58 protein-coding genes, 1 pseudogene and 1 riboswitch (1 of these 60 only partly in view) are annotated in these 55,020 nt (G+C 61.4%); of the genes and pseudogenes, 35 read left to right on the forward strand and 24 right to left on the reverse strand.

The features are described from left to right. The 5 genes from ACTCHC_RS05735 to mdh all read right to left on the reverse strand — a co-directional run. Nucleotides 1-2,181, reverse strand: a 2,181-nt coding sequence (locus tag ACTCHC_RS05735) for a 2-oxoglutarate dehydrogenase E1 component (protein WP_463021518.1), incomplete at its 3' end; no start/stop codon positions are given. Nucleotides 2,182-2,238: 57 nt separating this feature from the next. Beyond that, entirely contained in the window at nt 2,239-3,120 is an 882-nt protein-coding gene (gene sucD, locus ACTCHC_RS05740) for a succinate--CoA ligase subunit alpha (protein ID WP_463021519.1), read from the reverse strand. A gap of 13 nt (nt 3,121-3,133) precedes the next feature. Then, complete coding sequence (locus tag ACTCHC_RS05745) at nt 3,134-4,195, reverse strand: hypothetical protein (RefSeq protein ID WP_463021520.1); 1,062 nt, start codon at nt 4,193-4,195, stop codon at nt 3,134-3,136. A gap of 34 nt (nt 4,196-4,229) precedes the next feature. Next, nucleotides 4,230-5,423: an ADP-forming succinate--CoA ligase subunit beta gene (gene sucC / locus ACTCHC_RS05750; protein WP_463021521.1), complete on the reverse strand. Its 1,194-nt coding sequence runs from the start codon at nt 5,421-5,423 to the stop codon at nt 4,230-4,232. Nucleotides 5,424-5,684: 261 nt separating this feature from the next. Further along, complete coding sequence (gene mdh / locus ACTCHC_RS05755; RefSeq protein ID WP_463021522.1) at nt 5,685-6,647, reverse strand: malate dehydrogenase; 963 nt, start codon at nt 6,645-6,647, stop codon at nt 5,685-5,687. Between the two features lie 154 nt (nt 6,648-6,801). On the opposite strand from mdh, the gene ACTCHC_RS05760 reads away from it, so the two are divergent. From ACTCHC_RS05760 to ACTCHC_RS05805, 10 genes are all read left to right on the forward strand, one after another. After that, on the forward strand, nt 6,802-7,557 hold the full coding sequence (locus ACTCHC_RS05760) for a sulfite exporter TauE/SafE family protein (protein WP_463021523.1): 756 nt from the start codon (nt 6,802-6,804) through the stop codon (nt 7,555-7,557). A gap of 277 nt (nt 7,558-7,834) precedes the next feature. Beyond that, entirely contained in the window at nt 7,835-8,692 is an 858-nt protein-coding gene (locus tag ACTCHC_RS05765; protein WP_463021524.1) for an HpcH/HpaI aldolase/citrate lyase family protein, read from the forward strand. Further along, entirely contained in the window at nt 8,692-9,249 is a 558-nt protein-coding gene (locus tag ACTCHC_RS05770; RefSeq protein WP_463021525.1) for an NnrU family protein, read from the forward strand. The genes ACTCHC_RS05765 and ACTCHC_RS05770 overlap by 1 nt, the downstream gene beginning before the upstream one ends. Further along, nucleotides 9,246-9,449, forward strand: a complete 204-nt coding sequence (locus ACTCHC_RS05775; protein ID WP_463021526.1) for a DUF1737 domain-containing protein — start codon at nt 9,246-9,248, stop codon at nt 9,447-9,449. The genes ACTCHC_RS05770 and ACTCHC_RS05775 overlap by 4 nt, the downstream gene beginning before the upstream one ends. Next, the gene (locus tag ACTCHC_RS05780; RefSeq protein WP_463021527.1) at nt 9,446-10,477 is read left to right on the forward strand and encodes a MaoC family dehydratase; all 1,032 of its coding nucleotides are present in this window, start codon (nt 9,446-9,448) and stop codon (nt 10,475-10,477) included. The genes ACTCHC_RS05775 and ACTCHC_RS05780 overlap by 4 nt, the downstream gene beginning before the upstream one ends. A gap of 222 nt (nt 10,478-10,699) precedes the next feature. After that, nucleotides 10,700-11,083, forward strand: a complete 384-nt coding sequence (gene sdhC, locus ACTCHC_RS05785; protein WP_463021528.1) for a succinate dehydrogenase, cytochrome b556 subunit — start codon at nt 10,700-10,702, stop codon at nt 11,081-11,083. Between the two features lie 10 nt (nt 11,084-11,093). Next, a complete protein-coding gene (gene sdhD / locus ACTCHC_RS05790; protein ID WP_463021529.1) occupies nt 11,094-11,465 on the forward strand; it encodes a succinate dehydrogenase, hydrophobic membrane anchor protein in 372 nt (123 codons plus the stop codon). Nucleotides 11,466-11,477: 12 nt separating this feature from the next. Further along, complete coding sequence (gene sdhA / locus ACTCHC_RS05795) at nt 11,478-13,283, forward strand: succinate dehydrogenase flavoprotein subunit (protein WP_463021530.1); 1,806 nt, start codon at nt 11,478-11,480, stop codon at nt 13,281-13,283. A 12-nt stretch (nt 13,284-13,295) separates the two neighbouring features. Further along, on the forward strand, nt 13,296-14,075 hold the full coding sequence (locus ACTCHC_RS05800; RefSeq protein WP_463021531.1) for a succinate dehydrogenase iron-sulfur subunit: 780 nt from the start codon (nt 13,296-13,298) through the stop codon (nt 14,073-14,075). 6 nt (nt 14,076-14,081) lie between these two features. Continuing rightward, nucleotides 14,082-14,798 carry a ZIP family metal transporter gene (locus ACTCHC_RS05805; protein WP_463021532.1) on the forward strand — a complete coding sequence of 239 codons (717 nt, stop codon included), beginning with the start codon at nt 14,082-14,084 and terminating at the stop codon, nt 14,796-14,798. A gap of 4 nt (nt 14,799-14,802) precedes the next feature. On the opposite strand, the gene ACTCHC_RS05810 is transcribed toward ACTCHC_RS05805, so the two are convergent. From ACTCHC_RS05810 to ACTCHC_RS05820, 3 genes are all read right to left on the reverse strand, one after another. Then, nucleotides 14,803-15,402: a TetR/AcrR family transcriptional regulator gene (locus tag ACTCHC_RS05810; protein WP_463021533.1), complete on the reverse strand. Its 600-nt coding sequence runs from the start codon at nt 15,400-15,402 to the stop codon at nt 14,803-14,805. A gap of 147 nt (nt 15,403-15,549) precedes the next feature. Continuing rightward, a complete protein-coding gene (pcaD, locus tag ACTCHC_RS05815; RefSeq protein ID WP_463021534.1) occupies nt 15,550-16,350 on the reverse strand; it encodes a 3-oxoadipate enol-lactonase in 801 nt (266 codons plus the stop codon). Between the two features lie 6 nt (nt 16,351-16,356). Beyond that, nucleotides 16,357-17,193 (reverse strand): alpha/beta fold hydrolase, encoded by an 837-nt coding sequence (locus tag ACTCHC_RS05820; protein ID WP_463021535.1) that lies wholly within the window; start codon nt 17,191-17,193, stop codon nt 16,357-16,359. A 222-nt stretch (nt 17,194-17,415) separates the two neighbouring features. On the opposite strand from ACTCHC_RS05820, the gene ACTCHC_RS05825 reads away from it, so the two are divergent. Together ACTCHC_RS05825 and ACTCHC_RS05830 are read left to right on the forward strand one after the other, a co-directional pair. Further along, nucleotides 17,416-17,844 carry an FKBP-type peptidyl-prolyl cis-trans isomerase gene (locus ACTCHC_RS05825; RefSeq protein ID WP_463021536.1) on the forward strand — a complete coding sequence of 143 codons (429 nt, stop codon included), beginning with the start codon at nt 17,416-17,418 and terminating at the stop codon, nt 17,842-17,844. Nucleotides 17,845-17,912: 68 nt separating this feature from the next. Continuing rightward, a complete protein-coding gene (locus ACTCHC_RS05830; RefSeq protein WP_463021537.1) occupies nt 17,913-18,485 on the forward strand; it encodes a hypothetical protein in 573 nt (190 codons plus the stop codon). Nucleotides 18,486-18,581: 96 nt separating this feature from the next. Here ACTCHC_RS05830 and ACTCHC_RS05835 read toward each other — a convergent pair whose 3' ends face one another. Genes ACTCHC_RS05835 through fabA form a run of 3 tightly spaced genes read right to left on the reverse strand, consistent with a single transcriptional unit; the run spans nt 18,582 to nt 21,133 of the window. Further along, nucleotides 18,582-19,370, reverse strand: a complete 789-nt coding sequence (locus ACTCHC_RS05835) for an enoyl-ACP reductase FabI (protein ID WP_463021538.1) — start codon at nt 19,368-19,370, stop codon at nt 18,582-18,584. Between the two features lie 4 nt (nt 19,371-19,374). After that, nucleotides 19,375-20,604 (reverse strand): beta-ketoacyl-ACP synthase I, encoded by a 1,230-nt coding sequence (fabB, locus tag ACTCHC_RS05840; protein ID WP_463021539.1) that lies wholly within the window; start codon nt 20,602-20,604, stop codon nt 19,375-19,377. A gap of 19 nt (nt 20,605-20,623) precedes the next feature. Next, nucleotides 20,624-21,133, reverse strand: coding sequence for a bifunctional 3-hydroxydecanoyl-ACP dehydratase/trans-2-decenoyl-ACP isomerase (gene fabA, locus ACTCHC_RS05845; RefSeq protein ID WP_463021540.1), 510 nt, complete (start codon nt 21,131-21,133; stop codon nt 20,624-20,626). A gap of 161 nt (nt 21,134-21,294) precedes the next feature. Here fabA and irrA point away from each other — a divergent pair, with 161 nt between their 5' ends. Further along, entirely contained in the window at nt 21,295-21,711 is a 417-nt protein-coding gene (gene irrA / locus ACTCHC_RS05850) for an iron response transcriptional regulator IrrA (RefSeq protein ID WP_463021541.1), read from the forward strand. 7 nt (nt 21,712-21,718) lie between these two features. On the opposite strand, the gene ACTCHC_RS05855 is transcribed toward irrA, so the two are convergent. Then, nucleotides 21,719-22,588 carry a glycosyltransferase family 2 protein gene (locus ACTCHC_RS05855; RefSeq protein ID WP_463021542.1) on the reverse strand — a complete coding sequence of 290 codons (870 nt, stop codon included), beginning with the start codon at nt 22,586-22,588 and terminating at the stop codon, nt 21,719-21,721. Between the two features lie 127 nt (nt 22,589-22,715). Here ACTCHC_RS05855 and miaB point away from each other — a divergent pair, with 127 nt between their 5' ends. The 18 genes from miaB to trpB all read left to right on the forward strand — a co-directional run bounded on the left by miaB (nt 22,716) and on the right by trpB (nt 38,894). Next, complete coding sequence (gene miaB / locus ACTCHC_RS05860) at nt 22,716-24,053, forward strand: tRNA (N6-isopentenyl adenosine(37)-C2)-methylthiotransferase MiaB (RefSeq protein WP_463021543.1); 1,338 nt, start codon at nt 22,716-22,718, stop codon at nt 24,051-24,053. Between the two features lie 176 nt (nt 24,054-24,229). Continuing rightward, entirely contained in the window at nt 24,230-24,799 is a 570-nt protein-coding gene (locus ACTCHC_RS05865) for an OmpA family protein (RefSeq protein WP_463021544.1), read from the forward strand. A 9-nt stretch (nt 24,800-24,808) separates the two neighbouring features. Then, nucleotides 24,809-25,105 carry a hypothetical protein gene (locus ACTCHC_RS05870; RefSeq protein WP_463021545.1) on the forward strand — a complete coding sequence of 99 codons (297 nt, stop codon included), beginning with the start codon at nt 24,809-24,811 and terminating at the stop codon, nt 25,103-25,105. Between the two features lie 148 nt (nt 25,106-25,253). Beyond that, a complete protein-coding gene (locus ACTCHC_RS05875) occupies nt 25,254-26,264 on the forward strand; it encodes a PhoH family protein (RefSeq protein ID WP_463021546.1) in 1,011 nt (336 codons plus the stop codon). Next, nucleotides 26,257-26,763 (forward strand): rRNA maturation RNase YbeY, encoded by a 507-nt coding sequence (gene ybeY, locus ACTCHC_RS05880; RefSeq protein ID WP_463021547.1) that lies wholly within the window; start codon nt 26,257-26,259, stop codon nt 26,761-26,763. The genes ACTCHC_RS05875 and ybeY overlap by 8 nt, the downstream gene beginning before the upstream one ends. Before the next feature lie 45 nt (nt 26,764-26,808). Continuing rightward, on the forward strand, nt 26,809-27,699 hold the full coding sequence (locus tag ACTCHC_RS05885; RefSeq protein ID WP_463021548.1) for a hemolysin family protein: 891 nt from the start codon (nt 26,809-26,811) through the stop codon (nt 27,697-27,699). Nucleotides 27,700-27,703: 4 nt separating this feature from the next. Beyond that, entirely contained in the window at nt 27,704-29,236 is a 1,533-nt protein-coding gene (lnt, locus tag ACTCHC_RS05890) for an apolipoprotein N-acyltransferase (RefSeq protein ID WP_463021549.1), read from the forward strand. 12 nt (nt 29,237-29,248) lie between these two features. Next, nucleotides 29,249-29,297, forward strand: a riboswitch (SAM-SAH riboswitch). A 5-nt stretch (nt 29,298-29,302) separates the two neighbouring features. Beyond that, a complete protein-coding gene (gene metK, locus ACTCHC_RS05895) occupies nt 29,303-30,469 on the forward strand; it encodes a methionine adenosyltransferase (RefSeq protein ID WP_463021550.1) in 1,167 nt (388 codons plus the stop codon). 73 nt (nt 30,470-30,542) lie between these two features. Next, nucleotides 30,543-31,259: a tRNA (guanine(46)-N(7))-methyltransferase TrmB gene (trmB, locus tag ACTCHC_RS05900; protein ID WP_463021551.1), complete on the forward strand. Its 717-nt coding sequence runs from the start codon at nt 30,543-30,545 to the stop codon at nt 31,257-31,259. Nucleotides 31,260-31,275: 16 nt separating this feature from the next. Further along, nucleotides 31,276-31,404 carry a hypothetical protein gene (locus ACTCHC_RS05905; RefSeq protein WP_463021552.1) on the forward strand — a complete coding sequence of 43 codons (129 nt, stop codon included), beginning with the start codon at nt 31,276-31,278 and terminating at the stop codon, nt 31,402-31,404. Nucleotides 31,405-31,417: 13 nt separating this feature from the next. After that, entirely contained in the window at nt 31,418-32,770 is a 1,353-nt protein-coding gene (gene aroA / locus ACTCHC_RS05910; protein ID WP_463021553.1) for a 3-phosphoshikimate 1-carboxyvinyltransferase, read from the forward strand. Further along, nucleotides 32,767-33,387 (forward strand): (d)CMP kinase, encoded by a 621-nt coding sequence (locus ACTCHC_RS05915; RefSeq protein ID WP_463021554.1) that lies wholly within the window; start codon nt 32,767-32,769, stop codon nt 33,385-33,387. The genes aroA and ACTCHC_RS05915 overlap by 4 nt, the downstream gene beginning before the upstream one ends. A gap of 116 nt (nt 33,388-33,503) precedes the next feature. Further along, nucleotides 33,504-34,055, forward strand: coding sequence for an NUDIX domain-containing protein (locus tag ACTCHC_RS05920; RefSeq protein WP_463021555.1), 552 nt, complete (start codon nt 33,504-33,506; stop codon nt 34,053-34,055). A gap of 254 nt (nt 34,056-34,309) precedes the next feature. Continuing rightward, nucleotides 34,310-35,992: a 30S ribosomal protein S1 gene (rpsA, locus tag ACTCHC_RS05925; protein ID WP_463021556.1), complete on the forward strand. Its 1,683-nt coding sequence runs from the start codon at nt 34,310-34,312 to the stop codon at nt 35,990-35,992. Nucleotides 35,993-36,285: 293 nt separating this feature from the next. After that, nucleotides 36,286-36,567, forward strand: a complete 282-nt coding sequence (gene ihfB / locus ACTCHC_RS05930; RefSeq protein WP_463021557.1) for an integration host factor subunit beta — start codon at nt 36,286-36,288, stop codon at nt 36,565-36,567. Between the two features lie 13 nt (nt 36,568-36,580). Next, entirely contained in the window at nt 36,581-36,940 is a 360-nt protein-coding gene (locus tag ACTCHC_RS05935; protein ID WP_463021558.1) for a lipopolysaccharide assembly protein LapA domain-containing protein, read from the forward strand. 9 nt (nt 36,941-36,949) lie between these two features. Beyond that, nucleotides 36,950-37,597, forward strand: coding sequence for a phosphoribosylanthranilate isomerase (locus ACTCHC_RS05940; protein ID WP_463021559.1), 648 nt, complete (start codon nt 36,950-36,952; stop codon nt 37,595-37,597). 64 nt (nt 37,598-37,661) lie between these two features. Beyond that, nucleotides 37,662-38,894 carry a tryptophan synthase subunit beta gene (gene trpB, locus ACTCHC_RS05945; protein ID WP_463021560.1) on the forward strand — a complete coding sequence of 411 codons (1,233 nt, stop codon included), beginning with the start codon at nt 37,662-37,664 and terminating at the stop codon, nt 38,892-38,894. 18 nt (nt 38,895-38,912) lie between these two features. Here trpB and ACTCHC_RS05950 read toward each other — a convergent pair whose 3' ends face one another. The 5 genes from ACTCHC_RS05950 to ACTCHC_RS05970 all read right to left on the reverse strand — a co-directional run bounded on the left by ACTCHC_RS05950 (nt 38,913) and on the right by ACTCHC_RS05970 (nt 44,522). Further along, the gene (locus ACTCHC_RS05950; RefSeq protein ID WP_463021561.1) at nt 38,913-40,451 is read right to left on the reverse strand and encodes an acyl-CoA synthetase; all 1,539 of its coding nucleotides are present in this window, start codon (nt 40,449-40,451) and stop codon (nt 38,913-38,915) included. Between the two features lie 83 nt (nt 40,452-40,534). Beyond that, nucleotides 40,535-41,272 carry an SDR family NAD(P)-dependent oxidoreductase gene (locus ACTCHC_RS05955; protein WP_463021562.1) on the reverse strand — a complete coding sequence of 246 codons (738 nt, stop codon included), beginning with the start codon at nt 41,270-41,272 and terminating at the stop codon, nt 40,535-40,537. A 22-nt stretch (nt 41,273-41,294) separates the two neighbouring features. Continuing rightward, nucleotides 41,295-42,593 carry an acyl-CoA dehydrogenase family protein gene (locus ACTCHC_RS05960; RefSeq protein ID WP_463021563.1) on the reverse strand — a complete coding sequence of 433 codons (1,299 nt, stop codon included), beginning with the start codon at nt 42,591-42,593 and terminating at the stop codon, nt 41,295-41,297. A gap of 113 nt (nt 42,594-42,706) precedes the next feature. After that, nucleotides 42,707-43,450 carry a tyrosine-protein phosphatase gene (locus ACTCHC_RS05965; RefSeq protein ID WP_463021564.1) on the reverse strand — a complete coding sequence of 248 codons (744 nt, stop codon included), beginning with the start codon at nt 43,448-43,450 and terminating at the stop codon, nt 42,707-42,709. Between the two features lie 4 nt (nt 43,451-43,454). Then, on the reverse strand, nt 43,455-44,522 hold the full coding sequence (locus ACTCHC_RS05970) for a phosphotransferase family protein (protein WP_463021565.1): 1,068 nt from the start codon (nt 44,520-44,522) through the stop codon (nt 43,455-43,457). Nucleotides 44,523-44,642: 120 nt separating this feature from the next. Here ACTCHC_RS05970 and ACTCHC_RS05975 point away from each other — a divergent pair, with 120 nt between their 5' ends. The 3 genes from ACTCHC_RS05975 (at nt 44,643) to ACTCHC_RS05985 (ending at nt 48,851) form a co-directional block, all read left to right on the forward strand. Next, nucleotides 44,643-45,347, forward strand: a complete 705-nt coding sequence (locus ACTCHC_RS05975) for a TetR/AcrR family transcriptional regulator (protein ID WP_463021566.1) — start codon at nt 44,643-44,645, stop codon at nt 45,345-45,347. 207 nt (nt 45,348-45,554) lie between these two features. Then, nucleotides 45,555-47,696, forward strand: coding sequence for a 3-hydroxyacyl-CoA dehydrogenase NAD-binding domain-containing protein (locus ACTCHC_RS05980; RefSeq protein ID WP_463021567.1), 2,142 nt, complete (start codon nt 45,555-45,557; stop codon nt 47,694-47,696). Nucleotides 47,697-47,717: 21 nt separating this feature from the next. Further along, complete coding sequence (locus tag ACTCHC_RS05985; protein ID WP_463021568.1) at nt 47,718-48,851, forward strand: CaiB/BaiF CoA transferase family protein; 1,134 nt, start codon at nt 47,718-47,720, stop codon at nt 48,849-48,851. A 47-nt stretch (nt 48,852-48,898) separates the two neighbouring features. On the opposite strand, the gene ACTCHC_RS05990 is transcribed toward ACTCHC_RS05985, so the two are convergent. The 5 genes and pseudogenes from ACTCHC_RS05990 to ACTCHC_RS06010 all read right to left on the reverse strand — a co-directional run bounded on the left by ACTCHC_RS05990 (nt 48,899) and on the right by ACTCHC_RS06010 (nt 52,596). After that, nucleotides 48,899-49,897, reverse strand: a complete 999-nt coding sequence (locus ACTCHC_RS05990; RefSeq protein ID WP_463021569.1) for a ketopantoate reductase family protein — start codon at nt 49,895-49,897, stop codon at nt 48,899-48,901. After that, nucleotides 49,890-50,693, reverse strand: a complete 804-nt coding sequence (locus ACTCHC_RS05995) for a class II aldolase/adducin family protein (RefSeq protein ID WP_463021570.1) — start codon at nt 50,691-50,693, stop codon at nt 49,890-49,892. The genes ACTCHC_RS05990 and ACTCHC_RS05995 overlap by 8 nt, the downstream gene beginning before the upstream one ends. A gap of 112 nt (nt 50,694-50,805) precedes the next feature. Continuing rightward, a pseudogene (locus ACTCHC_RS06000) lies at nt 50,806-51,184 on the reverse strand (DUF2237 family protein). After that, complete coding sequence (gene pth, locus ACTCHC_RS06005) at nt 51,181-51,858, reverse strand: aminoacyl-tRNA hydrolase (protein ID WP_463021571.1); 678 nt, start codon at nt 51,856-51,858, stop codon at nt 51,181-51,183. The pseudogene ACTCHC_RS06000 and the gene pth overlap by 4 nt, the downstream one beginning before the upstream one ends. A 108-nt stretch (nt 51,859-51,966) precedes the next feature. Beyond that, on the reverse strand, nt 51,967-52,596 hold the full coding sequence (locus tag ACTCHC_RS06010) for a 50S ribosomal protein L25/general stress protein Ctc (protein ID WP_463021572.1): 630 nt from the start codon (nt 52,594-52,596) through the stop codon (nt 51,967-51,969). 285 nt (nt 52,597-52,881) lie between these two features. Between ACTCHC_RS06010 and ACTCHC_RS06015 the strand changes: the two genes are divergently transcribed. Continuing rightward, nucleotides 52,882-53,535: a GNAT family N-acetyltransferase gene (locus ACTCHC_RS06015; protein WP_463021573.1), complete on the forward strand. Its 654-nt coding sequence runs from the start codon at nt 52,882-52,884 to the stop codon at nt 53,533-53,535. Between the two features lie 5 nt (nt 53,536-53,540). On the opposite strand, the gene ACTCHC_RS06020 is transcribed toward ACTCHC_RS06015, so the two are convergent. Together ACTCHC_RS06020 and trpA are read right to left on the reverse strand one after the other, a co-directional pair. Continuing rightward, nucleotides 53,541-54,704: an alpha-hydroxy acid oxidase gene (locus tag ACTCHC_RS06020; RefSeq protein ID WP_463021574.1), complete on the reverse strand. Its 1,164-nt coding sequence runs from the start codon at nt 54,702-54,704 to the stop codon at nt 53,541-53,543. 68 nt (nt 54,705-54,772) lie between these two features. Further along, a protein-coding gene (gene trpA / locus ACTCHC_RS06025; protein WP_463021575.1) for a tryptophan synthase subunit alpha crosses the window boundary here: on the reverse strand, nt 54,773-55,020 show its end. It continues 544 nt past the right edge of the window; the window shows 248 of its 792 coding nt (coding positions 545-792); its start codon lies off the right edge, out of view; its stop codon occupies nt 54,773-54,775.

Raw genomic sequence — 55,020 nt, forward strand, 5'->3', positions numbered from 1 at the left:
GTTGGCGAAATCGCCGAACTGCGCTTCCCACATCACCAGCGCGTTGGGTTCGGCGAGGCTGTAACCGTATTCGAACCCCAGCACCGCATATTCCGAGAGCATCGAATCGATCACCTCGTATCGCGCCTGGCCCTGGCGGATATTGTTGAGGGGATAGTAGCGTTCCTCGGTCGACTGGTCGATGAAGGCGGAATGGCGGTGGCTGAAGGTGCCGCGCGTGCTGTCCTGACCGGCCAGGCGCACCGGATAGCCTTCGGTCAGCAGGCTGCCAAAGGCCAGCGCCTCGGCGGTGGCCCAGTCGAAACCCTTGCCGGTTTCCAGCATCTGCTTCTTGTTGTCCAGCAGCCGCTCTACCGTCTTGTGTAGCGCAAAACCATCGGGCGCGCGCGTCAGGGCTGCGCCCACTTCCTGCAGGGTTTCGGGGGTGATCGCGGTTTCGCCGCGCTGATATTCCTCGCCCTCGCGGTTCAGGTGCGACCAGCGCCCGTCCAACCAGTCGGCCTTGTTGGGCTTGTAATTCTTGCCGGCCTCGAATTCCTCGTTCAGATGGGCCTGGAATGCGGCCTTCATGTCCTCGATCTCGCCTTCGGGGATCAGGCCATCCTTGACCAGCCGCTCGGTATAAAGTTGCAGCGTCGTCTTGTGCTGCTTGATGTTCTTGTACATCAGCGGGTTGGTGAACATCGGCTCGTCGCCTTCGTTATGGCCAAAGCGGCGATAACAGAAGATGTCGATCACAACATCCTTGTGGAATTTCTGGCGGAACTCGGTTGCGACCTTGGCGGCGTGCACCACGGCCTCGGGGTCGTCGCCGTTCACATGGAAGATCGGCGCCTCGACCATCAGCGCGATATCGGTCGGATAGGGCGACGAGCGGCTGAAATGCGGTGCCGTGGTGAACCCGATCTGGTTGTTCACGATGATATGGATCGTGCCGCCGGTGCGATGCCCGGTCAGCCCCGACAAGCCGAAACATTCGGCCACCACGCCCTGGCCGGCAAAAGCCGCGTCGCCATGCAGCAGGATCGGTATCACGGTTTCACGTTTCGGATCATGGCGCTGAAACTGCTTGGCGCGCACCTTGCCCAGAACGACGGGGTTCACGGCCTCCAGATGGCTGGGATTGGCGGTCAGCGACAGGTGCACCTCGTTCCCACCGAACGAACGGTCTGACGAGGCGCCCAGATGGTATTTCACATCGCCCGAGCCATCGACATCTTCAGGCTTGAAGCTGCCGCCCTGGAATTCGTGGAAGATGGCGCGATAGGGCTTGCTCATCACATTGGCCAGAACCGACAGCCGACCGCGATGCGGCATGCCGATCACAATCTCCTTGGCCCCCAGCGCGCCGCCGCGCTTGATGATCTGTTCCATCGCAGGGATCAGGCTTTCGCCGCCATCCAGACCAAAGCGCTTGGTGCCCATGTATTTGACATGCAGGAACTTTTCAAAGCCCTCGGCCTCGACCAGCTTGTTCAGGATGGCGCGGCGCCCTTCACGGGTGAAACTGATTTCCTTGCCGTAACCTTCGATCCGCTCTTTCAGCCATGCGGCGGCTTCGGGATCGGAAATATGCATGTATTGCAGGGCGAAGGTGCCGCAATAGGTGCGTTTCACGATGTCCAGGATCTGACGCATCGAGGCGACCTGCAGCCCCAGCACATTGTCGATGAAGATCGGCCGGTCCATGTCGGATTCGGCAAAGCCATAGGATTTCGGATCCAGTTCCGGGTGCGCGGGCTGTTCATGCAGGCCCAGCGGGTCCAGATCAGCGGCCAGATGGCCGCGGATGCGATAGGCCCGAATGATCATCAGCGCGCGGATACTGTCCAGAACGGCACGCTTGACCTGATCGTCGGTGACGGTCACGCCGGTTTCAGATGCCTTGGCGCGGATCTTGTCGGCGGCCTTTGCGGGCTGCGCCCATTGCCCATCCAGCGCGGCGGTCAGCTCATCATTGGGCAGGGGCGGCCAGTCGGCGCGGGCCCAGCTTGGGCCCTTGGCCTCTTGCTTGACATCCATTTCGGCATCGCCAAGCGCGCGAAAGAACTGTTGCCATGCCTCATCCACCGCTGCCGGATCATCGGCATAGCGGGCATAAAGCTGTTCGACATATTCAGCGTTATGTCCCTGAAGGAAGGAAGAGGCGTGGAAGACGTCGTTTGCGCTTTGATCCGTCATGATGCACCTGAATAAAAAGGGGGGCCACGTCCCGGGCAGGGGCGTGGCGGTGACTTGTCAGCCGATCGCCTTTTTCACGGCCTCGCCCAGCCCGGCGGGGCTGTCGGCAACGATGATACCGGCGGCTTTCATCGCTTCGATCTTAGATTCCGCATCGCCCTTGCCACCGGCGACGATAGCGCCGGCATGGCCCATGCGGCGGCCTTTGGGGGCGGTGCGCCCGGCGATGAACCCGGCGGTGGGCTTCCAGCGGCCGCGTCTCTTTTCATCGGCCAGGAACTGTGCGGCCTCTTCCTCGGCCGAGCCACCGATTTCCCCGATCATGATGATCGACTGGGTTTCGGGATCGGCCAGGAACATTTCCAGCACGTCGATATGTTCGGTGCCCTTGATCGGGTCGCCGCCGATTCCCACGGCGCTGGACTGGCCCAGCCCCATATCGGTGGTCTGTTTCACGGCCTCATAGGTCAGCGTGCCCGAACGCGACACCACACCGACCGATCCGCGCTTGTGGATATGGCCCGGCATGATGCCGATCTTGCAGGCGCCCGGCGTGATGACACCGGGGCAGTTCGGCCCGATCAGCCGCGATTTGCTGTTCAGCAGCGCGCGCTTGACCTTCATCATGTCCAGCACCGGGATACCTTCGGTGATGCACACGATCAGCGGAATTTCCGCGTCGATCGCCTCCATGATCGAATCTGCCGCAAAGGGGGGCGGCACATAGATCACGCTGGCATTGGCGCCGGTAACGGCCACGGCCTCGTGCACGGAATTGAATACGGGCAGGTCCAGATGGGTCGTGCCCCCTTTGCCCGGCGTCACACCGCCGACCATTTTCGTGCCATAGGCAATCGCCTGTTCCGTATGGAATGTGCCTTGGCTGCCAGTGATGCCCTGGCAGATGACTTTGGTGTTTTCGTCTACAAGTACGGCCATGTCAGTCTTTCATTTAAGTGATGGACAGGGATATCGGTGAATTGTTCGTGGGCCTGGTGCCCGACTGCGGCACCTTTGGGGTGCCGGAAAACAGGCTGGGGCGGTCGCCGAACAGGCGCGCGCGCAGCCGTTCATTTGAATCGGCATTTATCTGGGAAACCCGGGCCGCCTGACTGGCCGACAGCCGCAACTTGCCCGCCGGATCGTTTAGCAGGCGCAGGATCAGACTGCGGGTTCTGGCATTGAGGGCTTCGTTATTGTCTTGTCCCAGTGCCTTGTACAGCGCATGCGCGCGGCGCAGCGCGAAAACCGCGCGCCCGGACAGGCCTTCATTCATGCGGCCGGGATTGTCAAAGTCGGCGGCATCGACCCCGATCAGTGCCGCAAAATCCGAAATCAGGTCGCCATTCGTCAGAAAGTCACGCTCCAGCAAGCGCACATTCAGCCCTTTGGGACCCACGATATTGACCCAGCGCTTTACCAGCTGGTTATAATCGTATTCGCCGCGCAGTTCGATGAAGTCATCCAGCCGGGTCGAGCCGCCCATCTTTATCATCTGCGTATAGGCGCTGGGCAGCCATTCGGTCTGGTCGCGCAGATACAGCACATAATCGACCTGCGTGAAACGCTCGTGCAGCCAGCTGTCCAGTGCCCTGATCCGTGCCGGCTGCGCCAGCCACGCCGCGATACATTCGGACGATATGACATAAAGCGCGTTTCCCGCCGCCGCGATCGAGGCTTCGGCGCGCGTGGTGAAATCGGCAACCCGCTTTTTCTGGTCCTGCATCGTGTCGATGCCCGCCGCACGGCGCACGGCGGTGGCCGAAACCCGGATGTTCAACCGGGTCAGCGCGATCGCGGGAAAACCTTCGATATGCGCCAGAAACGGGGCAGGCACATCGTCGAGCGTGTCATGGACCACCCCGTGATCGCGCAGCTTGTCGCGGTTCCTTGCCAACCATGCCTGAATAGACGTCGAGCCTGTCTTGTTCAGCCCGATATGAACAAGCGCCCGCGCCCCGCCCGCGGGGGGCGGGGGGGTATCTGCGGGCTGCTTGGTCCGGGTTTGGGTCATTGAGGCATGACTTTCGGTCGGTGGCTGCGAAGGGTTACCCCTTCACCGCCTTGACGATCTTTTGTGCCGCATCGGACAGGTTGTCCGCCGCGATCACGTCCAGGCCGCTTTCGTTGATGATCTTCTTGCCCAGTTCCACATTCGTGCCTTCCAGACGCACGACCAGCGGAACCTTCAGACCCACGGCCTGAACGGCGGCGATCACGCCTTCGGCGATGACGTCGCAGCGCATGATGCCGCCAAAGATGTTGACCAGAATGCCTTTGACGTTGGGATCAGAGGTGATGATCTTGAACGCCTCGGTCACCTTTTCCTTGGTGGCGCCGCCGCCGACATCCAGAAAGTTGGCCGGTTCCGCGCCGTAAAGCTTGATGATATCCATCGTCGCCATTGCCAGACCGGCGCCATTGACCATACAGCCTATCTCGCCGTCCAGCGCGATATAGTTCAGGTCGAACTTGCTGGCGGCCAGTTCCTTGGAATCTTCCTCGGTCTCGTCGCGCAGGGCGGCGATGTCGGCATGGCGATACATCGCGTTGCCGTCAAAACTGACCTTGGCATCCAGCACCTTCAGATCGCCGTTTTCCATCACGATCAGCGGGTTGATCTCCAGCATCTCCATGTCTTTTTCGACAAAGGCCTGATAGAGCTTGCCCATCAGATCGACGCATTGCTTCATCTGCTTGCCATCCAGGCCCAGCGAAAAGGCAACGCGGCGGCCATGGAACGGTTGATAGCCCGTGGCGGGATCGACGCTGAACGACAGGATCTTTTCGGGGGTCGATGCGGCGACCTCTTCGATATCCATCCCGCCTTCGGTCGAGCAGACGAAAGAGATGCGGCTGGTCTGGCGATCGACCAGAAGCGCCAGATACAGCTCACGCTCGATATCCGAACCGTCTTCGATATAGATGCGGTTGACCTGCTTGCCCGCCGGGCCGGTCTGATGTGTCACCAGCGTGCGGCCCAGCATCTGCTTGGCCATCGCTTCGGCTTCTTCCACCGATTTGGCCAGGCGCACACCGCCTTTTTCGCCGGCATCGGCTTCCTTGAACTTGCCCTTGCCGCGACCGCCTGCGTGGATCTGCGCCTTGACTACCCACAGCGGGCCATCCAGCCCGCCCGCGGCGGTTTTGGCCTCATCCGCCTTCAGGACGACGCGCCCGTCGGAAACCGGCGCGCCATAGCTGCGCAGAAGTGCTTTTGCCTGATATTCATGAATGTTCATGAAACTGTCCCGTGCTGATGAAAGTTGCGCGTGTCATGCCTTGTTTTTCTGGCCGGATAAACGGTTTTTCATGCAGATCAGATGAATTTGATGCAGATTTGTGGATTTGTGATCACATGATTAATTGCCGTGATCACAAATTGCCCCGGTTCGGCGGGGTTCCGCCTTGGGGGCCATACTTTCGCCACCGGGGGGGCGTGTGGGCACCAAAAAAATGGGGGGCCGCAGCGCAGCCCCCCACAAAAATCATGCAGCGCGGGCTTATGCCAGCGAGCTGTCGATTCCCTTGCAGGCGCTGACCAGGCCCTTAACGGCGTCAACGGATTTGTCGAACATCACCTGTTCGTCCTTGTTCAGCTTGATATCGACGATCTTCTCGATCCCGCCGGCACCGATGATGGTGGGCACGCCGACATACATGCCGTTCAGGCCAAATTCGCCGTCGCAATAGGCCGCGCAGGGCAGCAGGCGCTTTTGGTCTTTCAGATAGGCCTCTGCCATCTCGATCGCGCTGGTGGCGGGGGCATAGAAGGCCGACCCGGTTTTCAGCAGGCCGACGATTTCTGCGCCGCCATCACGGGTCCGCTGGATGATCGCGTCCAGCTTTTCCTGCGTCGTCCAGCCCATCTGCACCAGATCGGGCAGCGGAATGCCGGCAACGGTGGAATAGCGCGCCAGCGGCACCATCGTATCGCCATGCCCGCCCAGAACAAAGGCGGTGACATCGCGCATCGACACGCCGAATTCGACCGACAGGAAGTGACGGAAACGCGCCGAATCCAGCACCCCGGCCATGCCGACGACTTTGGCATGGGGCAGGCCCGAAAATTCGCGCAGCGCCCAGACCATCGCATCCAGCGGGTTGGTGATGCAGATCACAAAGGCATTGGGTGCATGTTTGGCAATGCCTTCGCCGACCGATTTCATGACCTTCAGGTTGATGCCCAGCAGGTCGTCCCGGCTCATCCCCGGTTTGCGCGGCACGCCAGCGGTGACGATGCAGACATCAGCGCCCGCGATATCGGCGTAATCATTGGTGCCTTTCATGACGGCGTCAAAACCCTCGGACGGGCCCGATTCGGCGATATCCAGCGCCTTGCCCTGCGGCGTGCCTTCCGAGATGTCGAACAGAATGACGTCACCAAGTTCTTTGATCGCAGCCAGATGAGCGAGCGTGCCGCCGATCTGACCCGCACCGATAAGCGCAATCTTGGGTCTGGACATGAAAAGTGATCCCTGTCTGTTGAATTTGGGCGAATGCCTAGTCTTTCGTCGGCCTCTGCGCAAGGGTGCGGCGGGCATTGCTGAAAAATCCCGCACTTTCTTTGCCGCGTACGCTGTCGTAGGACTGCAAAACGGGCAGTTGGGGCAGGGCACGATGCTTGATCTGAATGCAGGATTCTTTGCCGTGGCGATTCCGGCGGTGATGATCGTGGGATTGTCCAAGGGCGGGTTCGCCTCGGGCGCCGGGTTTGCGGCCACGCCCTTGCTGGCACTGGTGTTGCCGCCATCGGTGGCGCTGGGCGTCATGCTGCCCTTGCTGATGCTGATGGATCTGGCGACGGTTTTCTTCTTTCGCGGCCAATGGGATTGGCGCGCGGCGCGGCTGTTGATCCTGGGCGCGGTGCCCGGTGTGGTGATCGGCGCGATGTTGTATCGGATCACCAATCCCGACGTGTTCCGCTTTCTGATCGGGGTGATGGCGGTGCTGTTCGTGGCCTGGAAACTGGCCCAGCAATTGCGGCTGTTCCGCCCACGGGCGCGGCCCTTTTCGGATGGGGCCGGGGTGGTCGCCGGGGCGCTGTCGGGCTTTACCAGCTTTGTCGCCCATGCCGGATCGCCACCGGCGGCGGTCTATCTTCTGGCCTCCGGGCTGGACAAGACCCGCTATCAGGCAACCACCGTCATCACCTTCTGGGCGATCAATGTATTGAAATTCATCCCATATGCCTGGCTGGGATTCTTTTCGGCACAGACGGCAAGGGCCGATCTGTATCTGGCCCCGTTCGCATTGTTGGGGGCGGCGCTGGGCGTGCGGGCGCATCGGCTGTTGTCGGAACGGCTGTTCTTCTCGATGACCTATGTGGCGCTGGCCGCGATCGGGATCAAGCTGATCTGGGATTCACTGACATAGGCGCGGCTCGGCCTTAGGTCCGGTCCCACCGGCGCAGAGTCGATCGGGCCAGGCGTTGTGCCCGCGATCAGAACCGCAAAGAACAGTGCAAAGGCCAGAAATTCTTTCATGAAATGCCCCGAAATATGCTTTGGTTCAGGCAGGATGCGCGGCAAGATGCGAAAATAAGGTTAATTGCGCGCCAAGCCGACAATTTCTGCATTGCGGCAAATCGGGGCTTGCGTTTTGCTGCGCCGATATGATGTTTTCCGCAACAATATTGCGAAAGGTAAGAATCATGGATCACGCTGCCCGCCCCTATCGGTCTGTTCTTTATATTCCCGGATCGAAAGACCGGGCGCTGGACAAGGCGCGGACGCTGGCCGTGGATGCAATCATCTTCGATCTGGAAGATGCTGTAACGCCGGATGAAAAGGCCAATGCACGCACCTTGCTGGCCGCCACGCTGAAAGAGGGCGGATACGGGCCGCGCGCCAAGGTCGTGCGGATCAACGGGCTTGATTCCGACTGGTGGCGCGAAGATGTCGCGGCCTTTGTCGGCGCCGATATTGATGCGATCCTGATCCCCAAGGTCGGGTCGGCCGCCGATGTGCAGGCGGTGGCCGATCTGATCCCCGATGTGCCGCTATGGGCGATGATGGAAACGCCGCAGGGCGTTCTGAACGCCGCCGAAATCGCGGCGCATCCGCGCATGACCTGTTTCATCATGGGCACCAACGATCTGGTGAAAGAGCTGAAATGCCGCACACGGGCCGACCGGATGCCGTTGCTGGCCTCGTTGCAGATGTGTCTGGTGGCGGCGCGGGCCAACGGGATCGCGGCGGTGGACGGGGTTTATAACGCCTTCAAGGACGAAGACGGGCTGCGGGTTGAATGCGAACAGGGCCGCGATATGGGCTTTGACGGCAAAACCCTGATCCATCCGGCGCAGGTGGCCATCGCCAATGCCGCCTTTGCCCCCACCCAGGCCGAGATCGAGCTGGCCCATCGCCAGATCGAGGCCTTTGACGCCGCCGAGGCCGCTGGGCAGGGCGTGGCGGTTGTTGATGGAAAAATCGTCGAGAATCTGCATATCGTGACCGCGCGGGAAACGCTGGCCAAGGCGGCCGCGATCGCGGAACTGGAAGGCAAGTGATGATCTGGATCGTATTGGGACTGATCCTGTGGGTTGTGCCCCATATGTTCAAACGTCTGGCCCCGCAAACCCGCGCGAAGCTGGGCGACAGGTTCAAGGCCGTGGTGGCCATCGTGTCGGTGATCGGCATCGTGCTGATGGTGATCGGCTATCGGGGGGCGGCATTCGTTCCCGTCTATGCCCCGCTTCCGGGCATGGGGCATCTGAACAATCTGCTGATGCTGGTGTCGATCTATTGCTTCGGCATCGCCGGGGCCAAGACGGTGCTGGCCGACAAGTTCCGCCACCCGATGCTGACCGGCGTCGTGATCTGGGCGACGGCGCATCTGCTGGTGAATGGCGATCTGGCTTCGATCGTGCTGTTCGGCGGTCTGGGCATCTGGGCCGTGGCGGCAATGCTGCTGATCAATGTGCGCGAACCCGTCTGGGCGCGCCCCGCCCCCGGATCATGGAAGGGTGACGCGCGCAATGCCGTGGCCACGCTGGTGATCTATGGCCTGATCGCGGCTGTCCATATCTGGCTGGGCCACAATCCGTTTCTGGGGACATATGGATGAAATTGTATCGCTTTCTGACCGAAGACGACACGTCGGCCTTTTGCCACAAGGTGAGCGCCGCGCTGAACAAGGGCTGGGCCCTGCATGGCGCGCCGACCTATGCCTTTGACGCCGCCAACGGCGTGATGCGCTGCGGTCAGGCCGTCGTGAAAGAGGTGGATGGCACCTATACCCCCGATATCAAACTGGGCGAGCATTGATGAAGACCAACGCAGGACGTTTTTTCGAGGATTACAAGATCGGGCAGGTGATCGCCCATGCGGTGCCGCGCACCCTGTCGGGGGGCGAACGCGCGCTGTATCATGCGCTGTATCCGGCGCGTCATGCGCTGTATTCATCCGATGAATTCGCCCGCGCCAGTGGCCTGTCTGCCGCGCCGCTGGATGATCTGATCGCCTTTCACACGGTATTCGGTAAAACCGTGCCCGATGTTTCGCTGAACGCGGTGGCCAATCTGGGTTACGCACAGGGGCGGTTTCTGGCCCCGGTCTGGCCGGGAGATACGCTGCGCTCGGAATCCGAGGTGATCGGGCTGAAACAGAATTCCAACGGCAAATCGGGCGTGGTTTATGTGCGCAGCCGCGGGCTGAACCAGCGGGGCGAGGTCGTGCTGGATTACGTGCGCTGGGTCATGGTGCGCAAGCGCGACCTGGATGCCCCGGCGCCGGAAACGGTCGTGCCCGATCTGGCCGATGTGGTACCCGCCGGTGATCTGGTGGTGCCAAAGGGGCTGGATTTCACCAATTACGATTTCACCTTGGCGGGTGAGCCGCATCGCTGGGGCGATTACGCCGTGGGCGAACAGATCGACCATGTGGATGGCGTCACCATCGAAGAGGCCGAGCATATGCTGGCCACCCGGCTGTGGCAGAACACCGCCAAGGTGCATTTCGACGCCACCAACCGTGACGATGGCAAGAGGCTGATCTATGGCGGGCATGTGATTTCGATGGCGCGGGCGCTGTCGTTCAACGGGCTGGCCAATGCGCAGATGGTCGTCGGTTTGAATGGTGGTGCGCATGCCAATCCATGCTTCAGCGGCGATACCGTGCGCGCCTGGTCGCAGGTTCTGGACAAGGCCGAAACCGCAGCACCTGGCGTCGGCGCGATCCGGCTGCGTCTGGTTGCGACCAAGGGTGGTGCGCCGTTTGCCCTGCGCGACGAGGATGGAAAATACCGATCCGAGGTGCTGCTTGATCTGGATTACTGGGCTTTGATGCCGATCTAGCGGCCCGCTGATTGGCAATCGGCACCCTTTTGTGGCGCTGTCGAGGCCCGCGCCGGATGGGTGACGATATTTGTGATCACTATCATAAAGTTTGTGATCACATCCAATGTGGATATGCGCAAACTCTGAAAAAACCGTGCCATATTCTGCATTCCATCCGTGACTCGGCGGCAAAAAGCAGTATGACAATGGCGAAAACCCAGACATGAAAAAGGGATCAACATGGCTGACGTGAACAGGGGCAACCGGCCGCTTTCGCCGCATTTGCAGATATATCGCCCGCAGTTGGGCTCGATCACATCCATCCTGACGCGGATCACGGGCATCGCGCTGCTGCTGGGCGGGCTTCTGGTTACCTGGTGGTTGCTGGCGGCGGCAAGCGGACCCGATTATTTCGCCTTTGTTGACGGCATCATGACCTGCTGGATCGGTGATCTGGTCATGCTCGGCTCGCTCTGGGCACTGTGGTATCACACGCTGGCCGGCGTGCGGCACCTGATCTGGGATACCGGCCGCGGGCTGGACCTGCCGACCGCGCAAAAGCTGGGCTGGACCGTGATCATCGGTTCGGTCGTGCTGACCGTTTTCACCGTTTTCGTGATCTGAGGGGGCTGTCATGGCATTTCTGACCGACCGCAAGCGCGCCGTTGGCATGGGGTCTGCCCATGCCGGGGTGCATCATCACTGGTCCATGACCGTCAGTGCCTATGGTCTGCTGATCCTGGTGCCGCTGTTTGTGTTCACCTTTGGCCCGACGCTGGGCGGGACATATGAACAGGCCGTCGCCTATTACCACCGTCCGTTCCCGGCGATCGTTGCCGCCCTGACCCTGATAGTGGGGTTTGCGCATTTCAAGAACGGTGTGCAGATGGCGATCGAGGATTATTCGGCCGGGCTGACCCGCCAGATCCTGATCGTTGTCACCACCTGCATCAGCTATGCCGCGATGGCGACGGGCGTCTTCGCCCTTGTCCGCCTCGCGCTGTAAGGAGCATCCGCAATGGCTGCATATGAATACGAGACCCATGACTATGACGTGGTTGTGGTGGGTGCCGGTGGATCTGGCCTGCGCGCGACGCTGGGCATGGCCGAACAGGGGCTGCGCACGGCCTGCGTGACCAAGGTGTTCCCGACGCGCAGCCACACGGTTGCCGCACAGGGCGGCATCGCCGCGTCGCTGTCCAACATGGGCCCGGACAACTGGCAGTGGCACATGTTCGACACGGTCAAAGGCTCTGACTGGCTGGGCGACACGGATGCGATGGAATATCTGACGCGCGAGGCGCCAAAGGCCGTGTATGAGCTGGAACATTACGGCGTGCCGTTTTCGCGCACCGAAGAGGGCAAGATTTATCAGCGCCCCTTTGGCGGCCACACCACCGAATTTGGCGAAGGCCCGCCGGTACAGCGCACCTGTGCCGCCGCCGACCGGACCGGCCATGCAATCCTGCACACGCTTTATGGCCAAAGCCTCAAGCATAACGCCGAATTCTATATCGAATATTTCGCTATTGATCTGATCATGTCGGATGATGGCACCTGTCAGGGCGTCGTCTGCTGGAAGCTGGACGATGGCACCATTCATGTCTTCAACGCCAAGATGGTCGTGCTGGCCACCGGCGGTTACGGGCGCGCCTATTTCAGCGCGACCTCTGCCCATACCTGCACCGGTGATGGCGGCGGCATGGTGGCGCGGGCGGGGCTTGCGCTGCAGGATATGGAGTTTGTGCAATTCCACCCCACCGGCATTTACGGCTCGGGCTGCCTGATCACCGAAGGCGCGCGGGGCGAGGGTGGCTATCTGACCAATTCCGAGGGCGAGCGGTTCATGGAACGCTATGCGCCGACCTACAAGGATCTGGCGCCGCGCGATTATGTTAGCCGCTCGATGACGCTGGAAATTCGCGAAGGGCGCGGTGTGGGGGAACATGGCGACCACATCCACCTGAACCTGGCCCATCTGCCGCCCGAGGCGCTGGCCGAACGCCTGCCCGGCATTTCCGAAAGCGCCAAGATTTTCGCCGGTGTCGATGTCACCAAACAGCCGATCCCGGTTCTGCCGACCGTGCATTACAATATGGGCGGTATCCCGACCAATTACTGGGGTGAGGTCGTGAACCCCACGCCGGGCAATCCCTCGGCCACCGTGCCCGGCCTGATGGCCGTGGGCGAGGCCGGTTGCGCATCCGTGCACGGGGCCAACCGCCTGGGGTCCAACAGCCTGATCGACCTTGTGGTGTTCGGCCGTGCCGCCGCCATTCGCGCGGGCAAGGTGGTTGATCCCGAAGCCCCGAACCCGGTGCTGAACCAGGCCAGCATTGATGCCGCACTTGATCGGTTCGACACTTTGCGCAACGCCAATGGCGCCATTCCCACCGCCGATCTGCGGTTGGAGATGCAGCGCACCATGCAGGCGGACGCCGCCGTGTTCCGCACCGCCAAGACCATGGCCGAAGGCGTGGAAAAGATGACCGCCATCGCCGCCAAGATTTCCGATCTGAAGGTCACCGACCGCTCGCTGATCTGGAACTCTGATCTGATGGAAACGCTGGAACTGACCAACCTGATGCCGAACGCGCTGGCCACTATCGTGGGCGCCGAGGCGCGCAAGGAAAGCCGTGGCGCCCACGCGCATGAGGATTTCCCGAACCGCGACGATGAAAACTGGCGCGTCCACACCATTTCGCGGGTGGATGGCAATCAGGTCACGCTCAGCCATCGCCCGGTCGGGGTCACGCCGCTGACCACGCCGGACGAGGGCGGGATCGACCCGAAAAAGATCGCGCCCAAGGCGCGGACGTTCTGAGGAGATACGGAAATGGTCCAATTCACCCTGCCCAAGAACTCCAAGGTCGTGACCGGGAAAACCTGGCCCAAGCCTGCGGGTGCCACGAATGTCCGCAAGTTCCAGATCTATCGGTTCAACCCCGATGACGGCAAAAACCCCAGCGTCGATACCTATTTCATCGACATGGACAAATGCGGCCCGATGGTTCTGGACGCGCTGATCAAGATCAAGAACGAGATCGACCCGACCCTGACCTTTCGGCGGTCCTGCCGCGAAGGTATCTGCGGGTCTTGCGCGATGAATATCGACGGGATCAACACGCTGGCCTGCATCTATGGCATGGATGAGATCAAGGGCGATGTGAAGATCTATCCGCTGCCGCATATGCCGGTGGTCAAGGATCTGATCCCCGACCTGACGCATTTCTATGCCCAGCACGCGTCAATCATGCCCTGGCTGGAAACCAAGACCAATCGCCCGGCCAAGGAATGGCGCCAGTCGATCGAGGATCGCAAGAAGCTGGATGGCCTGTATGAATGCGTGATGTGCGCGTCCTGTTCGGCGTCCTGCCCGTCCTATTGGTGGAATGGCGACCGCTATCTGGGCCCGGCCGCGTTGCTGCACGCCTATCGCTGGATCATCGATTCTCGGGACGAGGCGACGCCGGAACGGCTGGACGCGCTGGAAGATCCCTTCAAGCTCTATCGTTGCCACACGATCATGAACTGCGCCCAGACCTGCCCCAAAGGGTTGAACCCGGCCAAGGCGATTGCGCAGATCAAGAAAATGATGGTCGAACGGGTGGTATAATCCGCCATGGACCAGGGACTCGCCACGGCGTTGCTTTTGGCGGTGCTGGCGGGTGCCGCCATTCCTTTGGGCGCGCTGCTGGCGATGGTCGAGCGCATCAGGCCGGATTGGCTGGAGCAGGAATTCCGACACAGCGTCGTCGCCTTTGGCGGCGGCGCTTTGTTTTCGGCGATCGCGCTGGTTCTGGTCCCGGAAGGCATGGCGCGATTGCCCGGCTGGCCGGCGCTGGCCCTGTTCATCGCTGGCGGTCTGGTTTTTTTCGCGCTGGACCGCTGGCTGGCCCGGCATGGAGGGCGCGCGGCCCAGTTCACGGCCATGGCGCTGGATTACATCCCCGAGGCCATGGCGCTGGGCGCGGTATTGGCAGGAGATCGCGCCGCCGCGCTGCTGATGGCGGGCCTGATCGCGCTGCAGAACCTGCCCGAAGGGTTCAACGCCTATCGCGAACTGAACGCCGCGACACCGGGGCGAAACCCGCGCGGAATACTGCTGTTTGTTGTGATGGTGCCGCTCGGTCCGCTGGCGGCCTGGGTGGGGATGGTCTGGCTGACCGATCTGCCTGCCATTCTGGGCGGGATCATGATGTTTGCCAGCGGCGGCATCCTGTATCTGATCTTCGAAGACATCGCCCCGCAGGCGGTTCTTGAACGGCACTGGGCGCCGCCATTGGGGGCGGTTGCCGGATTCGCGCTGGGCCTGGCCGGGTCGATGATGATCGGCTAAGGCGCTACAGATGCGCCTCGCGGTCGGTCAGCGTGGCGATGGTGCGCGAAATCATCCGCTCCAGATCGCCGCGATTGACAACATTGATGCGGGTTTCCAGCCCCAGCGACACAAGACCATGCACCGCGGCAAACAGCGTGCGTGCATTGCGGGCGATGGTGCGCGATGTATTGGCCGGCATCAGCCGCGCCAGGGGCTGTTCATACAGTGCGATCAGCGGGGCCACGGCATCGAAGAACCCCGGTTCGTCATCCGACGGGCTGATCCCGATCGAGAACAGCGTGCGCCAGCGCTGGCGCTGGTCATCGGCATATGACAGATAGGCCTGCGACAGCGTGATCAGGATGTCGGTCGGGGCCTCTTTTTCAAGCCCGTCCACCGATACGGCCATCTGCTGGGTCATCTGTGTCAGGGTGCGGCGGTTGACCGCCAGCGCCAGATCGCCCAGATCGCCATAAACAGTATAGATAGCACCCAGGGCGCAACCGGCCTGTGTCGCCAGATCGCGCGCCCGCAGCGCGACGATCCCGCCTTCAGCAATCTGTGCCTCGGCAACGTCCAGAAGTTTGGCGCGCAATGCATCGCGCTTGGGTGTTAAGGCCATGGCCGTCTCCGCTGAACTTGGTTCAAGGTTAGGGATCACACCCCCCTCGTCAAAGGAATTCGTCTGAATACTGTGCAACTGCGGCAATTTTTCCCGGATATCCGGCGGAATACACGCCGTGTGAACAGTTTTCGGGCAACTTATGCGTCACACGTGACCTATGGATGACAAAAAGCCGTTCAGAACCTCGGCAAAGGTCTGGGGAATTTCGACACAAGGCAGGTGCCCGGCACCGCGCAACAGGTGAAACCGCGATCCGCGGATCAAACCGGCGGTTTCACGCACCAGATCGGGTGGGGTGGCGATATCCCCATTCGCGGCGATGACCAGCGTCGGCAGCGTCAGCGTGGCGGTTGTTGTATAGAAATCCGTCCCCGCCATGGCCGACATGCCGCCGATATAGCCATCGAGGGGCTGATCGGTCAGCATATCGCGCCATTTCTGCAGATCGTGCCCCTTCCGAAAGGCGGGGGTGTACCAGCGGGCCATGATCTCATCCGCAATCGTTTCGATCCCTGCGGCGCGCACCCTGTCGATCCGGTCATGCCAGCCCTGGGCGGTGCCGATCTTGGCGGCGGTGTTTGACAGCACCAGCCCGCGCACCAGATCCAGCCGCTTGACCGCCAGCCCCTGCGCCACAAGACCACCCAGCGCCAGCCCGACCAATACACAGTCGCGCAGTTTCAGATGGTCCAGCAACCGTTCCAGATCGCGAATCAAGGCGCCCATCGTATAAGGCGGGGCAGGGCAGGCCGATTGACCTTGTCCCCGCATATCATAACGGATCAGACGCAGACCCGGCATATGACCCGCAACACCGTCCCAAATTCGCAGATCCGCGCCAAGGGCATTCAAAAACACCAGCGGCGAGCCGTCCCTGGGGCCATCATCGCGATAGTAAAGCCTTGCATTGCCCGCCGGGGCATTGCCGATTTCCAGGAAAGGCATGTGGGGCTAGGTCTCCAGCCGGTCAAGAAAACGGCCGATCAGCCCGATGCTTTCAGGTTCGTCCAGAAACGGCACATGGCCGCGGTCGGGAACTTCGGCATAGATCATGTCTGGATGGCGGGCACACATTTCGGCGGCGGTTTCCCGCGACAGGATATCCGAATTCGCCCCCCGGATCAGCGCCATAGGTATCGCCCTTGTCGCCTCGAACAACGGCCACAGGTCCGGCATCGCTCCGGCGGCCGACTGTTCCAGCACCGCGCGTCGCAGCGCCGGATCATATCGCAAATCCAGCCCCTCCGGTGTCTCGATCCACAACCGCCGGGCATATGCGCGCCATTGGTCATGCCCCACGCCCGGAAAGCGCGCCTGCATGGCCTGCATCAGGTGGTGCGCCGCATCGTCATAACTGGCATAGCCGGGGCGTTCGCCAAGATAGCCCATGATATGGGCCAGCCCCTGGGGGTCGACGACCGGACCGATATCGTTCAGGCAAATCCCCGCCACCCGGTCGGCATGGCCCGCCGCCAGCACCAGCGCGATCATCCCGCCACGCGACGTGCCCAGAATCGTGGCCCGCTTCAGCCCCAGATGATCCAGCAATTCCAATGCGTCATGGCCTTCGCGCAAGACGTTGTAATTGTGGAAATCCGGGTCGTGATCCGATGCGCCGCGCCCGCGCGTATCCAGCCGGATGATCCGCGCGCGTGGCGCGAACCGTTCCACCACCGGCTCGAAATCCCCCATGTTCCGCGTCAAGCCGGCCAGACAGAGCATCGGCACCCCGGCGCCCGTTTCATCAAAGGCCAGCCGCAGCCCGTCGCCTGTGGTGAAATACTGCATGCTCTGCCTCGCCTGCGCGGTTGATATCCCTCGATCCGGTTATAGCGGCGCGTGCGTCCCGACAAAAGCATCATCCCGCCGCATCGCAATTTCCGCGCGCCGGGTTTACCGGGGCAGGGGGGTTTACACTCGGGCGCATCTCCCTAAACTTGGGGCACGTCGCAAGCACCCGCGCCAAGCCGCCCGGCCTTGCAAAATTCATCCCGCAAGAAGAGAGATACGATGACCCAGGTCAAGCAGGGCGATACCGTCCGCATTCACTATACCGGCACTTTGGCCGATGGCACCACCTTTGACAGCTCGGCCGGGCGCGAGCCGCTTGAATTCACGGTCGGCTCGGGCCAGATCATTCCAGGGCTGGACAGCGCATTGCCCGGAATGTCCGAAGGCGACAAGAAGACCGTGGAAATCGCCTGCGCCGATGCCTATGGCGACCATAATCCCGATGCCAGGCAGGCCATCCCGCGCCAGCAGATTCCGGCCGATATTCCGCTGGAACCCGGTCTGCAATTGCAGATGCGCACCCCCGAAGGCCAGGCCGTGCCCGTCACGGTTGTCAGCGTCGATGAGGCCGAAGTGGTCCTGGATGCCAATCACCCGCTGGCTGGCAAGGATCTGACCTTCGCCATCGAACTGGTGTCGATCGACTGATCCCGGCCATGGCGGCATTCCGGCAAACGGGTTAGACTTGTTTCGTTGCGCGCTGACGGGATGATGCCATGGACAACCAGATGCAGATATTGCTGGCCCGCCTCCAACAGATGCGGGCCGCCCTGCAGGACGAGATCGAGCAAAGGCGCGACAGATTCCGCTATCGGATCGACCGCCGCCGTGTCATTTTCGATGCCGATATCCGCCGCGCCCATCGCGAGGCGCGCGAAAGCCTTGGCAGCTTTCTGGCGCGCACCCGCCCGATGGTGGTGCTGACCGCACCGCTGATCTATGCGCTGATCGTGCCTTTCGCCCTGCTTGATCTGTGCGTTGCGCTGTATCAGGCGGTCTGTTTCCCGGTTTACGGCATCGAAAAGGTCCGCCGCCGCGATTACATCGCCATTGACCGGCACCATCTGGCCTATCTGAACGGGTTGCAGAAACTGAACTGTGTCTATTGCGGCTATGTCAACGGGCTGATCGGCTTGGCGCGCGAAGTGGCCGCGCGCACCGAACGGCACTGGTGCCCGATCAAACACGCCCGCCGTTTGGCCGAAACGCATGATCATTATCCCGATTTCGCCGATTACGGCGATGCCGAGACCTTTCGCAAACAACTTCAGGCCCGCCGCAAACCCTGATCCGCTGCATCACCTTGGTGCAAATACTCGCGCCGCAGGCAACCGCCGCGTCAGCGGCGATACCATCCTGTGACGCCGCAGGCGTCCCCTTCGGGTCTACAGGTTGTCAGGCTGCGGCATGCCCAGCACATGCACCCCGCCATCCACGGTGATGATCTCACCCGTGGTGCAGGCCCCGGCGGCGCTGGTCAGATACAGCGCGGTGCCGCCGATTGCCTCCAGCGTGGCGTTGGCGCGCAGCGGCGCGTTGGCCTCGCTATAGCGAAATGTCTTGCGCGCGCCGCCGATGGCGGCCCCGGCAAGGGTTTTCATCGGGCCGGGCGATATGGCGTTCACCCGAATGCCATCCGGCCCCAGATCATTGGCCAGATAGCGCACGGTCGATTCCAGCGCCGCCTTGGCCACGCCCATGACGTTGTAAAACGGCACGACGCGGTTCGATCCCTGAAAGGTCAGCGTCACGATCGACCCGCCATCCGTCATCAGCGGTGCGGCCCGGCGCGCCACGTCAATCAGCGAATAGCACGAAATCACCAACGAGGTCTTGAAATTCTCGCGGGTGGTATTGATGAACCGCCCCGTCAATTCGTTCTTGTCGGAAAAGGCGATCGCGTGGATCAGGAAATCCAGCTTGCCCCAGCGCTGGCCCAGTTCCTGAAAGCACGCATCCAGCGAGGCGTCATTTGTCACATCCACATCCAGCAGAATCTCTGACCCCAGGCTGGCGGCCAGCGGCTGAACCCGCTTGCCGAAGGCCTCGCCCTGATAGCTGAATGCCAGCTCCGCGCCCTGTGCCGCCAGCGCCTGCGCGATGCCCCAGGCGATCGAGCGGTCATTGGCCACGCCCATGACCAGGCCGCGTTTCCCCTTCATCATATCTGCCATCCTGCTATCCGTGGAATTTGCTCAGCAACATCGACCCGTTGGTGCCGCCAAAGCCGAAACAGTTGGTCATGACCGTATCCAGCCCGGCATTGTCCACGCGGGTGGTTGCAATTTCGGCCGGGTCCAGCGCGGGGTCCAGGGTTTCGACATTGATCGAGGGCGCGATAAAATCATTTTCCAGCATCAGCAGGCAATAGATCGCCTCTTGCGCGCCTGTGGCGCCCTGGCTGTGGCCGGTCATGGATTTCGTCGAACTGATCACCGGCGTACTGCCCTGGCCAAAGACCCGGCGCACCGCCTGCACTTCACCCACATCGCCGACCGGCGTCGATGTGCCATGGGCATTGATATAGCCCACCTTGCGGTCCGGGTTCAGGGTTTGCAGCGCCAGCCGCATCGCCCGTTCGCCGCCCTCGCCGGACGGGGCAACCATATCGTGCCCATCCGATGTGGCGGCATAGCCGGTCACCTCGGCATAGATTTTCGCGCCGCGCGCGCGGGCATGCTCCAGCTCCTCCAGCACGACAATCCCGCCGCCGCCTGAAATCACAAACCCGTCGCGATTGGCGTCAAAGGCGCGTGAGGCCTTGGTGGGTGTGTCGTTGAACTTCGACGACATCGCGCCCATCGCATCGAACAGGCACGACAGGGTCCAGTCCAGTTCCTCGCCGCCACCGGCGAACATCACATCCTGCTTGCCCAGCATGATCTGTTCGGCCGCATTGCCGATGCAATGCAGGCTGGTCGAACAGGCCGACGTGATCGAATAGTTGATGCCCTTGATCTTGAACGCGGTCGACAGGTTGGCCGAGATCGTGGACGACATGCATTTGGGCACGGCAAAGGGGCCGATGCGCTTGGTTGCGCCACTGGACAGCGCGGTTTGATGCGCGGCGAACATCGCACTGGTTGACGGCCCGCCCGACCCGGCCACCAGCCCGGTGCGCGGGTTGACGATATCGGCCTCTTCCAGCCCGGCATCGGCAATCGCCTGTTCCATCGCGATATGCGCATAGGCCGCGCCCGGCCCCATGAACCGCAGCACCCGCTTGTCCACATGTTCGCTCACGTCGATCTTCAGATCACCGGCGATCTGGCTGCGAAAGCCATGTTCGATCATCGCCGCATTCGCGGTGATGCCACTGGTTCCGGCCCTCAGCGCGGCCAGGACCTGCTGCGCGTCATTCCCGATCGAGGAAACGATGCCCAGCCCTGTTACGACGACACGACGCATGGCGTGCTCCTTTACTTGGTCAGCTTTCGGACAGCGCGACCTTCATATCCTTGACCAGATAGATGGTTTCGCCGTCGGCCTCGACCCGGCCGTCGGCCACGCCCATGGTCAGGCGGCGGGTCTGCAGGGCCTTGGTGAAATCTACGAAATAGGTCAGCTTCTTGCGGTCAGGGCGCACCATGCCGGTCAGTTTGACCTCGCCCACACCCAAGGCATAGCCGCGCCCCTGCCAGCCGCGCCAGCCCAGGTTGAACCCGGTCAACTGCCACAGCCCGTCCAGCCCCAGACAGCCGGGCATGATCGGATTGCCGGGGAAATGACATTCAAAAAACCACAGGTCAGGGGTGATATCGAATTCGGCAACCACATGGCCCTTGCCATGTTCGCCGCGATCGCCGGAAATATCGGTGATGCGGTCCATCATAAGCATCGGCGGGGCGGGCAGTTGCGCGTTACCGGGGCCGAACAATTCGCCGCGCGCACATTTCAAAAGATCATCTTTGTCGAAACTGGTCGGAAAATCGGCCATGCAGCCCTGCCCCTTGCATCATGGTCTTGGTCCATTCCCGTCTATCACCGCCCTTCGAGGTCATGCAATAGGGGCCGGGCCGGGGGTATGATCGGATAGCAATTGAAATCCGCGTGCAAAAAACACTATACATGCATGCACAAGCAAGCTGGACCAATAGAATGACGCCTTTGGCACTTGAACGCGGAACACGGTGGCTGGCCGGGGCTGACCTGCGCCCGACGCGCCAGCGTCTGGCGCTGGCTGCCTTGCTGGTCGGCGATGGACAAGATCGCCATGTCACGGCTGAAAGCCTGTTCGCGGCCAGTGCGGACAGCGATGAAAAAGTATCGCTGGCCACGGTTTACAACACACTACGCGCCTTTTGCGATGCCGGATTGATGCAGGAAGTGATGGTCGATGGCAACAAAAGCTATTTCGACACGCGCGTCGAGGATCATCCACATTTCTATTGGGAAGACACCGGCACATTGACCGACGCGCCCGCCGATCAGTTGCAGATTTGCGGCCTTCCAGACGCCCCCGAAGGCGCGCAGATTTCGCGGGTCGATGTGGTGATCCGGCTGCGGCGCGCCTGATCGCGGGCTAGAACCACTGGCCGGGCTCCATCAGCCCCAGATCCAGCAATTGTTGTGATGTCCAGTCGAATGGCGTCGAGTTGTGCCATTTGAACGTATGGATATCAAAGGTTGATCCGGCATTGCTTTTCAGCGCCTTGGCCGTGCGGAACGAACAGATCGCCGCCGTCAGGTTGTGATGCCAGGCGCAGGCATAGGTGTTATATTCCTCGTCGCTGAACGTATGATCGGGCCGCAATCGCAGGCCGGGTGCGGCGCGGAACAGGGCAATCCGGTCGATCTTGCGCCGGTCCTTGGGGATATGTTCTTCGAAACGCCAGCGCAGCCCGCCAAAGAAATCCAGTTGCCGTTCCTTGGGATGGCCGTGGTTTTCCGCATCCATGCGCGCCAGCGCATAATAGCCCGACTTGTCCATCAATGCGGTTTCAAGCGAGACCGCATTGGGATGCACGTCAAGGTTTTCGGCATAAAGATCGACGACATAGCACAGCATCGCATCGCGCCGCTCTTCGGTGTGAAAGGCCAGCATTTCGCCGATCGCGCGCGTTTCGCAGAACGGAAAGAACAGGTATTCGGCGTTATAACAGTAATAGAACCACTGGCCGGGCGCGGCCTCTGTCAGTTGGTTGATGGCGCTGACAAAGGCGCCGTCGCGGTGCACATCCATCGTGATGCGATGCACGCGCGGGGCGATGTCATCGGGCAGCGCCAGCTCTTTTGGGGCCAGCACCAGAATTGTGGGAAATCCGATATTCAGGTGATGGCGAATTGTGGTGTCGACCTCTGTCAGATCCTCGATCAGGATCAGGGCGACCGGCCCTTTTTTCAGGGCGGATTTGCCGTTCGTCAAGAAATCGTCCAGCCCTTGATATTCCATCCTGCCCCGCTGCGCCCCGGCCTGTTGGGGGTTTTGGCCAAAACTGTTGCAAATACGTGAATATTGCAAGCGTTGCGAAGGTGGGCCGCAGGGTGTAACCAACGGGCCGGACAAGGGGCGCGGGAATATGGCCGACCAGAAGAAACTGTTCATCAAGACCTATGGCTGCCAGATGAACGTCTATGACAGCGAACGCATGGCTGAAGCGCTGGGCGGATCGGGCTATGTCGCGACAGACAGCGCCGAAGACGCTGACATGATCCTGCTGAACACCTGTCACATCCGTGAAAAGGCCGCCGAAAAGATCTATTCCGAACTGGGCCGGCTGAAAGAGCTGAAACTGAACCGCCCCGATCTGAAGATCGGCGTGGCCGGCTGCGTGGCCCAGGCCGAAGGCGCCGAGATCATGCGCCGCCAGCCTGCCGTCGATCTGGTGGTGGGGCCCCAAAGCTATCATCGCTTGCCACAGATGGAGGCGGATATCCGCAGCGGGGGCCGTGCCCTGGATACCGATTTTCCGGCCGAGGATAAATTCGACCACCTGGCATCGCGGCCCAAGGCACAGCGTGGCCCGTCGGCGTTTCTGACGGTTCAGGAAGGCTGTGACAAATTCTGCGCCTTTTGCGTGGTGCCCTATACACGCGGGGCCGAGGTCAGCCGCCCGGTGGCCCGTGTGCTGGACGAGGCGCGCGACCTGGTGGCGCGCGGGGTGCGCGAAATCACCCTGCTGGGGCAGAACGTGAATGCTTATCACGGCCTTGGACCGGACGGGCTGGATTGGGGGCTGGCGCGCCTGATCCGCGAACTGGACCGCGTTCCGGGGTTGGCCCGCATTCGCTATACCACCTCGCATCCCAATGACATGGAAGACGATCTGATCGCCGCCCATGGCGATTGCGCGGCCCTGATGCCCTATCTGCATCTGCCGGTGCAATCGGGCAGCGACAGGGTGCTGAAGGCGATGAACCGCAAACATACCGCCGCCGACTATTTGCGCGTGATCGCCCGCATAAGGGCCGCGCGGCCCGATATTCTGATTTCCGGGGATTTCATCGTGGGTTTCCCCGGTGAAACGGAAGAGGATTTCCAGGCCACTTTGGCCCTTGTCGAACAGGTCGGGTATGGCCAGTGCTATTCCTTCAAATATTCCGAACGCCCCGGCACCCCGGCGGCAGAGCGCGCCCAGGTCGATGAGGATGTGAAAACCGACCGTCTGCATCGTTTGCAGGCCTTGCTGACGCAGCAGCAAACCGAGATCCAGAATGCGATGGTCGGGCGCGTGGTCAATGTGCTGTTCGAAAAACCGGGCCGCATGGATGGGCAATTGTCAGGTAAATCCGACCATTTGCATGCCGTGCATGTCGAGGCGCCGACAGATCTTCTGGGCCGGGTCGTGCCCGTGCGCATCGTCGCGGCCGTGCGCAATTCGCTGGCCGGTGTCTTGATCGGTGATCCCGACGCATAGGGTGCAGGCACTATTGCGGCCGGTCTGTGTGCAATAGGGCCATGGCCATGCAATTGTTGCGCAAAACTGGTCGCTACCCGCAATCTTTCTTTCCTTTGCGCGGAAATTTGCTAACCTTAATCGAGTTTTAGGCTCGTTGTCGGTTGGTAGGCGCTATTCGCTTGGCTGGAGTGTGCATGTTGTTGATGGTAAGGAAATTGCAGGCCTTTGTCGCTCTTGTCGCGGCGCTGGCCCTGATCGTTCCGGTTTGGTCCGGGACGGCAGAGGCGCAGCAGCAGGTATACAAGACACAGCGCTATGAACCCTCGATCTGGATTGATCCGGATGGATGTGAACATTGGGTGATGGATGATGGCTGGGAAGGGTATATGTCCACCAAGCTGACGCGCGATGGGCGCCCGGTCTGTCATCGAGTAAATACCTGCGGCGTCATTGCCTCGGATCAGCTGTTTGCCACGGACAAATCGGCGATCAGCGCCGCAGGCGTTGCCGCGCTCAGGAAGTTTTTCACCGAAGCATCGGCCGTCGGCTATATCATTGTCGGCCATACCGACAGCCGCGCCTCGGATGAATATAACCTCGCCCTGTCGCAGCGGCGGGCGAACGCGGTGGCCAGGGTTGCACAAAGCATTGGCGCGAATGTCACGGATGTGCGGGGATACGGCGAACGCGAACCGGTGGCGACCAATGCGACGGCCGACGGCATGGCCCGCAATCGCCGCGTCGAAATCATCTGTATCCGTTAGGCGGTTCCCATGAATATTTCCAAATTCGTCATCGGTGTGGTCCTGTTCGGGGCGCTTGGGGCCTGCGACACCAAAACCGACAAGACTGTGGATCGCTGGGTCGATCGCAAGCCGCTCAGCCAGTTGCGGGCGGGTATCTGGGTAGATCCCAATGGCTGCGATCACTGGATGATCGACGATGGCATCGAGGGATACATGGACCCGCGTCTTGATAAATATGGCAAGCCGGTCTGTTCCGGCATCGCCCCGCCGGGCACCGCGATCGGCCCCTTCAAAAAGGGCACTCCGGTCAAGGATCCGCTCTGATAGATACAGCTTTGCACAGCGAAAGATCGCCCGGGACCGCCGGGCGATCTTTTTTGTTTCATTTTGACGAAACATTTCACCTATCGCTTGCGTTAGGCCGGTGTGGTTGGCACCATATCTGCACAGGCTTTAGCAAACGGAGCTGTTATTGGGAATCAACACCCTGACCCCCCCGCCAAATACCGAAGATATGCATGAAGCACTTCTGGAGTTTCCGGATAATCGCCTTTTGATTGATCTATGCGGCGAATTCGACAGGAACCTTGCGCAAATAGAGCATAAGCTGGGTGTGAATATCCTGCGACGGGGCAATCTGCTGGCGATCATGGGCGATGGCGCGGCGCGGGCACAGGCGGTTCGCGTTCTGGAACAATCCTATGCACGGCTGGAATCGGGCCGCCCGGTCGAGACCGGCGATATCGAGGCGATGTTGCGGCTGGGCGCGGCAGAGGATGGCGCAACGCCTTCCATCCAGGACCAGCTGGAAATGTTCCAAGCCAATCATATCGAAATCAAGACCCGCAAGAAAACCGTCGAGCCCCGCACCGAGGCGCAGAAAACCTATGTGCGCGCCCTGTTCGCCAACGAGCTGTGTTTCGGCATCGGGCCTGCGGGCACCGGCAAGACCTATCTGGCGGTGGCCGCGGCGGTGAACATGTTCATCGGCGGCCATGTCGACCGGATCATACTGTCGCGTCCGGCGGTCGAGGCGGGCGAAAGGCTGGGCTTTCTGCCCGGTGACATGAAGGATAAGGTCGATCCCTATATGCAGCCGCTTTACGACGCGCTGAACGATTTCCTGCCTGGCAAGCAGGTCGCCAAGCTGATCGAGGAAAAGCGGATCGAGATCGCGCCGCTGGCCTTCATGCGCGGGCGCACGCTGTCCAATGCCTTTGTGGTGCTGGACGAGGCGCAGAACGCCACCACCATGCAGATGAAGATGTTCCTGACCCGTCTGGGCGAGGGCAGCCGCATGGTCGTCACCGGCGACCGCACGCAGGTGGATCTGCCGCGCGGGGTGCCTTCGGGGCTGGCCGATGCCGAACGGCTGCTGGGCGGGATCGACAAGATTTCGTTCAACTATTTCACCTCGAAGGATGTCGTGCGGCACCCGCTTGTGGCTAGGATCATCGAGGCCTATGAAAAGGCCGATGTCTGATCTGGTCGAAACACTGATCGAAGATGCGCGATGGGAACGGGAGGGCTTGGCGGAACTGGCCGAAGCCGCCTGTCTTGCTGTCTGCGCGCGGTTATCCCTGCCCGCCAAAGGCTTTGCAATCAGCCTGTTGGGATGCGATGACGCACGTATCGCGGTGCTGAACGCTGATTTCCGCGGCAAACCGCAACCCACCAATGTTCTGTCCTGGCCGGCCGCGGATCTGGCGGCAGACGCTGACGGCAGCCCCCCCGATATGCCCGATCCCGGCGATGCCGCTGGCCCCGCCGAACTGGGGGATATCGCCATTGCCTATGAAACCTGCGCGCGCGAAGCCGCGGAACAGGAAAAATCGTTACGCGACCATGTTACGCATCTGATGGTGCATGGCTGTCTGCATCTGTTGGGTTATGATCACATCAGGCCCGGCGATGCCGGGCTGATGGAAGGGTTGGAGGTGGAAATACTTGCAACCATGGGGTTGGATAACCCATATGACTGAACATTGGCCGGGAAACCGGCATTACTGGTAGCTTGGTAAGGACTGATGGGCGAAGAGACCGACGGGTCGTCTAGTGCAGCGCAAAGCGCGCCGCAAAGTGATGAGCGACAGAGCAGGGGCCTGATGGGCCGGATTTTCGGGGTGTTTTCCGCGCAGGACGAGGCCACGCAGGCCGCGACGCAGCAGCCGGGGCCACATATGGTTGCAAGCGCAACGCCGATCGTACTGGGTATGGGAAACCTGCGCCGGATGCGGGTTGAAGATGTGGCGCTGCCAAAGGTCGAAATCGTGGCGGTGCCGCTGGATATCTCCAAGGATGAACTGGTCAAGGTATTCCGCGACAGCGGCATGACCCGGCTGCCGGTCTATGACGGCACGCTGGATACGCCGGTGGGTCTGGTGCATCTCAAGGATTTCGCGCTCAAACACGGGTTCAACGGCAAGACGACCCGTTTCAGCCTGAAGCCGATGCTGCGCCCGCTGCTGTTCGCGCCACCCTCGATGCCGATCGGGGTTCTGTTGCAGAAGATGCAGAACGAACGCATGCATATGGCGCTGGTGATCGACGAATATGGCGGGGTTGATGGGCTGGTCACGATCGAGGATCTGATCGAACAGATCATCGGCGAGATCGAGGATGAACATGACGTCGCCGAAGGTCGTTTCTGGATACAGGAAAAGCCCGGCGTCTATCTGGTGCAGGCCCGTACCCCGCTGGAGGATTTCGAGGCCGAGCTGGGCATGAAACTGGCCGATGCCGAGGATGGCGAGGAAATCGACACCATGGGCGGGCTTGTCTTCATGATGACCGGCCGCGTGCCCGCCCGCGGCGAGGTGATCCCGCATGACAGCGGCGCCCAGTTCGAGATCGTCGATGCCGATCCGCGCCGGATCAAACGGCTGCGGGTGCGGATGCCCGAAAGCCAGAGCGCCTGACCCCATGATCGGACCCGTCGCGCGCATATCCGATGGGCGGGCGCGCTGGCCCGCGTTATTGGCGGGCTTTGCGCTGGGTGTGGTCGCGGCGGCGGGGCAGGCCCCGTTCGGGCTGTGGCCGTTGGCGCTGCTGGGCTTTGCGGGTGGTTTTTTTCTGATCCTGGCGGCGGTCACACCCGGCCGCGCGGCGCGGCTTGGATGGTTCTTTGGTGCGGGTTATTTCGGCGCGGCGCTGATCTGGATCGTGCAGCCCTTCATGGTTGATGTGGCGCGCGACGGCTGGATGGCGCCATTCGCGCTGGTGCTGATTTCCTTTGGGCTGGCGCTGTTCTGGGCCTTGGCGGCCTATGTCGCGGCACGGATGGTGCCAGGGCGGGGACGACGGGCGCTGATGCTGGCGGTTTGCCTGACGGCGGTTGAACTGGCGCGCGGCTATGTCTTTACCGGGTTTCCCTGGGCACTGATCGGCCATATCTGGATCGGCACGCCGGTGATGCAACTGGCCGCGCTGGGTGGCGCGGGGGGGCTGAGCCTGCTGGCGATGCTGGCGGTGGCGCTGCCCTTTGCGCTGGGCTGGCGCGGGGCAGGGGGCGCGCTGGTGCTGATCGCGGCGGGCTGGGGATATGGCGCGGTGAAGCTGGCCGCCCCGATGCCGCATCGCGCGCAGCCGGCAATGATACGGCTGGTGCAGCCCGATATCGCGCAGAACCTGAAATGGCGCCCCGATCTGATCGACCAGCATTTCGCCCGCCAGATCAACCTGACCGCCGATCCGGCAGGGCCTGCGCCCGATATGGTGATCTGGCCGGAAACGGCCATTCCTTATAACCTGAATGTGGCCGGTCCGGTTCTGGAACAGATCGCGCAGGCCGCCAAAGGCGTGCCGGTGGTCTTGGGGGTTCAGCGGCGCGACGGCGTCGATTTCATGAATTCACTGGTCGCGATTGATGCGCAGGGCCAGGTCACGCATCTGTACGACAAACATCATCTGGTGCCCTTTGGCGAATACATGCCCGCCAATGATCTGTTTGCCCGGATCGGCGTGTTCGGCATGGCGGCGGGCGATACGTTCGGCTATCGGCCCGGCCCCGGCGCGCAGGTGCTGGATTTCGGGGCGCTGGGCAAGGCGCTGCCGCTGATCTGTTATGAAATGGTCTTTCCCCAGGACCTGAGCGCCGCCCCCGACCGGGCGGACTGGATCATGCAGGTGACCAATGATGCCTGGTTCGGCACGTTTTCCGGCCCCTATCAGCATCTGGCGCAGGCGCGGCTGCGCGCGGTCGAACAGGGATTGCCGGTGATGCGATCGGCCAATACCGGTATTTCAGCAGCAATTGACGCGCGCGGCCGGGTGCTGGGGCAATTGCCGCTGAATGTGGCCGGTCAATTGACCGTGGCGCTGCCGGCCCCGCTGCCGCCCACGGTTTATGCGCGATTTGGCGACTGGTTGATCCTGGGGGCGCTTATTGTTTCATTTGTGCTGCTTGTGACGGTGCGGTGGCGGAATAGCGTTGACCCGTTGCAGAGTGCCGGATAACCCGGACGGGTCGAACTGTCACAACGGCTTCCTGACGTGACAGGGATATCACATTGGAGCGCGATCATGTCCCGTAAAAACTTTCTGTTCACCTCTGAATCGGTTTCAGAGGGCCATCCCGATAAGGTCTGCGACCGGATTTCGGATGCTGTTCTGGATGCCTTTCTGACCGAAGACCCTCAGGCCCGTGTGGCCTGCGAAACATTTGCCACCACCGACCGCGTCGTCATCGGCGGCGAGGTGCGCGGCCCCGGCGACGTGATCCGCCGCGTGGAAGAGATCGCGCGCGACTGCGTACGTGACATCGGATACGAGCAGGAAGGCTTTCACTGGGCGCAGTTGAAGGTGAACAATTACCTGCATGCCCAATCGGCCGATATTGCCCAGGGCGTCGATGCCGCAGGCAACAAGGACGAAGGTGCCGGCGATCAGGGGATCATGTTCGGCTATGCCTGCACCGAAACGCCGGAACTGATGCCGGCGCCGATCTTTTATGCACATAAGATGCTGAAAAAGCTGGCCGAGGTGCGCAAGAACGGCACCGAACCGCGGCTTGGCCCGGATGCGAAATCGCAGCTTTCGGTGCGGTATGAGGATGGCAAGCCTGTTGGCGTGACATCCATCGTGCTGTCGACCCAGCATCTTGACCCGACGATGTCATCGGCGGACGTGCGCGCGCTGGTCGAACCCTATATCCTGGGCGTATTGCCGGATGGTTGGGTGACAGCCGACACCGAATGGTGGGTGAACCCCACCGGCAAATTCGTCATCGGCGGGCCGGATGGTGATGCGGGCCTGACCGGGCGCAAGATCATCGTTGATACCTATGGCGGCGCTGCCCCGCATGGCGGCGGCGCGTTTTCGGGCAAGGATCCGACCAAGGTTGACCGGTCTGCAGCCTATGCCGCGCGCTATCTGGCCAAGAACGTAGTGGCCGCCGGCCTGGCCGAACGCTGCACGTTGCAGCTGTCCTATGCCATCGGAGTGGCCAAGCCCCTGTCGATCTATGTCGATACCCATGGCACCGGTCAGGTGGATGAGGCCGCGATTGAACGCGCGGTGGCCCAGGTCATGGACCTGACCCCGCGCGGTATCCGCACACATCTGGGGATGAACCGCCCGATTTACAGCCGCACCTCGGCCTATGGTCATTTCGGACGCGCGCCCGAGGCCGATGGCGGCTTCAGCTGGGAAAAGACCGATCTGGCCGCCGCGCTGAAGGCGGCGTTCTGATCCAGCGGGGTTGACCCAAGGCAGATATCGACAGACAAGGCCCCGGAGATGATCCGGGGCCTTTTACATATAGATGACTGAAAATTCGCACCCATCCGGCGCACCCTGGCGCAATTTCTATGGCCGTCGCCATGGCAAGACCCTGCGCGACAGCCAGCGCGACTATCTGGACAGCGACCTGGCGGCCCTGGCCCCGAAAGGCGTGAGTTGGGAGGACAACCCGGACCGCGCCCCGATCGATCCCGTCGCCCTGTTTCCGGGCGCCGATGAGGTCTGGCTGGAAATCGGCTTTGGTGGTGGCGAGCATATGGTGCATCAGGCGGCGCTGAACCCCGATGTGGGTATCATCGGCTGCGAGCCGTTCATCAACGGTGTGGCGATGCTGCTGGGCAAGATACGCCGCGCCGGTGTCGGCAATGTCGCCGTGCATCCCGACGATGTGCGCGATCTGTTTGACGTGCTGCCGGATGCGTCGATCGCGCGGGCGTTTCTGCTCTATCCCGACCCATGGCCCAAGGCGCGCCATCACCGCCGCCGGTTCGTGACGCCGGAATTCCTGGCGCCCTTGGCGCGAGTGCTGCGCCCTGGCGCCGAATTTCGGGTGGCCACCGACATACCCGACTATGTGCGCCAGACGCTGGAGCAGGTTCCTGGTCACGGGTTTGAATGGCTGGCCGAGGGGCCGGAAGACTGGCGGCAGCCCTGGGATGATTGGTATTCGACGCGCTATGAGCAAAAGGCGCTGCGCGAGGGCCGGGTGCCGCATTATCTGACGTTTCGGCGGCTTTAGGAAAACAGCGGCGCCTGTGGCACCACGATATCGCTTTGCGCCCGTGCCGGGCGCGGCCTGCGGCGCGAGTATTTGCGCCAAGAAGATGGGGATGACGCTGGACCGGGGCGGGGCCGTTCGCTATGCCTGCGGCCATGTGATTTGAGGGAGATTGCGTGATGTCAGGCCATGGTGATCCGATCCCGATGACCGCGCGCCGGGCAGGGCCGTTGACGGGCCGTGCCGAAGTGCCGGGCGACAAGTCGATTTCGCATCGCGCGCTGATCCTGGGGGCGCTGGCCGTGGGGCAGACCCATATCCGCGGGCTGCTGGAAGGGCAGGACGTGCTGGACACCGCGCGCGCCATGCGGGCCTTTGGTGCCGAGGTGACACATCTGGGGCCGGGCGAATGGACGGTGCAGGGCGTCGGCGTCGGCGGCTTTGCCGAGCCTGCGGATGTGATTGATTGCGGCAATTCGGGCACCGGCGTGCGGCTGATCATGGGGGCGATGGCGACCACACCGATCACCGCCACCTTCACGGGCGATGCCAGTTTGCGCGGGCGGCCGATGGGACGGGTGACCGATCCGCTGGCGCTGTTCGGGGCGAGGTCTTACGGGCGCGGCGGCGGGCGGTTGCCCATGGTGGTTGTGGGTGCGGCAGAGCCGGTGCCGGTGCGCTATGGCGTGCCGGTGCCCTCGGCGCAGGTGAAATCGGCGGTGTTGCTGGCCGGCTTGAACACGCCGGGGCAGACGGTGGTGATCGAGCGCGAGGCAACCCGCGACCATACCGAACGGATGCTGGCGGGCTTTGGGGCTGAGGTATCGGTGCAGGACGGGCCCGAGGGGCGTGTCATCACCCTGACCGGGCAGCCCGAATTGCGCCCCCAGGATATCGTGGTGCCGCGCGATCCCAGTTCGGCGGCCTTTCCGGTTTGTGCGGCGCTGATCGTCGAGGGATCTGACGTGCTGGTGCCGGGGATCGGGTTGAACCCGACGCGGGCGGGGCTGTTCACCACCTTGCAGGACATGGGTGCCGACCTGGTGTTTGAGAACATGCGGATCGAGGGTGGCGAGCCGGTGGCCGATCTGCGCGCGCGCTTTTCGGGCGCGATGAAGGGTATTGAAGTGCCGGCGGACCGCGCGCCGTCGATGATCGACGAATATCCCATTCTGGCGGTTGTCGCGGCCTTTGCCGAAGGGGTGACGACCATGCGCGGCATCAAGGAATTGCGGGTCAAGGAAAGCGACCGGATCGACGCGATGGCGCGCGGGCTGGAGGCTTGCGGCGTGCGCGTCGAAGAGGATCACGATACGCTGATTGTGCACGGGATGGGGCCGGGCGGGATGCCGGGCGGGGCGGTGTGCAAGACCCATCTGGATCACCGGATCGCGATGTCGTTCCTGATTGCCGGGATGGCGGCGCAAAAGCCGATCGGGGTGGATGATGCCGGGCCGATCGCCACGTCCTTTCCGGTGTTTGAGCCGCTGATGGAGCGGCTGGGCGCGCATCTGGCGCGAAGCCCCACGTGAGGTTCACGGTTGCCATCGACGGGCCGGCAGCCGCAGGCAAGGGCACGATTTCGCGCGCGGTGGCCGCGCATTTCGGGTTTGCGCATCTGGATACCGGGCTGCTGTACCGGGCCGTGGGGGCGCGGGTTCTGGCGGGGGCCGATCCGGTTGAAGCCGCCCGCAGCCTGACGCCGGGCGACATGGCGCGCGACGATCTGCGGACGGCGGCGGTGGCGCAGGCGGCGTCAAGGGTTGCGGCCATTGCGCAGGTCCGCGACGCGCTGCTGGCGTTCCAGCGCGCCTTTGCGGCGCGCGATGGCGGCGCGGTTCTGGACGGGCGCGATATCGGCACGGTGATCTGCCCGGGGGCGCAGGTAAAATTATACGTGACCGCCAGCGATGCGGTGCGGGCGGATCGGCGGTATCGGGAATTGTCGGCAAACGGCGCGGATGTGACGCCTGACGGGGTGCTGGCTGACCTGCGCGCGCGCGATGCGCGCGATGCGGGGCGCGCGGCCGCGCCGATGGCGGTGGCCCCGGATGCGGTGGTGCTGGATACGACCCGGATGACGATAGAGGACGCCGTGGCGCGGGCGATCGAGGTGGTGACCGAAAGGGTGGCGGCGCAAGGGCAGTAATTTGAGGTCGGTGTGTGGCGGTAGACGACGGCAATGAGCCCATTGCCGCCATTCATGAAACCGATGCAGGATGTGAGCTAGGATGCACACCCCTATACACAAAGGATCAGGTGCCAATGATCACTTGCTACGATAGCCGCGAAGTCTACTCCAATCGCTGGATGCGGGTCCGAGAGGACTCTGTCGAGTTCCCCAACGGCGCGCGTGGCATCTATGGAGTGGTTGAAAAGCCGGATTTCGTAGCAATCGTGCCAATAGACACAGAGAAGCGCATTCATCTGGTGCAACAGCATCGGTATCCCGTCGGCGGGCGGTACTGGGAAGTCCCACAAGGATCTTGGGAAGAAAAGCCGGATTCAGACCCAGAGGCGGTCGCAATGGCAGAGCTTCGCGAGGAAACTGGACTACGTGCGGGCAATCTTGTGCGCGTTGGCCATCTGTTTCAGGCATATGGCTACTCCAACCAAGGCTACCACCTTTATGTCGCTTCAGATTTGGAACATGGTCAGGCCGAGCGCGAAGAAACCGAGAGCGACATGGTTTCGCGTGGGTTCACCGTCGCACAAGTCCGACACATGATCGGGAACGGTGAGATCAAAGATGCAACGACCATCGCAGCCTTCGGCTATCTGCTTTTGGCCACGGATTTCGCTACCTTCTTTGACTAAGTCGAAAGGCGGCAACGTCCAGCAAAGCTGTCATTCGGCATTCCCCCCATCCCCCTTGCCCCGCACCCCGGAACGCTTTATAGACGCCGCTATCGACAAGGCGGTCAAAGCCATAGAACAAAAGACGGGGCAGGGTCGGGATCAACACCGGCCCTTTGCTGTCTTTTTGGCATTGCCCGCACAGGACCAACCCAAAGACCGGCGGAGACAACCGCATGGCCAGTAAATACGCAAACAAAGGAAACTTGGACCATATGGCTCAGAACGTATCTATGGAGGATTTCGAAGCCCTCCTGAATGAAAGCTTCGAAATCGACATGCCGCAGGAAGGCAGTGTCGTCAAAGGCCGCGTGATCGCCATCGAGGCAGGTCAGGCCATCATCGATGTCGGCTTCAAGATGGAAGGCCGCATCGATCTGAAAGAATTCGCAAATCCGGGCGAAGCGCCCGATATTTCGGTCGGCGATGAGGTCGAGGTGTTCCTGGATCGCGTTGAAAACGCGCGGGGCGAGGCCTCGATCAGCCGCGAAAAGGCGCGCCGGGAAGAAGCCTGGGATCGTCTGGAAAAAGCATACGAAAAAGAAGAGCGTGTCGATGGCGCGATCTTTGGCCGGGTCAAGGGCGGGTTCACCGTCGATCTGGGCGGTGCCGTGGCCTTCCTGCCGGGCAGCCAGGTTGATGTGCGCCCCGTGCGTGATGCAGGCCCGCTGATGGGTCTGAAGCAGCCGTTCCAGATTCTGAAAATGGACCGCCGCCGGGGCAATATCGTCGTGTCGCGCCGCGCCATTCTGGAAGAAAGCCGTGCCGAGCAGCGCGCCGAGGTCATCGGCAACCTGACCGAAGGCCAGGCGATCGACGGCGTGGTCAAGAACATCACCGAATACGGTGCGTTCGTTGATCTGGGCGGCGTTGACGGGCTGTTGCACGTCACCGACATGGCCTGGCGCCGTGTGAACCACCCGTCCGAGATCCTGTCGATCGGCGAGACGATCAAGGTGCAGGTCATCAAGATCAACAAGGAAACCCACCGGATTTCGCTGGGCATGAAGCAGCTGCAGGCCGATCCGTGGGATTCGGTCGAAGAGAAATTCCCGCTGGGCTCTGTCCATCAGGGCCGCGTGACCAACATCACCGATTACGGCGCATTCGTCGAGCTTGAGGCCGGCGTCGAAGGTCTGGTTCACGTTTCGGAAATGTCCTGGACCAAGAAGAACGTCCATCCGGGCAAGATCGTGTCCACTTCGCAAGAAGTCGAGGTCATGGTTCTGGAAATCGACACTGCCAAACGTCGCGTGTCGCTTGGCCTGAAACAGACCCAGCGTAACCCGTGGGAAGTGTTCGCCGAAACCCATCCCGTCGGCACCGAGGTCGAGGGCGAGGTCAAGAACATCACCGAATTCGGTCTGTTCATTGGCCTGGAAAACGATATCGACGGCATGGTTCACCTGTCCGACCTGTCGTGGGATCAGCGTGGCGAAGAGGCCATTCAGAACTTCCACAAGAACGATGTGGTCAAGGCTGTCGTCACCGAAGTTGATGTGGAAAAGGAACGCATCAGCCTGTCGGTCAAGGCACTGGGGGGCGATCAGTTCGCCGATGCCGTCGAAGGCGTCAAGCGCGGCTCGATCATCACCGTGACCGTGACGGCGATCGAGGATGGCGGCATCGAGGTCGAACATGAAGGCATGAAATCCTTCATCCGTCGTTCGGACCTGTCGCGTGACCGTGCCGAACAGCGCCCCGAGCGCTTCCAGGTGGGTGACAAGGTCGATGCCCGTGTGACCAATATCGACACCAAGACCCGCCGTCTGGGCCTGTCGATCAAGGCCCGCGAAATCGCCGAGGAAAAAGAGGCCGTGGAACAGTTCGGATCGTCCGATTCGGGTGCGTCGCTGGGTGATATCCTGGGCGCCGCCCTCAAGCGCGGCGACGACTGAACCAAGTCTTATGATTGAAATCGGACGGCCCCGCAGCATGTTGCGGGGCCGTTTGTTTTTTGTGCGAATCGGTGTGTCGGGACGCGATCCGTTCCAGCGCGGACAGGTCGAAATACATGCGCCTTGCCCCGGCAAGCCAGAAGTGGCACGGTTTCTTGGCGTCACTTTCTACCTTTTCCCTTCTTTTCCAATGCTTTCTGTTTCTCGAAGCAAAAAACGCGCTTATAGTCGGCCCGTTCGCACAACCGCACCATCGCGCGCCGAAGGCGCAGAATCCGGGGGGATGAAGTCCGATGATACGTTCAGAGTTGATCCAGAAGATTGCCGAAGAAAACCCGCATCTGTTTCAGCGCGATGTTGAACGCATCGTGAATACGATTTTCGAAGAGATCATCAGCGCCATGTCGAAAGGCGATCGGGTTGAACTGCGTGGCTTTGGTGCGTTTTCGGTGAAAAAGCGTGATGCACGGGTCGGGCGCAATCCGCGCACCGGCGATTCCGTCAGTGTGGACGAGAAATACGTTCCGTTTTTCAAGACGGGCAAGCTGTTGCGCGATCGTCTGAACGGAAAATAAGCGGGGCTGCCGCATGATACGATATCTGCGCTATCTGTTCCTGGGTCTGTTGGCCCTTGGTTTGATCATTGTCGCACTCGCCAATCGCGAGATCGTGCTGTTGCGTCTGTTGCCGGCAGAGCTGTCGGATTTCGCTGGCTTCAGCTGGCAGGTCGAGTTGCCGCTGTTTCTGGTCGTCTTCGGCGGAATCATCGCCGGGCTGCTGATCGGCTTTGTCTGGGAATGGCTGCGCGCCGCCCGCCACCGCGCCGAGGCGGCCGAGGCCAAGCGCGAGGCAAAGACCCTCAAACGCGAGGTGCGCCGCCTGAAACAGACCGCAACGCCGCAGGACGAGGTGCTCGCCCTGCTTGAGGAACCGCGCAAGGCAGGCTAAAGCCGCTGCATGGCAACGCATGACATCAGGGTAAAGATTTGCGGGCTGCGCGATGGTGCAACCCTGAGCGCGGCCGTGGACGCGGGTGCGGCCTATGTCGGGCTGGTGTTTTTCCCGAAATCGCCGCGCCATGTCACGCTGGATCAGGCCCGTGCGCTGGCCGACGTTGTGCCGCCCGGCGTGGCCAAGGTGGCGCTGGTGGTCGATGCCGATGACGCGGCGCTGGATGCGATCATCAACGCCGTGCCGCTGGACATGTTGCAACTGCATGGGTCCGAAAGCCCGCAGCGGGTGCTGGCCATCAAGGCGCGCTATGGCCTGCCGGTGATGAAGGCCGTGGGCGTGGCCGGGCCCGAGGATCTGGCGGCGATCGACATCTATTCCCGGGTGGCCGATCAACTGTTGATCGACGCCAAGCCCCCCAAGGGGGCCGATCTGCCGGGTGGCAACGGGCTGGCCTTTGACTGGCGGCTGATCCGGCGCAAATACTGGACCCTGCCCTGGATGCTGGCCGGTGGGCTGACGGCAGAAAACGTGGCCGAGGCGATCAGGCTGACCGGCGCGCGGCAGGTCGATGTATCTTCGGGCGTCGAAAGCGCGCCAGGGGTCAAGGATGCGGGCCGGATTGCCGCGTTCATTGCGGCGGCGCAGGGCTGAGCACCGCTTTACCCCGTGGGCCATTGGCGCTAGATGAGACGGCGATACTGCAAGGGGGCCTTTAATGAACGACCTTTTCAACAGCTTCATGTCCGGCCCCGATGAAAATGGCCGGTTCGGCATTTTCGGCGGGCGGTTTGTCAGTGAAACCCTGATGCCGCTGATCCTGTCGCTTGAGGCCGAATACGAACACGCCAAGACCGACCCCACATTCTGGGCGCAGATGGATGATCTGTGGAAGCACTATGTCGGCCGTCCCAGCCCGCTTTACTATGCCGACCGGCTGACGAAGCATCTGGGCGGGGCTAAGATCTATCTGAAACGCGACGAGCTGAACCATACCGGCGCGCACAAGATCAACAACGTGCTGGGCCAGATCATTCTGGCGATGCGCATGGGCAAGACGCGGATCATCGCCGAAACCGGGGCCGGGCAGCACGGGGTGGCCACCGCCACGGTCTGCGCCAAGTTCGGGCTGAAATGCGTGGTCTATATGGGCGCGCATGATGTCGAACGGCAGGCCCCGAACGTGTTCCGCATGCGCCTGCTGGGGGCAGAGGTCGTGCCGGTCACATCCGGGCGCGGCACGCTGAAGGATGCGATGAACGATGCGCTGCGCGACTGGGTCACCAATGTGCGCGATACCTTCTATTGCATCGGGACCGTGGCGGGCCCGCATCCCTATCCGGCGATGGTGCGTGATTTCCAGTCGATCATCGGCAAGGAGGTCCGCTGGCAACTGGAAGAACAGGAAGGCGAAGGCCGTCTGCCCGATACGCTGATCGCCGCCATTGGTGGCGGATCGAACGCGATGGGGCTGTTCTTTCCGTTTCTGGATGACCCTTCGGTGAACATCATCGGGGTCGAGGCCGGCGGCAAGGGCGTAGACGACAAGATGCAGCATTGCGCGTCGCTGACCGGCGGGCGCCCCGGTGTGCTGCATGGCAACCGCACCTATTTGTTGCAGGATGAGGACGGGCAGATCCTGGAAGGCTTCAGCATTTCGGCGGGCCTGGATTATCCCGGCATCGGGCCGGAACATTCCTGGCTGCACGACACCGGCCGCGCCCAATATGTTTCGATCACCGATGCCGAGGCGCTGGAAGCGTTTCAACTGTCCTGCGCGCTGGAAGGCATCATTCCGGCGCTGGAACCCAGCCATGCGCTGGCCCATGTGATGAAGATCGCGCCGGAACTGCCCGCCGACCATATCATCGTGATGAACATGTGCGGGCGCGGCGACAAGGATATCTTTACCGTCGCCCGGCATCTGGGGTTTGATATGGGCGGCGCGTAATCCGCCGCCCATGCGATATCAGATCGACCGGCCCGCATTCGCCCAATAGGGTTCGCGCAGCTTGCGCTTGAACACCTTGCCGGAATCTTCGCGCGGCATGTTGTCTGTAAAGGCAACCGTGCGCGGAATTTTGTATCCGGCGACATGTTCGCGCAAGAAGGCCTGAACGGCGGCGGCGTCCTGCGGTTGGCCGGGCTGCATCTGGATCACGGCACAGACGCTTTCGCCGAATTCTTCGTTCGGGATGCCGAATACGGCGCAATCCTCGATGCCGGGCATCTGATGCAGCGCGGCCTCGATCTCGGCGGGATAGATGTTCACGCCACCGGAAATGATCATGTCAGAGTTCCGGTCGCAGATGAACAGGAATCCATCCTCGTTGAAATAACCCACGTCGCCCGAGGCGATCAGCCCGAATTTCATCCCCTGCCGCGCTGCGGGATCATACCCCTTGTAATCGAAATCGGCGGTGCCGCTGGCACGTCCGATGATTTCACCGATTCCCATGGGCGGCATATCGTTGCCCTCTGCATCGACCACCCTGACAATCGCGCCCGGCATCGGTTTGCCCACGGTGCCCGGATGGGCCAGCGCCTGTTCTGATGTGCAATGGGTGACATTGCCCATTTCGGTCGAGCCATAATATTCGTTGATGACCGGCCCCCACCATTCGATCATCTGGCGCTTGATTTCGGGCGGGCAGGGGGCGGCGGCATGGCCGACATAACGCAGCGATGACAGATCGTACCGCGCGCGCACCTCTTGCGGCAGTTTCAGCAGGCGCGCGAACATGATCGGAACCATATTCAGGTGGGTGATCTTATGCGTTTCGATCATCTTCAGCAGCCCTTCAGGCGTAAAGCGCGGCATGATGATGACACTGGCACCCATTGCATAGGAATAGTTGGAATGCGCATTGGGGGCCGAATGATAGATCGGGCCGATCACGGCCGTTACCACGCTGGGTGGATCAACATCCAGGAAGCCAAAACAACGCCCCAGCATTTCGCGCAGGGCAACTTGTTCCGCGGCCGAACGTTTGCGCCGGATTACGCCTTTGGGTTTGCCCGTGGTGCCGGATGTATAGATCACGGTGCTGGGGGTCGGGGTGGCATCGCCCGCATGCGGTTCAAAACTGTCCCGCCAGGTGTTCCAGTCTGTCACACCGGCGGGCGGCGCGGCGTCTTCGGGGCTGACATCAAAGGCATCCATCAATTCCGGCGGGGTCGGCACAGCCAGAACCTTGACACCTGCCGGTACGGCATCAGCCAGGCGATGCAGCAGGTCAGCGTGAATGACCAGCACCTTTGCTTCGCAGTCCTCAAGGATATACCGCGCTTCGGGAACCGTTGCATGCCAGTTCATGGCCACGGGCCGCGCCCCGATCACGGTTGCGGCCTGACCGACCTCCAGAAAGGTGAAATCGTTGCGAACCAGCATGGCGATCGAGTCATTGGGTTGCAGCCCCAACGCCAGAAATCCGCCGGCGGCCCTTGCGATACGATCTTTCAGTTCTGCCGAAGTCAGGTTGCGATCGCCACTTGAAATAGTCGACATATCCGATCCCTCCAAATCTTTCACTTGGGCCCGCAAGCCTCAAATGCGCTGTATCTTGGCGCGCCGGCCGGCGCGCCAGTATCTTACATGCCGCCGTCGCAGCGAATGATCGCCCCGGTTGTAAAGCTTGACGCCGGGCTGGCCAGATACAGCGCGGTGGTCACGATTTCCTCGGGGCGTCCCGGCCGTCCGGCCGAGTTGGACGATTTTTCACGCGCTTCCGGTGTCCAGGCCTTGGAAATGTCGGTCAGGAACGCGCCTGCGGAAATGCTGTTGACCCGCACCTTGGGCCCATATTCGCGCGCCATCGAAACCGTCATCGCGTTCAGCGCCGCCTTGGCCCCCGAATAGGGGATCACATTGGGCAACGGCATCAGCGCGCCAGAGGATGATATGTTGATAATGACACCACCATCGCCCTGCGCCATGCGATGCGCCACAAGCGCGGCCAATCGGAACGGCCCCTTGAAGTTCAGCGAAACGACCTTGTCGAACAGGGCTTCGGTCATTTCATGCGAGGGCACGGCGGGCGACATGCCCGCATTGTTCACCAGAATGTCGACACGCCCGAATTCGGCATAGGCCGTATCGGCCAGCCGTTCGACATCATTCCAGTTGGATGCGTTCACCGAAACCGCCAGGGCACGCCGCCCCAGCTTGCGAATGTCCGCGGCCGCTTCTTCGCAGGCGTCCAGCTTGCGGCTGGCGATGATCACATCCGCGCCGCGCTGGGCAAAGGCCCGCACCATTTGCAGGCCCAACCCGCGCGAACCGCCAGTGACAAGGGCGACCTTGCCTGTCAGATCAAATAGTTCGTCCATGTCTATCTCCTGTTCCTGCCGGTTAAAGGGCTTCTTCCGTGGCCAGATCGCTCAGCAGTTCGCGGAACTTTTCTTCGGCTTTGGCCTTGACGGTCGGCAGATGATAGTCTGGGAACAGGGTGTCGATCGGCTTGTAGTTGCGCAACGTCTGCCGGGCGACGGTGATCTTGTGCACTTCGGTGGGACCATCGGCCAGCCCCATCATGAAGGATGTCGTGACCATATGCACGAAGGGCAACTCGTCTGACACGCCGTAAGCCCCGTGCAGATGCAGCGCGCGGGATGCGACATCATGCAGCAGCTTGGGCATGGTGGCCTTGATCGCCGCGATGTCGCGCCGGACAAGTTTATAGTCGTTATGCTTGTCGATCAGCCACGCGGTGCGCAGCAGCAGAAGGCGGAATTGTTCGATCTCGATCCAGCTGTCGGCGATCTTCTCCTGAACCATTTGCTTCTCCGACAGGCGCGTGCCCTGGGTGAAGCGCGAAACGACCCGCTGACAGACCATATCAAACGCTTTCTTGGCCTCGCCCAGGGTTCGCATCGCGTGATGAACGCGGCCGCCCCCCAGACGGGTCTGCGCAACAACAAACGCATCACCCCGCCCGCCCAGGATCATGTCCTTGGGAATGCGCACATTGGTATAGCGGAAATAGGCATGGCTGGGTTCTTTGGACCCGACCGTGCCGCTGAGTGTTACCAGTTCGATGCCCGGTGTTTCAGACGGCACAATGAACATCGACATCCGCCGATAGGGGCTGGCATCGGGGTCCGTCACGGCCATGACGATATGAAATGCGGCGTAGTTCCCATTGGAAACAAACCATTTTTCACCGTTGATCACCCATTCGTCGCCATCCAGAACGGCATTGGTGGTAAAGATGGTCGGATCGGCGCCGCCTTGCGGCTCGGTCATCGAAAAACAGGAGACGATTTCATTGGCCAGCAGCGGTTCGAGAAAGCGCTTTTTCTGCTCCGGCGTGCCATAATGGGCCAGGATTTCGGCGTTCCCGCTGTCGGGGGCCTGGGCCCCGAACACCGTGGGTGCAAAACGCGAGCGGCCCAGAATTTCGTTCAAAAGCGCCAGCTTGACCTGACCATAACCTTCGCCGCCCAGCTCTGGACCAAGGTGACAGGCCCACATCTTTTGACGGCGAACTTCTTCCTGCAACGGGCGCACGAGACGCACGAATTTTGGGTTTGTGACGTTGTAGGGGCTTTTCAATACGTGATCGAGCGGCTCCACTTCTTCGCGCACGAACTTGTCGGCCCAATCCAGTTTTTTCTGAAATTCCGGGTCGGTTTCAAATTCCCAGCTCATTGCAGTTCCTCCAATATTTTTCAGATACGTCGTGCGTCGTAAAACGATGAATTAAATATTTCGTATCGCCGTGGACGCCGTTTCGCAAGGGCGTTTTTATGGTGCCGCTTCGATCAGGCCTGAAAACGGGCGCGCAGCCGGTCAAGATCTGCTTCGCTTTGTCCCAGCGTCCGGGTCAGATAGCCATGCAACCCGCCATCGACCGCATCAAGCGTATCAAACATGGCCGCCAGATAGTCCGGATCGGCGCGCAAAACCGGGTCTATGACCTCGGGGCGCATGTCGGCCGCGCCGCTATTGACGCGCCGCCGCAGGAACATGGTCTTGATCACGTCGAATGACCGGTTGGTTTCCAGATAATCAGCCAGAATGGCATCCCGGCTTTGGCCCAGCGCGCCCAGCAACAGCGCGACGGCCACACCGGTGCGATCCTTGCCCGCGGTGCAATTTATGACAACCGCCCGATCGGTAACGGCCATATGGCGGAACATCTGCTGGTAAATTGGCACGAAACGGTTCGGAAGTTCGCGATAGATATGCAGCATGGCCTCGCGGCTGTGCTGTGGGGTGCTGCCGGGATCGCGCAGGATGCGGGTCAGGTCAGCGATATGCATGTCGTGAACAAAGGCCACATGATCCACGCTGCCGTCGTCAAACTGCGGCAAGGGCTGGCGGGCCTGTTCGCCGGCCGCGCGCAGATCGAACAGCGTGATCGGCCCAAGCGCCTGCAATTGTGCCCGTCCGGCCGGTGTCAGGGTGTCATAGGCCCCTGACCGATACAGCAGACCCGGCTTGATACCGCCCCCAACCGCCCGAAAATTGATGCCACCGTCAATCAGGGGCAGCGGAATCTGCATCAGTTTATCCATTTTGTCCGAACCTGTCGCCCTGTTCTATGAAGGCCATTGCCCGTTTCATCAGCCGGATAGCCCCCGCATGCAACCGGTCGCCAACCTCTTTGGGGGCTTTTCCGGCCGATGCACGGGCATAGGTTCCTTCCAGAAGGATCGACAGTTTATAACAGCCCAAAACGGCATACCAGTTGATCGACGACATATCGCGCTTGGTTCGGGCGCTGTAATAGTCGATCAATTCGGCGATGTTGGGCAGACCCTCCCATTTGATCATATCCGAGGTGTTTCTGTCAGGGCCAATATCCTCTGGCCAGGTTGCGATGGCCCAGCCCATGTCAATCAGCGGATCGCCGATCGTGGCCAGTTCCCAGTCGACAATGGCGGCGATTTCCGGGCCGTCATTGCGGAACATCACATTGGCCATGTGAAAATCACCATGCATGATGCCCGGCGTGAATGTCGCAGGCGTGCGCGCGGCCAGCCATTCGGAAATTTCCGCGACATGCGGCAGGCCATCCGGCCCGGGCCAGCCCGCGAAATCATGATAGCTGTCCAGTTGTCCGCGCCAGCGGCTGACCTGACGGTCCAGAAAGTTTTCCGGGCGTCCGAAACCTTCAAGGCCCACCGCGATATAATCCACCGCAGCCAGGGTTAATCCGGCATTCAGAAATTCAAAGCCCATCTGGCGCCGGATATCGGGCCGCGAGGCATGCAGTTCGGGAAGCGTCTGGGTCGCGGTAAAGCCTTCCACCGGCTCCATCAGATAGAAGGCACGCCCCAGCACATCCTTGTCGGGGCAGGGTGCGATCAGGCGTGGATGGGGCACATTGGTCTGCGCCAGCGCCGTCAGCACCGTTATTTCGCGCTGGATGGTCTTGTTGCCGTCGAGGCGCGGATTGGCGGGCGGGCAGCGCAGCACATAATCGCGGCCGTCCCGTTTGAAACGCAGCAGAATATTCTGCGTTCCCCCGGTCAGCGCGCGGATGTTTTCCAGCGCGCCATGACCCAGCCCCTGCGATGTCATCCAGTCAGTCAGCTTGTCAGTATCTATTTGCTGACGCCAAGAGTCTTCCATTGAACGGCATCCCATCCTATACATTTAAAAGATCGTGTAACCCCGGCTGTCGACATGGTCCGACCCGCAGGGTGCGACAGATTTAGAACGCGAAACTATTGAAGGCCGAAAGCGATATCAATGACAAAAATCGAAAAGTCGCGCAGCCAGCGAACCCGGGACAAGCTGAAAGAAGCGGCCAGCGAACTTTTTATAGAGCGCGGAATCGACAACGTATCAGTGCGCGATATCGTAAGCGCCGCTGGTCAGCGCAATATCGGATCTATCGCCTATTATTTTGAAAGCAAGGAAGCGCTGGTGCGCGAATTGCTGATTGATGGCGCCAAGATCGTCGATGCCCGGCGCATCGAGATGCTGAACGAACTCGAAAAGGGTGGCAAGCCCGTTGCGCTGCGCGATGTGGTCAGCGTGCTGGTGAAATCCTCGCTTGTGCAGGATCCGGCCGTTGAAATGAACATGCGTTTCTTCAACCAGTTCTTCAATAAGCGGGAATTGTATCTGGCCGCGATCGGTGGGCAGTTGAATTCCGGCTATCGGCGCTGTGTCGATTATTTCCGCGACCATCTGAAGGATCAGCCGCGCCAATTGGCCAGCGAGCGGATCATCGTGATGCTTACGCTGGTATCCAATGTTCTGGCGATGCGCGAAGTGTCGCTGCATAATCAGGAAACCGATGAGGAGCGGAATATTTTCGGGTCACGGGCCTGGACATCGCCCAGCGTGATCGAAAGCCTGATCGATTCATGTGTCGGCGTTCTGTCTTATCCGATCTCGGAGCAGGCTGTACGTGCGTCGGACGATGCCGGTCAAATCAAAGCCGAGTAATACATTGTTTGATTTCGCCGGAATCATCCCGTAATCTCTGCCCGAATGCCACTGGCAGGATCAGGGAGAGCGACGGGTGAAGTTGTTTCATGCAGATGATGTCGATACGGGGCCGCGCTGTGTCAGCCGGCGGCCGTCTTCTGCGTGCTCCCCGATCCGCCGGTGCCGCAGCACAAGAAGATTTTCATAATACAAAGGGTACTGACTATGGCGCATCGCTATGAAAAAGGCGCGGATGGAATCGTTGTTCTGATGCTGGATGCATCCGACCAGTCCAACAATACGATGAACCCGGAATTCAGCGATTTTCTACAAGCCTCGGTCGAAAGGCTGGAGGCTGAGCCCGGCCTGAAGGGCGTTATCATAGCATCGGCGAAAAAGACATTCTTCGCGGGGGGTGACCTCAAACGTATCCTGAACACCGTTGCGGTGGATGACGCCTATGCACAGGGTATCATTGACAAAAAGGCCGTTTTGCGTCGGCTGGAGAAACTGCCGGTGCCGGTTGTGGCCGCAATCAACGGTGCTGCGCTGGGCGGGGGTTTCGAGATTTGCCTGAGCTGCCACCACCGCATCGCGTTGAAATCGCCCGCCGTTTCCGTGGGCCTGCCCGAAGTGTCGCTGGGGCTTTTGCCCGCGGCTGGCGGTATCGTGCGGCTGACGGCCCTGCTGGGGCTGGAAAGGGCGCTGCCGCTGTTGCTGGACGGGTCGGTTATCGGCGCAAGGGCGGCGCTGGATCTGGGCTTGGTCGATGAACTTGTCGACGCGCAAGACGATCTGTTGCCCGCCGCCCGCGCCTGGATCACCAGCCATCCCGATGCCGCCGGCCAGCCTTGGGACCGCGACGGTTTCGAATATCCTGGCGGCGGGGCCGATGCGCCCCATATCCGCGATTTTGCGGCCAAGCGGCTGGACGGCGTCATGAAAAAGACCCGCGGCCTGCTGCCCGCGCCGCTGGTGATTCATCGGGTCGCGCTGGAATCGATGCGGACGAGCATAGATGAAGGCATGGTGGCCGAGGTGCGCGGTTTTTGTGAACTGGTTGCCGGCCCCGAGGCGAAAGCCGCCATTTCCACCTTTTTCTTTGGCATGAATGCCATCAAGAATGGCACCTTCCGCCCCAAGGGCGAACGCTGGAAGGCCGGCAGCGGCGCCATTCTGGGAGCGGGCATGATGGGGGCCGGCATCGCCTGGTCGCAAGCCAATCGTGGAATGAAATCGGTGCTCAAGGATACCGAACTGGCCAAGGCCGAAAAGGGCAAGGCCTATTCCGAAAAACTGGCCGACAAGCAGATTTCGCGCGGGCGCATGGATGCAGCGGGCAAGGAGGCGCTGCTGAACCTGATCCGCCCAACCGACAAGGACGATTTCGATGGCGTGGATATCATCATCGAGGCGGTTTTCGAAGATGTCGACATCAAGGAAAAGGTAACAGCCAATACATTCGGCCTGCTCAGCCCCGAGGGTATTTTCGCGTCCAACACCTCGACATTGCCTATTTCGCTGTTGTCGAAGGCCTGCCCTGATCCGTCGCGCTTTATCGGGCTGCACTTCTTCTCGCCGGTCGACCGGATGAAGCTGGTCGAGATCATCCTGGGCAAGGACACATCGCAAGACACCCTGCGCAAGGCCTATGATTATGTTCAGCAGATCGGCAAGATTCCGATTATCGTGAATGACAGCCGCGGCTTTTTCACCACTCGTGTCTTTGGCACCTTTATCGACGAAGGTATGGCGCTGTTGCATGACGGCCTGCCGGCGGCCGATATCGAAAAGGCAGCCTGGAATGTCGGCATGCCGGTGGGGCCGCTGGCCGTTCAGGACGAGGTTTCACAAACGCTGTCGGTGCGGGCCGACAAGGCCAACAAGGCGCTGGATGAACGGCTGGGCGTCAAGGACGGCTATCCGGTCAAAAGCCGGGTCAAGCAGCTGATCGCCTACAAGCTGGTCGAAATGGGCCGCGGCGGGCGCGCCTATGGCGGCGGGTTCTATGATTATCACCCGGATGGCACCAAGACCCTGTGGCCCGGCCTGACCCAGTTCGCACAAGGCACCGTGCCCGTCACGATGCGCGATGCCGAAGACCGCATATTGTATCGTCAGGTTATCGAAGCCCTGCGCTGCTATGGCGAAGGCGTGGTGACATCCGAGGTAGAGGCCAATATCGGTTCGATAATGGGGATCGGTTTCCCGGCGCATACCGGGGGCGTGTTGCAATTTGTGCGCGGCGTGGGCATTGACCGTTTCGTGACGCGCGCGGCCGAACTGGCCCAAGCCTTTGGCCCGGCATTCGAGGTGCCGATGGCCGCGATCGAAAAGATGAAAGCCGCCGACGCTGTGGCCGCCTGACCGAAACCGAAGGGAGAAATCATGCCAGGACCGCTGGAAGGACTTAAAGTAATCGAAATGGCCGGGATCGGCCCGGGCCCGCTGGCCGGGCAGATGCTGGCCGATCAGGGCGCCGAGGTCATCGTGATCGACCGCGGGCTGGGCAAGCCGCGCCTGCAGGACATCATCAGCCGCAACAAGAAAAGCGTGGCCATCAATCTGAAATCGCCCGCAGGCGTCGAAACCGCGCTGGTGCTGATCGAAAAGGCCGATATCCTGATCGAAGGGTTCCGGCCCGGCGTGATGGAAAAACTGGGGCTGGGGCCAGATATCTGCCATGCCCGCAACCCGGGCTTGATCTTTGGCCGCATGACCGGCTGGGGCCAAAAGGGGCCATTGTCGCATACGGCCGGTCACGATTTGAACTATCTGTCGCTGACCGGTGCGCTGTCGCTGATGGGCGCCGCTGATGCGCCGCCATTACCGCCGCTGAACCTGGTGGCCGATTACGGTGGCGGCACCATGTTCCTGTTGTTCGGGGTATTGTCGGCGCTGTGGGAACGCAGCCGGTCCGGCAAGGGGCAGGTGGTCGATGCGGCCATGGTCGATGGCGTGTCGGCGTTGGCGGGCCTGTTTCGCAGCATGCAGGCCAAGGGCGTCTGGAAATATGAACGCGAGGCCAACATGCTGGACGGCGGCGCGCCGTTCTACCGGGTTTATGAAACCGCGGATGACAAGCTGTTTTCGGTCGGCGCGATCGAGCCGCAATTCTTTGCCGAACTGATCGAAAAGGCAGGGCTTCCCGCCGAGGTTGGCGATGCGCAATATGACCGCGCGCAATGGCGCGACCAGCGCAAGGTCTATGAGCAGGTGTTCCGCAGCAAGACCCGTGCCGAATGGGAAGAAATCTTTACCAATTCGGATGCCTGTGTGGCCCCCGTCCTGACCATGGATGAGGCCGTGACCCATCCGCACAACGTCGAACGTGAAACCTTTATCGAACTGGCCGGGCTGATGCAGCCCGCCCCGGCACCGCGATTTGACCGCACCCCTGCGGCCCGCCCCACCGAACCGGTGCCGACGGGGCATGACACGCGCGCCATCCTGCGCGCGGCGGGGTTCTCTGACGACAAGCTGGAACAGCTTCTGTCCGATGGCGCGATTTTCGCGGCCTGATATGTAAGATTTGACAGGCCGACCCGACAAACCGGGTTGGCCTGCCTTTATTCCCTGGCTGCCTGGGGGCTGGCATATTGTGCCCGGATCAGCGCCAGTTCTACGACTATATCCAGCAGTGGCGTTGCCACGCCCGCCATGCGCGCCAGATGCAGCGGCGCGCGAAACATGGCATCCAGCTCCATCACCTGTCCGCGCTCGAAATCCTGCAGGATGCTGACCTTGTGGTCGGATTGCAGCACGAATTGGCGTTGGGCGTCGGTTTCGACCGGCAGATCAAAGCCATAGGCGGCGGCAATGGCTGCCACCTCGGCCTGGATGCCGGCCCGCAGCGTCAGCATCGCCGGCGAGGCATAAAGATGTTTCAGGCTGGTCTGGGTCAGGATCGCGACCGGCCCCGATGCGATATTGCGTTGCAGCTTGTCCCAGATGGTGTGGCGGATCGTATCGGTGGCGATCGCGTTCAGCCCGCCGGCGGCCAACAGCGCCCGCACCCGTTCCAGCCGCATGGTCATCTGGCCGGATGGCTCGCCCAGGAACAGCGGCTGGCCGGGGTTGTCGATGATGACTTGCCCGGGCGCGGTTACACGGGCGGCTGTCGATACCACGCAACCGATCGCGCGTTCTGGTCCGATCCGGTTCCAGATCTCGGCATCGGGGTCTACATCGGGCAGGGGCGCATCGGCAAAGCCACCCCCATGGCCATGGAAATACCACCACGGTACCCCGTTCAGTGCGCAGACGACCGCCGTATCGGGGCGCAGCAAGGGCGCGATCATTCGCGCCGCCCCAGCCAAGGCAGGGGCTTTCACCGCCAGAATGACGATATCCTGCGCACCAAGATCGGCAGGATTGTCCGAAGCGGCGGGATGCAGCACGTGATGCTTGCCCGCCCGGGTGATCTGCAACCCGTCGCGGCGGATCGCCGCCAGATGATCGCCGCGCGCCACCACCGACAGGGCCGCGCCGCCATCGGCGGCGGCCAGCGCCAGATGGGTGCCGATGGCACCCACCCCGAACACGCAGACCCGCGCTGCGTCAGTCACGATAGGACGGGTCTATCTTGTCCAGCTTGCGCAGCAGGGCGGCCCATTCGCGCTGGCCGTTCCAGTCGCCCAGCTTGCCTTCATTCTCGTTTGACCGCACGGTTTTCGGCCCGCCCAGAACGCGGGCGCTTTTCTCGATGACCTCGGCACTGGGCCAGGTCAGTTCGGCATTCAGCGACAGAATTTCAACCTGGCATTTGCAGGCATTGTCTAGCCTGTTCATCAGCAGGAACGCCTCGGGGATGGATCGCCCGCAGGTCAGCAGACCGTGATTGCGCAGGATCATCGCATCGGTATTGCCCAGATCGGCCACCAGCCGTTCGCGTTCGGCCGGTTCGACCGCCGGACCTTCGAAATCGTGATAGCTGATGCGATCATGAAACCGCATCGCCGCTTGTGTCAGTGGCAGCAGCCCGTCTTTCATCACGGACACCGCGACACCCGCCTTGGTGTGGGTGTGCAGCACGCAGGCCACATCATGCCGGGCAGCATGCACCGCGCTGTGGATGACGTAACCGGCGTGGTTGATTCCGTATTGCGGATCGGGCTGCATCAGAATGTTGCCGCCGTGGTCGATCTTGATCAGGCTTGAAGCGGTGATTTCATCATAGAACAATCCAAACGGGTTGATCAGGATTTCATCTTCGGCCCCCGGCACACGTGCCGTGATGTGATTATAGATCAGATCGGTCATGCCATAGAGGGCAACCAGGCGATAGCAGGCCGCCAGATCGACCCGTGTCTGCCATTCGGCCTCGGTGACGCGATCGCGGATATTCGTGACATGCTGGTCCATGGCGGCTCCTCCTGCGCTGTGACAATCTGAGAATGATGGAATATGAGCGATTTGTATAGGCTTGCACGTTCACAAATGCGTGCATTGGGGGAATATCTGCCGAATTTCCCCGCTACTCGGTCGCGCAAGTCTTTAGAACGTCCAGCGGCACGATATCCAGCGCGCGCTGATGGGTGGCGTCCAGATCGACGCGGGGCGCACAGCCTTCGTCATGGGCCCTGGGCAAAGCGACTGGCGCACAGGCACCACCGATCGCCCGGTTTCAGGCCGGAAAAGCCGAATTCGGGGCGGGGTGTGGACAGGTCATTGCCGACATATTTGGAAAACGCCAGAAACTCGGCCGTCATCACGGCACAGACTGTATGGCTGCCGCTATCCTGTGCGCAGGTATTGCAATGCCCGTCGCGGAAAAAGCCGGTCATGGGCGCGGTGGAGCAGGGCCGCAACGGGCCACCCAGAACATTGACGGCGGGATCGGGGCGCGGGGTCATCGGCGGAACCTGTTTGCCAGCGCCTGCAATGGCGACAGCGGGTTGGTGTGGCCAGGGTTTTGCGCAGGCTTGACGGATTGGGTTTCTGCGCGAGGGGCAGGCTTGGCCGGGGCCCGGCGCAGCGCCACGGCGTTCTGAAACCCGGCCGCATCGCCCTTGGCCAAGGCGGGCGCACCATCGGAAATGCCGCGCAGCAGGTCATCCAGCCAATCCTGATCGGCCTTGGCGAAATCCGACAGCACATAGGGCGATACGCGATCCTTGTGGCCCGGATGACCGATGCCCAGCCGAACCCGGCCGTACTCTTCACCGATATGGGCATGCAGCGACCGCAGCCCGTTATGCCCGGCATGGCCGCCACCCTGCTTGACGCGCAGCTTGCCCGGGGCCAGATCCAGCTCATCGTGAAAGACAACCACATCGGCGGGGGTCAGTTTGTAAAACCGCATGGCTTCGCCCACCGACTGGCCCGACAGGTTCATGAAGGTTTCGGGCTTGAGCAGCAAAACCTTTTCGCCGTCCAGCAGACCTTCGGCCAGTTGTCCCTGAAACCTGGCCCGCCACGGAGCAAATCCGTGATCGGCGGCAATCCGGTCTACGGCCATGAAGCCGATATTGTGGCGGTTACCGGCATATTTCGCGCCGGGGTTTCCCAGCCCCACGAACAGCCGCATCGGGTTCTCCTGCATAGCTTGCCCTATATCTAGGGCGCGCGTCGCCGGGCAGCAAACAAAAACGCGGGGCAGGGGCCCCGCGTTTGTAAGGTTTGCCGAATGACGAAACTATTCGTCGTCTTCGTCTTCCGCCGCATCATCGGCTTCGTTTTCCGACGACCGCAGCCCCGACGGGGCCGAAATATTGGCGATCACGAAATCACGGTCGGTGATCGTGGGGCGCGCGCCGGCGGGCAGTTCGATGTTCGAAATGTGCACGATATCGCCCACATTCAGGCCGGTCAGATCGACGGTGATCGCTTCCGGGATATCGCCAGCGGTCACGACCAGTTCGACCTCGGGGCGCACAACGGTCAGAACGCCGCCCTTTTTCAGGCCGGGTGCCTTGTCGTGATTGATGAAATCGACATGGATGAACAGCTTGACCTTCGAGGTGCGGCGCAGGCGCATCAGGTCCAGATGGATCGGCAGATCCTTGACCACGTCGCGCTGCACATTGCGGCAGATCACGCGCACATCGTCCTGCCCTTCAACCTTGAGGTTGAACAGGGTCGACAGGAACCGGCCCGCCTTAAGACGCTTGAGCAGTTCATTATATTTGACGTTGATGGCAACGGGGTCAGCCCCACCGCCATATACGATGCCCGGTACGAATTGCTCTCTGCGAGCTTGACGAGCGGCCCCCTTGCCTGTCCCCGTCCGTACCGTGGCGTGAAGATCAGGGATCTCACCAGCCATAGTATTCTCCAATATATTAAGGGGCATCCTCCAAGGGTGCATGCCCGCATGAAGCCGCGCGTATAGGGCAGATTTTCCGGGATGGGAAGAGGGAATTCTGCCAAAGCCCGGTAAAAACTGATGCGCTGGGGCTTGCAACTGGCGCATGGCGGTTCTGCGGTGCAGCATGGTTGTTCCGCGCCACAGCACGCCCACATAATGCGTAACGAGCAGCGGCAGATCAACATGCCGGTGAACAGCCATGCCCCAAAGGGAGGAAGACTCCGCAATTCCAGGAGATCTTCGATGCCGGACAGATATCCAACAAAGCCCGCAATCAACGGCCCGCGCCGTTCCAGCACCCTTCAGCCGCGCGCGGCCAAGGCCCCGGCGCCGGTCATCACCACGCGCCACCTTTGGTTCGGGGATAAGGCGGCCTTGCTTGCGCATTTCCTTGGCCTGTCGCAGGAGGATCGCATCTTGCGGTTTTGCAGCCCGGTCGGCGACAGGTTCATCGAAAAATATGTCGATGACATCGACTGGAACAAATCGGTTGTGATCGGGGTCTTCGCGGATGGGCGGCTGATCGGTTGTTCCGAAATGATCCCGACCGACCCCCGCTGGAAACGCGAGGCCGAGATCGCGGTGTCGATCGACGCCGGCTGGCAGGGGCAGGGGCATGGTGAAACTGCGCTGCGGCTGGCGATGCTGGCGGCGCGCAATCGCTATATCACGACTGTAAAGCTGATGATGCTGTCAGAGAACCGCGCTATGGCCCATCTGGCGCAGGCCGCTGGCCTGAAGCTGAGCCCGCAATACGGCATCCTGACCGGCACCGGCCAGACCATGCCGCCCACATATCTGAGCCTGGCCGAAGAGTTTTCGCTGGACGCGCGCGCCCGGCGTGCCGCGGCACTGGCCGGTTTGCGCGCCATGTGGGCCCCACCATCACAAGTGTGACGGCGTTATTGCCAGTCGCCTGAAAATCCTTTGGGGATATGCAGGATGTCGGGGCCCACATCGGCGATGGATTTGCGCCCGCACAGGGCCATGGTCAGATCCAGTTCTTTCTGGATGATCTCCAGCGCGGTGGTCACGCCCGCCTCACCCATCGCGCCCAGACCGTATGTATAGGCGCGCCCGATATAGGTGCCGCTGGCCCCCATCGCCAGCGCCTTCAGCACGTCCTGGCCGCTGCGAATGCCGCTGTCCAGATGCACCTCGATCCGGTCGCCGACCGCGTCCATGATCGGGCCCAGCGCCCGGATCGAGGATATCGCGCCGTCCAGTTGCCGCCCGCCATGGTTCGACACGATAATCGCATCGGCCCCGACCTGTAACGCCATTTTCGCGTCCGCGGCGTCCAGAATACCCTTCAGGATCATCTTGCCGCCCCATTCGCGGCGCAACTGCTTGACCTTTTCCCAGTCCAGCTTCTTGTCGAACTGCTTCGAGGTCCAGCCATAGAGAGATGTCAGATTTTCCACACCCTTGGCGTGACCGATGATATTTCCATAAAACCGCCGCTTGGTGCCCAGCATTCCCAGCCCCCAGCGCCAGCGGGTGGCCAAATCCATCAGCAGCGGCAGCCGCAACTTTGGTGGCACCGACAGGCCGTTCTTCAGGTCCATATGGCGCTGGCCCATCAGTTGCAGATCCAGCGTCACAACCAGCGCCGGGCATCCGGCATCCTTGGCGCGCTGCAACAGGCGCGACACGAATTCGGTATCCATCATGACATAAAGCTGGAACCAGAACGGATAGGGCGAATGTTCGGCCACATCCTCGATCGAACAGATCGACATGCTGGACAATGTATAGGGTACACCGAACCGGCCAGCGGCGCGGGCGGCCTTGATCTCGCCATCGGCACATTGAAAGCCGGTCATCCCGACCGGCGCCAGGGCGACCGGCATCGCCACATCCTGCCCGATCATCTTCGAGGCAGTTGACCGCCCGTCGATATCGACCGCAACCCGTTGGCGAAAATAGATCTTTTCAAAATCCGCGCAGTTCTCGCGAAAGGTCTGGCCTGTCCAGCTGCCCGTCTCGACATAGTCGTGGAACATCTTTGGCACGCGGCGTTTATAGATGCGGCGCAGATCGTCGATTGTGGTGATGACAGGCATGGGCGGGGCTCCTCTTGCGCCATGGTTAGCAGCGCAAGAACGACGTTGTAAACGGAAACGGTGGCTGTTCAGCCCCGATGCGCCCCATCGGCCAGCGATTTCACATAGGCCAGAATATCGGGCACCGGGCGGCGCTCCTCGATCAGCTTGACGATGGCCGATCCCACCACGGCCCCGTCGGCCACGCTGGCGATGGATTGCGCAACCTCGGGCGTGCGGATGCCAAAGCCCACGATCACGGGCAGATCGGTGCCCGCCTTGATGCGCGCAACTTCTGGCGCGACATCGGCGGCCTGGGCGGCGGCGGCACCGGTGA

This window comes from Actibacterium sp., assembly GCF_055134745.1.

What these genes read in the sequence shown, in the direction of transcription:
- trpB (WP_463021560.1), top strand. Translation starts at nt 37,662, where the DNA reads ATGAACGACCTTTTCAACAGCTTCATGTCCGGCCCCGATGAAAATGGC.
- ACTCHC_RS05920 (WP_463021555.1), top strand. Translation starts at nt 33,504, where the DNA reads ATGATCACTTGCTACGATAGCCGCGAAGTCTACTCCAATCGCTGGATG.
- ACTCHC_RS05995 (WP_463021570.1), bottom strand. Translation starts at nt 50,693, where the DNA reads ATGGACCAGCATGTCACGAATATCCGCGATCGCGTCACCGAGGCCGAA.
- ACTCHC_RS05940 (WP_463021559.1), top strand. Translation starts at nt 36,950, where the DNA reads ATGGCAACGCATGACATCAGGGTAAAGATTTGCGGGCTGCGCGATGGT.
- lnt (WP_463021549.1), top strand. Translation starts at nt 27,704, where the DNA reads ATGATCGGACCCGTCGCGCGCATATCCGATGGGCGGGCGCGCTGGCCC.
- fabB (WP_463021539.1), bottom strand. Translation starts at nt 20,604, where the DNA reads ATGCGTCGTGTCGTCGTAACAGGGCTGGGCATCGTTTCCTCGATCGGG.
- rpsA (WP_463021556.1), top strand. Translation starts at nt 34,310, where the DNA reads ATGGCTCAGAACGTATCTATGGAGGATTTCGAAGCCCTCCTGAATGAA.
- ACTCHC_RS05805 (WP_463021532.1), top strand. Translation starts at nt 14,082, where the DNA reads ATGGACCAGGGACTCGCCACGGCGTTGCTTTTGGCGGTGCTGGCGGGT.
- sucD (WP_463021519.1), bottom strand. Translation starts at nt 3,120, where the DNA reads ATGGCCGTACTTGTAGACGAAAACACCAAAGTCATCTGCCAGGGCATC.
- ACTCHC_RS05885 (WP_463021548.1), top strand. Translation starts at nt 26,809, where the DNA reads ATGGGCGAAGAGACCGACGGGTCGTCTAGTGCAGCGCAAAGCGCGCCG.
- ACTCHC_RS05870 (WP_463021545.1), top strand. Translation starts at nt 24,809, where the DNA reads ATGAATATTTCCAAATTCGTCATCGGTGTGGTCCTGTTCGGGGCGCTT.
- aroA (WP_463021553.1), top strand. Translation starts at nt 31,418, where the DNA reads ATGTCAGGCCATGGTGATCCGATCCCGATGACCGCGCGCCGGGCAGGG.
- ACTCHC_RS05935 (WP_463021558.1), top strand. Translation starts at nt 36,581, where the DNA reads ATGATACGATATCTGCGCTATCTGTTCCTGGGTCTGTTGGCCCTTGGT.
- ACTCHC_RS05775 (WP_463021526.1), top strand. Translation starts at nt 9,246, where the DNA reads ATGAAATTGTATCGCTTTCTGACCGAAGACGACACGTCGGCCTTTTGC.
- ACTCHC_RS05835 (WP_463021538.1), bottom strand. Translation starts at nt 19,370, where the DNA reads ATGGCAGATATGATGAAGGGGAAACGCGGCCTGGTCATGGGCGTGGCC.
- ACTCHC_RS05865 (WP_463021544.1), top strand. Translation starts at nt 24,230, where the DNA reads ATGTTGTTGATGGTAAGGAAATTGCAGGCCTTTGTCGCTCTTGTCGCG.
- ACTCHC_RS05810 (WP_463021533.1), bottom strand. Translation starts at nt 15,402, where the DNA reads ATGGCCTTAACACCCAAGCGCGATGCATTGCGCGCCAAACTTCTGGAC.
- ACTCHC_RS06010 (WP_463021572.1), bottom strand. Translation starts at nt 52,596, where the DNA reads ATGGCTGGTGAGATCCCTGATCTTCACGCCACGGTACGGACGGGGACA.
- ACTCHC_RS05745 (WP_463021520.1), bottom strand. Translation starts at nt 4,195, where the DNA reads ATGACCCAAACCCGGACCAAGCAGCCCGCAGATACCCCCCCGCCCCCC.
- ACTCHC_RS06020 (WP_463021574.1), bottom strand. Translation starts at nt 54,704, where the DNA reads ATGCCTGTCATCACCACAATCGACGATCTGCGCCGCATCTATAAACGC.
- ACTCHC_RS05985 (WP_463021568.1), top strand. Translation starts at nt 47,718, where the DNA reads ATGCCAGGACCGCTGGAAGGACTTAAAGTAATCGAAATGGCCGGGATC.
- sdhD (WP_463021529.1), top strand. Translation starts at nt 11,094, where the DNA reads ATGGCATTTCTGACCGACCGCAAGCGCGCCGTTGGCATGGGGTCTGCC.
- sdhC (WP_463021528.1), top strand. Translation starts at nt 10,700, where the DNA reads ATGGCTGACGTGAACAGGGGCAACCGGCCGCTTTCGCCGCATTTGCAG.
- ACTCHC_RS05855 (WP_463021542.1), bottom strand. Translation starts at nt 22,588, where the DNA reads ATGGAATATCAAGGGCTGGACGATTTCTTGACGAACGGCAAATCCGCC.
- irrA (WP_463021541.1), top strand. Translation starts at nt 21,295, where the DNA reads ATGACGCCTTTGGCACTTGAACGCGGAACACGGTGGCTGGCCGGGGCT.
- metK (WP_463021550.1), top strand. Translation starts at nt 29,303, where the DNA reads ATGTCCCGTAAAAACTTTCTGTTCACCTCTGAATCGGTTTCAGAGGGC.
- miaB (WP_463021543.1), top strand. Translation starts at nt 22,716, where the DNA reads ATGGCCGACCAGAAGAAACTGTTCATCAAGACCTATGGCTGCCAGATG.
- ACTCHC_RS05965 (WP_463021564.1), bottom strand. Translation starts at nt 43,450, where the DNA reads ATGCAGATTCCGCTGCCCCTGATTGACGGTGGCATCAATTTTCGGGCG.
- ACTCHC_RS05760 (WP_463021523.1), top strand. Translation starts at nt 6,802, where the DNA reads ATGCTTGATCTGAATGCAGGATTCTTTGCCGTGGCGATTCCGGCGGTG.
- ACTCHC_RS05765 (WP_463021524.1), top strand. Translation starts at nt 7,835, where the DNA reads ATGGATCACGCTGCCCGCCCCTATCGGTCTGTTCTTTATATTCCCGGA.
- trmB (WP_463021551.1), top strand. Translation starts at nt 30,543, where the DNA reads ATGACTGAAAATTCGCACCCATCCGGCGCACCCTGGCGCAATTTCTAT.
- ihfB (WP_463021557.1), top strand. Translation starts at nt 36,286, where the DNA reads ATGATACGTTCAGAGTTGATCCAGAAGATTGCCGAAGAAAACCCGCAT.
- ACTCHC_RS05825 (WP_463021536.1), top strand. Translation starts at nt 17,416, where the DNA reads ATGACCCAGGTCAAGCAGGGCGATACCGTCCGCATTCACTATACCGGC.
- ACTCHC_RS05980 (WP_463021567.1), top strand. Translation starts at nt 45,555, where the DNA reads ATGGCGCATCGCTATGAAAAAGGCGCGGATGGAATCGTTGTTCTGATG.
- ACTCHC_RS05975 (WP_463021566.1), top strand. Translation starts at nt 44,643, where the DNA reads ATGACAAAAATCGAAAAGTCGCGCAGCCAGCGAACCCGGGACAAGCTG.
- ACTCHC_RS05820 (WP_463021535.1), bottom strand. Translation starts at nt 17,193, where the DNA reads ATGCAGTATTTCACCACAGGCGACGGGCTGCGGCTGGCCTTTGATGAA.
- sdhA (WP_463021530.1), top strand. Translation starts at nt 11,478, where the DNA reads ATGGCTGCATATGAATACGAGACCCATGACTATGACGTGGTTGTGGTG.
- fabA (WP_463021540.1), bottom strand. Translation starts at nt 21,133, where the DNA reads ATGGCCGATTTTCCGACCAGTTTCGACAAAGATGATCTTTTGAAATGT.
- ybeY (WP_463021547.1), top strand. Translation starts at nt 26,257, where the DNA reads ATGTCTGATCTGGTCGAAACACTGATCGAAGATGCGCGATGGGAACGG.
- pcaD (WP_463021534.1), bottom strand. Translation starts at nt 16,350, where the DNA reads ATGCCTTTCCTGGAAATCGGCAATGCCCCGGCGGGCAATGCAAGGCTT.
- ACTCHC_RS05800 (WP_463021531.1), top strand. Translation starts at nt 13,296, where the DNA reads ATGGTCCAATTCACCCTGCCCAAGAACTCCAAGGTCGTGACCGGGAAA.
- pth (WP_463021571.1), bottom strand. Translation starts at nt 51,858, where the DNA reads ATGCGGCTGTTCGTGGGGCTGGGAAACCCCGGCGCGAAATATGCCGGT.
- ACTCHC_RS05970 (WP_463021565.1), bottom strand. Translation starts at nt 44,522, where the DNA reads ATGGAAGACTCTTGGCGTCAGCAAATAGATACTGACAAGCTGACTGAC.
- mdh (WP_463021522.1), bottom strand. Translation starts at nt 6,647, where the DNA reads ATGTCCAGACCCAAGATTGCGCTTATCGGTGCGGGTCAGATCGGCGGC.
- ACTCHC_RS05950 (WP_463021561.1), bottom strand. Translation starts at nt 40,451, where the DNA reads ATGTCGACTATTTCAAGTGGCGATCGCAACCTGACTTCGGCAGAACTG.
- ACTCHC_RS05955 (WP_463021562.1), bottom strand. Translation starts at nt 41,272, where the DNA reads ATGGACGAACTATTTGATCTGACAGGCAAGGTCGCCCTTGTCACTGGC.
- ACTCHC_RS06015 (WP_463021573.1), top strand. Translation starts at nt 52,882, where the DNA reads ATGCCGGACAGATATCCAACAAAGCCCGCAATCAACGGCCCGCGCCGT.
- ACTCHC_RS05770 (WP_463021525.1), top strand. Translation starts at nt 8,692, where the DNA reads ATGATCTGGATCGTATTGGGACTGATCCTGTGGGTTGTGCCCCATATG.
- ACTCHC_RS05830 (WP_463021537.1), top strand. Translation starts at nt 17,913, where the DNA reads ATGGACAACCAGATGCAGATATTGCTGGCCCGCCTCCAACAGATGCGG.
- ACTCHC_RS05960 (WP_463021563.1), bottom strand. Translation starts at nt 42,593, where the DNA reads ATGAGCTGGGAATTTGAAACCGACCCGGAATTTCAGAAAAAACTGGAT.
- sucC (WP_463021521.1), bottom strand. Translation starts at nt 5,423, where the DNA reads ATGAACATTCATGAATATCAGGCAAAAGCACTTCTGCGCAGCTATGGC.